Source organism: Neorhizobium populisoli (assembly GCF_019430945.1).
Classification (GTDB): domain Bacteria; phylum Pseudomonadota; class Alphaproteobacteria; order Rhizobiales; family Rhizobiaceae; genus Neorhizobium; species Neorhizobium populisoli.
The window spans coordinates 113,831-169,826 of the sequence record NZ_JAHYCB010000010.1 but is presented as its reverse complement, the minus strand read 5'-3'; the positions used below and the strand labels follow the sequence as shown (position 1 = coordinate 169,826).

General features: G+C 60.5%; 58 protein-coding genes and 1 tRNA gene (2 of these 59 cut by a window edge). 33 read left to right on the top strand and 26 right to left on the bottom strand.

Annotation, left to right across the window (positions count from 1 at the left end):
* From KX729_RS25300 to KX729_RS25275, 6 genes are all read left to right on the top strand, one after another.
* Window positions 1-1,153 carry the 3' portion of a SurA N-terminal domain-containing protein gene (locus KX729_RS25300; protein ID WP_219745261.1) on the top strand. Its footprint begins 731 nt before the window's first position, so 1,153 of the gene's 1,884 nt are visible here — the last part of the coding sequence; its start codon lies off the left edge, out of view; the stop codon is at window positions 1,151-1,153.
* Window positions 1,154-1,165: 12 nt separating this feature from the next.
* Window positions 1,166-2,182, top strand: a complete 1,017-nt coding sequence (gene trpD / locus KX729_RS25295; RefSeq protein WP_219745260.1) for an anthranilate phosphoribosyltransferase — start codon at window positions 1,166-1,168, stop codon at window positions 2,180-2,182.
* A 15-nt stretch (window positions 2,183-2,197) separates the two neighbouring features.
* Window positions 2,198-3,013, top strand: a complete 816-nt coding sequence (trpC, locus tag KX729_RS25290; RefSeq protein WP_219745259.1) for an indole-3-glycerol phosphate synthase TrpC — start codon at window positions 2,198-2,200, stop codon at window positions 3,011-3,013.
* Window positions 3,013-3,489, top strand: a complete 477-nt coding sequence (gene moaC / locus KX729_RS25285; protein WP_219745258.1) for a cyclic pyranopterin monophosphate synthase MoaC — start codon at window positions 3,013-3,015, stop codon at window positions 3,487-3,489. The genes trpC and moaC overlap by 1 nt, the downstream gene beginning before the upstream one ends.
* Window positions 3,490-3,517: 28 nt before the next feature.
* Window positions 3,518-4,732: a molybdopterin molybdotransferase MoeA gene (locus KX729_RS25280; RefSeq protein WP_219745257.1), complete on the top strand. Its 1,215-nt coding sequence runs from the start codon at window positions 3,518-3,520 to the stop codon at window positions 4,730-4,732.
* A gap of 74 nt (window positions 4,733-4,806) precedes the next feature.
* Complete coding sequence (locus tag KX729_RS25275) at window positions 4,807-6,240, top strand: cryptochrome/photolyase family protein (protein WP_219745256.1); 1,434 nt, start codon at window positions 4,807-4,809, stop codon at window positions 6,238-6,240.
* Window positions 6,241-6,244: 4 nt separating this feature from the next.
* On the opposite strand, the gene KX729_RS25270 is transcribed toward KX729_RS25275, so the two are convergent.
* Window positions 6,245-6,652 carry a VOC family protein gene (locus KX729_RS25270; protein WP_246617843.1) on the bottom strand — a complete coding sequence of 136 codons (408 nt, stop codon included), beginning with the start codon at window positions 6,650-6,652 and terminating at the stop codon, window positions 6,245-6,247.
* A gap of 105 nt (window positions 6,653-6,757) precedes the next feature.
* Window positions 6,758-7,906 (bottom strand): citrate synthase, encoded by a 1,149-nt coding sequence (locus KX729_RS25265; protein ID WP_246617842.1) that lies wholly within the window; start codon window positions 7,904-7,906, stop codon window positions 6,758-6,760.
* Between the two features lie 73 nt (window positions 7,907-7,979).
* On the opposite strand from KX729_RS25265, the gene KX729_RS25260 reads away from it, so the two are divergent.
* Window positions 7,980-9,068, top strand: coding sequence for a citrate synthase/methylcitrate synthase (locus tag KX729_RS25260; protein WP_219745254.1), 1,089 nt, complete (start codon window positions 7,980-7,982; stop codon window positions 9,066-9,068).
* An 870-nt stretch (window positions 9,069-9,938) separates the two neighbouring features.
* On the opposite strand, the gene pyrG is transcribed toward KX729_RS25260, so the two are convergent.
* From pyrG to KX729_RS25240, 4 genes are all read right to left on the bottom strand, one after another.
* A complete protein-coding gene (gene pyrG / locus KX729_RS25255) occupies window positions 9,939-11,576 on the bottom strand; it encodes a CTP synthase (RefSeq protein WP_312991938.1) in 1,638 nt (545 codons plus the stop codon).
* A gap of 126 nt (window positions 11,577-11,702) precedes the next feature.
* Entirely contained in the window at window positions 11,703-12,167 is a 465-nt protein-coding gene (gene secG, locus KX729_RS25250; RefSeq protein WP_219745252.1) for a preprotein translocase subunit SecG, read from the bottom strand.
* A 93-nt stretch (window positions 12,168-12,260) separates the two neighbouring features.
* A complete protein-coding gene (tpiA, locus tag KX729_RS25245) occupies window positions 12,261-13,031 on the bottom strand; it encodes a triose-phosphate isomerase (RefSeq protein WP_219745251.1) in 771 nt (256 codons plus the stop codon).
* A gap of 141 nt (window positions 13,032-13,172) precedes the next feature.
* Window positions 13,173-14,057, bottom strand: coding sequence for an alpha/beta hydrolase (locus tag KX729_RS25240; RefSeq protein ID WP_219745250.1), 885 nt, complete (start codon window positions 14,055-14,057; stop codon window positions 13,173-13,175).
* A gap of 196 nt (window positions 14,058-14,253) precedes the next feature.
* Here KX729_RS25240 and parE point away from each other — a divergent pair, with 196 nt between their 5' ends.
* Complete coding sequence (gene parE / locus KX729_RS25235; RefSeq protein WP_219745287.1) at window positions 14,254-16,305, top strand: DNA topoisomerase IV subunit B; 2,052 nt, start codon at window positions 14,254-14,256, stop codon at window positions 16,303-16,305.
* Window positions 16,306-16,373: 68 nt separating this feature from the next.
* Here the strand turns inward: parE and KX729_RS25230 are convergent, their stop codons facing one another.
* Window positions 16,374-18,923, bottom strand: a complete 2,550-nt coding sequence (locus KX729_RS25230) for an HWE histidine kinase domain-containing protein (RefSeq protein ID WP_219745249.1) — start codon at window positions 18,921-18,923, stop codon at window positions 16,374-16,376.
* Window positions 18,924-19,175: 252 nt separating this feature from the next.
* Here KX729_RS25230 and KX729_RS25225 point away from each other — a divergent pair, with 252 nt between their 5' ends.
* The gene (locus KX729_RS25225; protein WP_219745248.1) at window positions 19,176-20,393 is read left to right on the top strand and encodes an AI-2E family transporter; all 1,218 of its coding nucleotides are present in this window, start codon (window positions 19,176-19,178) and stop codon (window positions 20,391-20,393) included.
* On the opposite strand, the gene KX729_RS25220 is transcribed toward KX729_RS25225, so the two are convergent.
* Window positions 20,371-20,829, bottom strand: coding sequence for a GNAT family N-acetyltransferase (locus KX729_RS25220; protein ID WP_219745247.1), 459 nt, complete (start codon window positions 20,827-20,829; stop codon window positions 20,371-20,373). The genes KX729_RS25225 and KX729_RS25220 overlap by 23 nt on opposite strands.
* Before the next feature lie 121 nt (window positions 20,830-20,950).
* On the opposite strand from KX729_RS25220, the gene KX729_RS25215 reads away from it, so the two are divergent.
* Window positions 20,951-21,373, top strand: a complete 423-nt coding sequence (locus tag KX729_RS25215; protein ID WP_219745246.1) for a hypothetical protein — start codon at window positions 20,951-20,953, stop codon at window positions 21,371-21,373.
* A 12-nt stretch (window positions 21,374-21,385) separates the two neighbouring features.
* Here the strand turns inward: KX729_RS25215 and KX729_RS25210 are convergent, their stop codons facing one another.
* From KX729_RS25210 to KX729_RS25200, 3 genes are all read right to left on the bottom strand, one after another.
* Complete coding sequence (locus tag KX729_RS25210) at window positions 21,386-22,561, bottom strand: DUF2336 domain-containing protein (protein WP_219745245.1); 1,176 nt, start codon at window positions 22,559-22,561, stop codon at window positions 21,386-21,388.
* A 251-nt stretch (window positions 22,562-22,812) separates the two neighbouring features.
* Window positions 22,813-23,427, bottom strand: a complete 615-nt coding sequence (locus tag KX729_RS25205; protein WP_219745244.1) for a flavin reductase family protein — start codon at window positions 23,425-23,427, stop codon at window positions 22,813-22,815.
* A 6-nt stretch (window positions 23,428-23,433) separates the two neighbouring features.
* The gene (locus KX729_RS25200) at window positions 23,434-24,015 is read right to left on the bottom strand and encodes a nitroreductase family protein (RefSeq protein ID WP_219745243.1); all 582 of its coding nucleotides are present in this window, start codon (window positions 24,013-24,015) and stop codon (window positions 23,434-23,436) included.
* Window positions 24,016-24,172: 157 nt separating this feature from the next.
* Here KX729_RS25200 and KX729_RS25195 point away from each other — a divergent pair, with 157 nt between their 5' ends.
* Window positions 24,173-25,111 (top strand): RgsD C-terminal domain-containing protein, encoded by a 939-nt coding sequence (locus tag KX729_RS25195; protein ID WP_312991916.1) that lies wholly within the window; start codon window positions 24,173-24,175, stop codon window positions 25,109-25,111.
* A 14-nt stretch (window positions 25,112-25,125) separates the two neighbouring features.
* Here the strand turns inward: KX729_RS25195 and KX729_RS25190 are convergent, their stop codons facing one another.
* From KX729_RS25190 to KX729_RS25170, 5 genes are all read right to left on the bottom strand, one after another.
* On the bottom strand, window positions 25,126-25,968 hold the full coding sequence (locus tag KX729_RS25190; RefSeq protein WP_219745241.1) for a lysophospholipid acyltransferase family protein: 843 nt from the start codon (window positions 25,966-25,968) through the stop codon (window positions 25,126-25,128).
* 108 nt (window positions 25,969-26,076) lie between these two features.
* Entirely contained in the window at window positions 26,077-28,086 is a 2,010-nt protein-coding gene (gene thrS / locus KX729_RS25185; RefSeq protein ID WP_219745240.1) for a threonine--tRNA ligase, read from the bottom strand.
* A gap of 138 nt (window positions 28,087-28,224) precedes the next feature.
* Complete coding sequence (locus tag KX729_RS25180; RefSeq protein WP_219745239.1) at window positions 28,225-28,746, bottom strand: DUF1697 domain-containing protein; 522 nt, start codon at window positions 28,744-28,746, stop codon at window positions 28,225-28,227.
* Window positions 28,743-29,117: a membrane protein insertion efficiency factor YidD gene (gene yidD / locus KX729_RS25175; protein ID WP_219745238.1), complete on the bottom strand. Its 375-nt coding sequence runs from the start codon at window positions 29,115-29,117 to the stop codon at window positions 28,743-28,745. Before yidD ends, KX729_RS25180 begins: the two co-directional genes overlap by 4 nt.
* A gap of 259 nt (window positions 29,118-29,376) precedes the next feature.
* Window positions 29,377-29,820 (bottom strand): iron-sulfur cluster assembly scaffold protein, encoded by a 444-nt coding sequence (locus KX729_RS25170; RefSeq protein WP_219745237.1) that lies wholly within the window; start codon window positions 29,818-29,820, stop codon window positions 29,377-29,379.
* Between the two features lie 300 nt (window positions 29,821-30,120).
* Here KX729_RS25170 and folE point away from each other — a divergent pair, with 300 nt between their 5' ends.
* The 3 genes from folE to KX729_RS25155 all read left to right on the top strand — a co-directional run bounded on the left by folE (window position 30,121) and on the right by KX729_RS25155 (window position 32,341).
* Complete coding sequence (folE, locus tag KX729_RS25165) at window positions 30,121-30,735, top strand: GTP cyclohydrolase I FolE (protein ID WP_219745236.1); 615 nt, start codon at window positions 30,121-30,123, stop codon at window positions 30,733-30,735.
* Between the two features lie 13 nt (window positions 30,736-30,748).
* Window positions 30,749-31,198 carry a phosphoribosyl-AMP cyclohydrolase gene (hisI, locus tag KX729_RS25160; RefSeq protein WP_219745235.1) on the top strand — a complete coding sequence of 150 codons (450 nt, stop codon included), beginning with the start codon at window positions 30,749-30,751 and terminating at the stop codon, window positions 31,196-31,198.
* 177 nt (window positions 31,199-31,375) lie between these two features.
* The gene (locus KX729_RS25155; protein ID WP_219745234.1) at window positions 31,376-32,341 is read left to right on the top strand and encodes a patatin-like phospholipase family protein; all 966 of its coding nucleotides are present in this window, start codon (window positions 31,376-31,378) and stop codon (window positions 32,339-32,341) included.
* An 81-nt stretch (window positions 32,342-32,422) separates the two neighbouring features.
* Here KX729_RS25155 and KX729_RS25150 read toward each other — a convergent pair whose 3' ends face one another.
* Window positions 32,423-32,857: a CBS domain-containing protein gene (locus KX729_RS25150; protein ID WP_219745233.1), complete on the bottom strand. Its 435-nt coding sequence runs from the start codon at window positions 32,855-32,857 to the stop codon at window positions 32,423-32,425.
* Between the two features lie 102 nt (window positions 32,858-32,959).
* A complete protein-coding gene (locus KX729_RS25145) occupies window positions 32,960-33,730 on the bottom strand; it encodes a rhomboid family intramembrane serine protease (protein ID WP_246617841.1) in 771 nt (256 codons plus the stop codon).
* Window positions 33,731-33,945: 215 nt separating this feature from the next.
* Here KX729_RS25145 and KX729_RS25140 point away from each other — a divergent pair, with 215 nt between their 5' ends.
* From KX729_RS25140 to KX729_RS25115, 6 genes are all read left to right on the top strand, one after another.
* Window positions 33,946-34,524, top strand: coding sequence for a PAS domain-containing protein (locus KX729_RS25140; RefSeq protein ID WP_219745231.1), 579 nt, complete (start codon window positions 33,946-33,948; stop codon window positions 34,522-34,524).
* Window positions 34,525-34,641: 117 nt separating this feature from the next.
* On the top strand, window positions 34,642-35,253 hold the full coding sequence (locus KX729_RS25135; protein ID WP_219745230.1) for a PilZ domain-containing protein: 612 nt from the start codon (window positions 34,642-34,644) through the stop codon (window positions 35,251-35,253).
* Between the two features lie 536 nt (window positions 35,254-35,789).
* Complete coding sequence (locus KX729_RS25130; protein ID WP_219745229.1) at window positions 35,790-36,401, top strand: transglutaminase-like cysteine peptidase; 612 nt, start codon at window positions 35,790-35,792, stop codon at window positions 36,399-36,401.
* A 185-nt stretch (window positions 36,402-36,586) separates the two neighbouring features.
* Window positions 36,587-37,321 carry a hypothetical protein gene (locus tag KX729_RS25125; protein ID WP_219745228.1) on the top strand — a complete coding sequence of 245 codons (735 nt, stop codon included), beginning with the start codon at window positions 36,587-36,589 and terminating at the stop codon, window positions 37,319-37,321.
* Between the two features lie 155 nt (window positions 37,322-37,476).
* Window positions 37,477-39,012, top strand: a complete 1,536-nt coding sequence (locus tag KX729_RS25120) for a D-alanyl-D-alanine carboxypeptidase (protein ID WP_219745286.1) — start codon at window positions 37,477-37,479, stop codon at window positions 39,010-39,012.
* 86 nt (window positions 39,013-39,098) lie between these two features.
* The gene (locus tag KX729_RS25115; RefSeq protein WP_219745227.1) at window positions 39,099-39,365 is read left to right on the top strand and encodes a hypothetical protein; all 267 of its coding nucleotides are present in this window, start codon (window positions 39,099-39,101) and stop codon (window positions 39,363-39,365) included.
* A gap of 8 nt (window positions 39,366-39,373) precedes the next feature.
* On the opposite strand, the gene KX729_RS25110 is transcribed toward KX729_RS25115, so the two are convergent.
* From KX729_RS25110 to KX729_RS25100, 3 genes are all read right to left on the bottom strand, one after another.
* On the bottom strand, window positions 39,374-39,811 hold the full coding sequence (locus KX729_RS25110; protein WP_219745226.1) for a DUF1489 family protein: 438 nt from the start codon (window positions 39,809-39,811) through the stop codon (window positions 39,374-39,376).
* A gap of 70 nt (window positions 39,812-39,881) precedes the next feature.
* Window positions 39,882-41,282 (bottom strand): L-serine ammonia-lyase, encoded by a 1,401-nt coding sequence (locus tag KX729_RS25105; protein WP_219745225.1) that lies wholly within the window; start codon window positions 41,280-41,282, stop codon window positions 39,882-39,884.
* A 508-nt stretch (window positions 41,283-41,790) separates the two neighbouring features.
* Window positions 41,791-41,875 (bottom strand) — tRNA-Leu (locus KX729_RS25100).
* Window positions 41,876-42,051: 176 nt separating this feature from the next.
* Here KX729_RS25100 and lipB point away from each other — a divergent pair.
* Window positions 42,052-42,777: a lipoyl(octanoyl) transferase LipB gene (lipB, locus tag KX729_RS25095; protein WP_219745224.1), complete on the top strand. Its 726-nt coding sequence runs from the start codon at window positions 42,052-42,054 to the stop codon at window positions 42,775-42,777.
* A 4-nt stretch (window positions 42,778-42,781) separates the two neighbouring features.
* A complete protein-coding gene (locus KX729_RS25090) occupies window positions 42,782-43,204 on the top strand; it encodes an OsmC family protein (protein ID WP_219745223.1) in 423 nt (140 codons plus the stop codon).
* A gap of 14 nt (window positions 43,205-43,218) precedes the next feature.
* On the opposite strand, the gene KX729_RS25085 is transcribed toward KX729_RS25090, so the two are convergent.
* From KX729_RS25085 to KX729_RS25075, 3 genes are all read right to left on the bottom strand, one after another.
* Window positions 43,219-43,719, bottom strand: a complete 501-nt coding sequence (locus KX729_RS25085) for a BON domain-containing protein (RefSeq protein WP_219745222.1) — start codon at window positions 43,717-43,719, stop codon at window positions 43,219-43,221.
* 79 nt (window positions 43,720-43,798) lie between these two features.
* On the bottom strand, window positions 43,799-44,053 hold the full coding sequence (locus KX729_RS25080) for a BON domain-containing protein (RefSeq protein WP_219745221.1): 255 nt from the start codon (window positions 44,051-44,053) through the stop codon (window positions 43,799-43,801).
* A 59-nt stretch (window positions 44,054-44,112) separates the two neighbouring features.
* Complete coding sequence (locus KX729_RS25075) at window positions 44,113-44,604, bottom strand: peptide deformylase (RefSeq protein WP_219745220.1); 492 nt, start codon at window positions 44,602-44,604, stop codon at window positions 44,113-44,115.
* A gap of 185 nt (window positions 44,605-44,789) precedes the next feature.
* On the opposite strand from KX729_RS25075, the gene mgtE reads away from it, so the two are divergent.
* The gene (mgtE, locus tag KX729_RS25070; protein WP_219745219.1) at window positions 44,790-46,205 is read left to right on the top strand and encodes a magnesium transporter; all 1,416 of its coding nucleotides are present in this window, start codon (window positions 44,790-44,792) and stop codon (window positions 46,203-46,205) included.
* 90 nt (window positions 46,206-46,295) lie between these two features.
* Window positions 46,296-46,688, top strand: a complete 393-nt coding sequence (locus tag KX729_RS25065; RefSeq protein WP_219745218.1) for a MerR family transcriptional regulator — start codon at window positions 46,296-46,298, stop codon at window positions 46,686-46,688.
* Between the two features lie 23 nt (window positions 46,689-46,711).
* Here the strand turns inward: KX729_RS25065 and KX729_RS25060 are convergent, their stop codons facing one another.
* Window positions 46,712-47,707 (bottom strand): acetyltransferase domain-containing protein, encoded by a 996-nt coding sequence (locus KX729_RS25060; protein ID WP_219745217.1) that lies wholly within the window; start codon window positions 47,705-47,707, stop codon window positions 46,712-46,714.
* A 19-nt stretch (window positions 47,708-47,726) separates the two neighbouring features.
* Window positions 47,727-48,425, bottom strand: a complete 699-nt coding sequence (locus tag KX729_RS25055) for a DUF599 domain-containing protein (protein WP_219745216.1) — start codon at window positions 48,423-48,425, stop codon at window positions 47,727-47,729.
* Between the two features lie 189 nt (window positions 48,426-48,614).
* Here KX729_RS25055 and KX729_RS25050 point away from each other — a divergent pair, with 189 nt between their 5' ends.
* The 9 genes from KX729_RS25050 to fghA all read left to right on the top strand — a co-directional run.
* Window positions 48,615-49,535, top strand: a complete 921-nt coding sequence (locus KX729_RS25050) for a DMT family transporter (protein WP_219745215.1) — start codon at window positions 48,615-48,617, stop codon at window positions 49,533-49,535.
* A gap of 155 nt (window positions 49,536-49,690) precedes the next feature.
* On the top strand, window positions 49,691-50,341 hold the full coding sequence (locus tag KX729_RS25045) for a hypothetical protein (RefSeq protein ID WP_219745214.1): 651 nt from the start codon (window positions 49,691-49,693) through the stop codon (window positions 50,339-50,341).
* A 136-nt stretch (window positions 50,342-50,477) separates the two neighbouring features.
* On the top strand, window positions 50,478-51,746 hold the full coding sequence (locus KX729_RS25040) for a zinc metalloprotease (protein ID WP_219745213.1): 1,269 nt from the start codon (window positions 50,478-50,480) through the stop codon (window positions 51,744-51,746).
* A 31-nt stretch (window positions 51,747-51,777) separates the two neighbouring features.
* On the top strand, window positions 51,778-52,395 hold the full coding sequence (locus KX729_RS25035; RefSeq protein WP_219745212.1) for a GNAT family N-acetyltransferase: 618 nt from the start codon (window positions 51,778-51,780) through the stop codon (window positions 52,393-52,395).
* 119 nt (window positions 52,396-52,514) lie between these two features.
* Window positions 52,515-53,642: an S-(hydroxymethyl)glutathione dehydrogenase/class III alcohol dehydrogenase gene (locus KX729_RS25030; protein ID WP_219745211.1), complete on the top strand. Its 1,128-nt coding sequence runs from the start codon at window positions 52,515-52,517 to the stop codon at window positions 53,640-53,642.
* Between the two features lie 34 nt (window positions 53,643-53,676).
* Window positions 53,677-54,096, top strand: a complete 420-nt coding sequence (locus tag KX729_RS25025) for a hypothetical protein (protein WP_219745210.1) — start codon at window positions 53,677-53,679, stop codon at window positions 54,094-54,096.
* Window positions 54,097-54,120: 24 nt separating this feature from the next.
* Complete coding sequence (locus KX729_RS25020; RefSeq protein ID WP_219745285.1) at window positions 54,121-54,567, top strand: YaiI/YqxD family protein; 447 nt, start codon at window positions 54,121-54,123, stop codon at window positions 54,565-54,567.
* Window positions 54,568-54,584: 17 nt separating this feature from the next.
* Entirely contained in the window at window positions 54,585-55,256 is a 672-nt protein-coding gene (locus KX729_RS25015; protein ID WP_219745209.1) for a DUF1345 domain-containing protein, read from the top strand.
* Window positions 55,257-55,271: 15 nt separating this feature from the next.
* Window positions 55,272-55,996, top strand: the 5' portion of a protein-coding gene (gene fghA, locus KX729_RS25010) for an S-formylglutathione hydrolase (RefSeq protein ID WP_219745208.1). The gene runs 112 nt beyond the window's last position; 725 of the gene's 837 nt are visible here — the first part of the coding sequence; its start codon is at window positions 55,272-55,274; its stop codon lies beyond the right edge, outside the window.

Below are 55,996 nucleotides of genomic sequence, written 5' to 3'. Positions count from 1 at the left end.
GGGCTCGATCGGCGACGAGCAGGTCCGCGCCGAATACGACAAGCGCAAGGACAGCTACAAGACGCACGAAACCCGCACCATCGAGCAGCTCCCCTTCCCCAACAAGGAAATGGCGGATGCGGCTGCAAACCAGCTTAAGGGCGGCGCTGCAAACTTCGATCAGCTGGTCAAGGATCAGGGCAAGACGGCGGCTGACATCGCACTTGGCGATTTTACCCGCGAAACCATGCCCGACCCGGCCTTTACCGAACCAGCCTTTAAGGTCGCAGCCGCCGGCGGTACGACCCCGGTCATCAGCGGCACGTTCGGCCCGGTCATCCTGCGCGTGACGAATATCCGCCCGGAAACCACCCGTTCGTTCGACGAAGTGAAGGAGGAGCTGCGCAAGCAGCTTGCAGTCGCTGCCGCCTCCCGCGAGCTGAACAATGTTCACGATCGTTTCGACGACATGCGCGGCGGCGGCACCTCGCTCGAAGAAACTGCCAAGGCGCAGCACCTCAACATCGTCGCCCTGACCACCGATGCATCCGGCAATGACGAACAGGGCAAGCGCGTCACCAACATTCCGGCTTCGAACCAGCTGCTTGGTGAGGTCTTCCGCGCCGACCCCGGCGCAGACACCCTGCCCGTCAGCCTCGGCAATGACGGATACGTCTGGTTCGAAGTTCGCAACATCATTCCCGAACGTGACCGCCCGCTTGCGGAAGTGCGCGAAAAAGCCGTCGCCGACTGGACTGCCGACCAGCAGCGCCAGGCGCTCGGCGCCAAGGCTATCGAGTTGAAGGGTCGCCTGGACAAGGGGGAAACGCTTGCCGCGATCGGCAGCGAATTCGGCATTGCTGTCGAAAACAAGCAGGGCCTGCGCCGCGGTGCTGAAGACGCGATCTTCGGCAATGAAGCAATCTCGGCAGCCTTTGCCGGCCCGGTCGGGATCACCGGTACGGCCCTCGGATCTGACGGCGAGAGCCGGCTTCTCCTGAAGGTTACGGCTGTCGATGAAGCCACCAGCGATGCGCTTTCCGGCGACAAGCAGCTTGACCAGATGGCACAGTCTGCCGGCGACGACATGCTCGACCAGATGGTCAACAGCCTGAAGACCAGCTACGGCGTTTCGGTCAACCAGACTGTCGTCAACCAGGCCATGGTCCAGTAAGGAAGGGGTGCAATGCCTGAGCTGAAACCCCTTATCGCCAAGGTCGCCAATGGCGAGAGCTTGAGCCACGAAGAGGCGCGCGGCGCATTCGAAGTTCTGATGTCGGGCGAAGCGACGCCATCGCAGATCGGCGGCTTCCTGATGGCGCTGCGCGTACGCGGTGAAACGGTGGCCGAGATTACCGGCGCCGTGGAAACCATGCGCTCGAAAATGCTGCCGGTTACGGGGCCTGCGGATGCGATGGATATCGTCGGAACCGGTGGTGACGGCCTCGGAACCTACAATATCTCGACGCTTGCATCGCTCATCACCGCTGGCGCCAAGGTTCCGATCGCCAAGCATGGCAATCGGGCACTCAGCTCCAAATCGGGCACGGCCGACACGTTGTCCGTTCTCGGCGTCAATCTCGATATCGGCCCCGATCTGATATCGCGCTGCATCATCGAAGCCGGTATCGGCTTCATGTTCGCCTCCATGCACCACGCGGCCATGCGCCATGTTGGCCCGAGCCGGGTCGAGCTAGGCACACGCACGATCTTCAACCTGCTCGGCCCGCTGTCCAACCCGGCTGGCGCCAAGCGCCAGTTGTTGGGTGTCTTCGCGCCAAAATGGGTAACGCCGATTGCTGAAGTCCTGCGCAACCTCGGTTCGGAAACCGTCTGGGTCGTGCATGGCGAGGGCATGGACGAGATCACCACGACGGGCGTCACGCATGTGACAGCATTGGAAGACGGCAAGATCCGCTCCTTCGAACTGACGCCGAAGGATTTCGGTGTCGAGCCGGCAAGACTGGCCGATCTGGTCGGAGGCGACGGTCATCACAATGCGGCGGCCCTGCGCGCGGTGCTCGGCGGCGCAAAGAACCCTTATCGCGATATCTCGCTCTGCAACGCGGCGGCCTCGCTGGTGATTGCCGGCAAGGCGGAAACGCTGATGGACGGTATGAAGATCGCAACCCGTTCGTTGGAAAGCGGCGAAGCGGCTGCCGCGCTCGACCGCTTGGTCGCGACGTCGAACGAGAAGGCCTGAGGAAGGATCGAGGTTATGGCGGATATCCTGAAGAAGATCGAAGCCTATAAGCGCGAAGAGATTGCCGCGGCCAAGGCGGCGCTGCCGCTTGCCGAGGTCAAGGCACGTGCCGCCGATCAGCCCGCCACCCGGGGCTTCCACCGCGCGCTTAAGGCGAAGAAGGATTCGGGCGTCTTTGGCCTCATCGCCGAAATCAAGAAAGCAAGCCCGTCCAAGGGCCTGATCCGCCCGGATTTCGATCCGCCGGCGCTCGCCGCAGCCTATGAAGCCGGCGGGGCAGCCTGTCTCTCGGTTCTCACCGACAAGCCGAGCTTTCAGGGCGCGCCGGAATTCCTGACTGCCGCCCGCAACGCTTGCGCGCTGCCGGCGCTTCGCAAGGACTTCATGTTCGAACCCTATCAGGTCTACGAAGCGCGCGCCTGGGGTGCCGATTGCATCCTGCTGATCATGGCCTCGCTCTCCGACTCCGAGGCCCGCGAGCTTTATGATGTCGCCACCGAACTCGGTTTGGATGCGCTGATCGAAGTGCATGATGCCGAGGAAATGGAGCGGGCGTTGAAACTCCCCTCGCCGCTGATCGGCATCAACAACCGCAATCTGCGCACCTTCGAGCTCAGCCTCGAAACCAGTGAAGAGCTGGCGCCAATGGTGCCGGCGGACCGGCTTCTGGTTGGCGAAAGCGGCATCTTCACCCATCAGGATTGCCTGCGCCTGCAGAAGGTCGCCATCGACACCTTCCTGGTTGGCGAAAGCCTCATGCGCAAGGACGATGTGGCGGCGGCAACGCGATTGCTGCTGACTGGCGAGGCTGCAAACCTGGCCGCCGAATAATGTCGGGCCTGACCCATATCGGTGCCTCCGGCGAAGCCAACATGGTCGATGTCGGCGACAAGGCGGAAACCGTGCGTTCGGCAACCGCCGAAGGCTATGTCCGCATGCTGCCGGAGACGCTGGCGCTGATCCGCGACGGCAATGCCAAGAAGGGAGACGTGATCGGTACCGCGCGGCTCGCCGGCATCATGGCCGCCAAGAAGACCTCTGACCTCATTCCGCTCTGCCATCCGCTGATGCTGACCAAGGTTTCGGTCGAGATTGCCGAGGACGACGCCCTGCCCGGCCTGCGCATCACGGCGACTGCTAAGCTCACCGGCAAGACCGGCGTCGAGATGGAGGCATTGACCGCCGTTTCCATCGCCTGCCTCACCGTCTACGACATGGCTAAGGCCGCCGACAGGAGCATGGAGATCGGCGGTATCCGCCTTCTGGAAAAGACCGGTGGAAAATCGGGAATTTTTCGCGCCGAATAATCGGCCCTGAACCACTGGAGGACTGGCTATGTCACTCGTGCCTGTTTCGGAGGCGAAGAACCGGCTGCTCGGCAAGGCGAACCCGATCGAAGCGATCGAGACCATACCGCTTGGCGACGCCAGCGGTCGCGTTCTTGCTGCCGATCTTGCCGCACGGCTGACCCAACCGCCCTTTCATGCATCCGCAATGGATGGCTATGCGCTGAGGGCCAGCGACGCTCCGTCAATCGGCGCGGAGCTTACCGTGATCGGCAGCGCGGCCGCGGGACATGCGTTCGATGGCGTGCTCGGCGCAGGTGAGACCGTGCGCATCTTTACCGGTGCGCCGCTCCCGGAAGGCGCCGACTCGATCTTGATCCAGGAAGACGCCGAAAAGCTCGACGGTGGCCGCATCCGCACCAAGTTCGAAGTGACCAAGGGCCGGCACGTTCGCCCTCGCGGCCAGGATTTTGCGGAAGGCGAAGTGGTCGTATCCGCCGGTACCCTTCTCGACTTTTCGCATCTGACCGTCGCCGCCGCCATGAACCATCCGACCGTCGAGGTTTACCGTCGCCCCCGCGTGGCGATTCTCGCCACCGGCGACGAGTTGCTGACGCCCGGCGAGACGACCGGCCCCGCGCAGATTATCGCCTCCAACACGTTCGGCGTCGCAGCTTTGGTGCGTGACAATGGCGGCGAGGTACTCGATCTCGGCATCGTCAAGGACCGCCCGGAAGATATCGCCGCAGCGATCGATCGGGCACGAGCCGAGAAGGCCGACGTTCTGGTGACGCTGGGCGGCGCATCCGTCGGCGACCACGACCTTGTGCAATCGACGCTGAAAAGCGCTGGCATGCAACTCGATTTCTGGCGGATTGCCATGCGTCCCGGCAAGCCGCTGATGGTCGGCGCGCTGGGCGACATGCGGGTGCTCGGCCTGCCCGGAAACCCGGTCGCAAGCCTCGTCACCAGCATGCTGTTCCTCGAGCCGCTGCTGCGCAAGCTCGGCCACCTGCCGGATCGCCGGCGTGAGGTGCAGGGCATTACCTTGAAGACACTCGCGGCCAACGACCAGCGGCAGGATTATCTCCGGTCGACCCTGACACGCGACAGCGACGGCAATTTCGTGGCGGATTCCTTCCAGAAGCAGGATTCCTCGATGATGAAGATTTTCGCCCATTCGGACGCGCTCATCATCCGGCCGCCGCATGCGCCCGAACTGCCGGCCGGCTCGCCCTGCCCGATCCTGTTGATCCGGCCCTGATCCAGATCACCGACTGATCCAACCGGAAGAAAATTCCGTAGCCTGGGGCAGTCACGCCCCAAACGGAGAAGCCCGTGTCCGAACAAAAGCCGGCCCCCAGCATCCTCTGGTTCCGCAAGGATCTTCGCCTCGACGACAACCCGGCGCTACATGCAGCGATCGAAGCTGGCGGGCCGGTCATCCCGGTCTATATCCGCGAGCCGGAGCATCTCAATGTCGGGCCGCTCGGGGCAGCGCAGGCGTGGTGGCTCCATCATTCGCTCACCGGATTGAAAACCTCGCTCAAGTCTCTCGGCAGTGACCTGGTATTCGCCTCCGGCAAGGCGGAGGATGTGCTGGCGGATATCGCGCAAAAGACCGGGGCAAAGACCGTATTCGTCAACCGCGCCTATGAACGCACCTCCTTCGACCGCGATATTGCCATCGCCCTGAAGGAGGACGGCATTGCGATCCGGGCCTATCACGGCCAACTGCTGCACGAACCCAAATCCATCCGCACCGGCTCGGGCAATGCCTTTAAGGTCTTCACGCCGTTCTGGAATGCCATGCAGAAGATCGGCGAGCCGCATGACCCTGTCGACGCACCGGATACTATCCCATCTCCGGAGCATTTCCCGAAATCCGAAAGCCTCGACGGCTGGGATCTGCTGCCGAAGAAGCCTGATTGGGCGGCCGATTTTCCGAAGATGTGGACACCGGGCGAAGACGGCGCGCAGGAGAAGCTTTCCGACTTCCTCGACCGTGAACTGCATGATTACAAACGCGGCCGCGACCTGCCGGCGGTCGATGCCACGTCCCTGCTCTCACCACATCTGGCACATGGAGAAATCTCGCCGTCGCGTATCTGGCACGCGACCAGAGGACAGCCGAAGAAGGCGGCAGACGAAGTTTCGCATTTCCGCCGTGAACTCGCCTGGCGCGACTTCTGTTACAATCTGCTGATCGAATTTCCGGAACTGAACGAGAAAAACTGGGACGACAAGTTCGACCCGTTCGAATGGGAGTATGACGCGAAGGATTTCCACGCCTGGACCAGCGGCCGGACCGGTTATCCGATCGTCGACGCTGGCATGCGACAGCTCTGGCGTTACGGCTTCATGCACAATCGCGTACGGATGATCGCCGCGTCCTTCCTGATCAAGGACTTGATGATCGACTGGCGCAAGGGCGAAAAATGGTTTCGGGATACGTTGGTGGATGCAGACCCGGCCAACAATTCCGCCAACTGGCAATGGGTGGCAGGCTCGGGCGCCGATGCCTCGCCCTTCTTCCGCATCTTCAACCCCATCCTGCAGGGCGAGAAATTCGACCCGGACGGGGATTATGTCCGCGAACACGTGCCGGAACTGGCAAAGCTTGACCGGAAATATATCCACAAGCCGTTCGATGCGCCGAAAGATGTGCTGGAAAAGGCCGGCATCGAACTCGGCAAGACCTATCCGAAACCGGTGGTCGATCACGGGTTTGCGCGGGACCGGGCGCTTGCTGCCTACCGAAAGATCCGGTGAAGCTTTAGCCTTCTTCGCCGCTCATAGCTTCGATTAGTACCCAGATATGACCGGCAGGGTCGTAGATCGAGGCAACGATACGGCCCTGCACGTCGAGCTGCAGCCGGTCACGCATCTCGCCGCCGGCCTCCAGCGCCGCTTTCACCATTTTCCGTACATCCGGCACGATAAGCTGGAAAAAGCTGCTGACGGCCCCCGGCATTTTGGGATGATAGGTGCCGGAATAGCCCGGCACTGCTTCGCGTGCCGGATCCGAGCCGCAGATGACGAGACCCATTTCACCGATCTGCATTTCGATCATCACGGAGCGCAGCATCTCATAGGAATTGGTTTCCTCCGCACCGAAGACCGCCCTGTAGAACTCCGCCGTTTCCCGCTCGCGACCCTGCGCCACGAACAGATTCAAACTCAAACGAAAATCGCTGCCAATCATCTAGCCGATCACCTGATTCCCCGGTTCACCATAAGAGAGAACCAATGACAGTGTCACGTCTCGGTAGACATCCGCGACATGTTGTTAAGCCGATTCTACCGGGCCAACGGCCACGCCGGTATAACGCGCCCTCGGCCTTATCAAATGGCCGGTCTCTGCCTCCTCCAAGGCATGAGCCAGCCAGCCGGTGGTGCGCGACAAGGCGAAGATCACGAGTGGCGCATCGTCCGGCAGCCGGAATGTGTCTGCCATGGCGGCCAATGCGAAATCGATATTGATCGGCTCGCCGAGCAGCTCCTCCCCGGCGATTGCCAGCGCGTTATAGAGTGGCGGCGCTTCGAAACACGCCATCAGCGCCTTGGCACGCGGATCGCCATGCGGATAAAGCCGATGGCCAAATGCCCGGACCACGCCTTCCGATGACAGCATGCCGCGGATCGCCTCCCGCACACCAGAAGATGCCGTCTGCTGCACCAGCCGCGTGACGCTCGTCCATGCGCCGCCATGCCGTGGCCCGGTCAGTGTCGCAAGCCCGGAAAGCGCGGCTGCCGAAAGCGCCGCTCCGGACGATGCCGTCACCCGCGCCGCAAAGGCCGAGACATTCAGTTCGTGTTCCGCAGCCAGGACCAACGCTTTGCGAAGGGCATCGGCCGCTTCCGGTCGTTTCCAGCCGAGCGCCAGACGTTGATGCAGAGGCAGCGCGTCCGGCCATGGGGCGAGCGCCGCGGCGGCCGTCGACAGCACGTCTGCCGCTTCCGCGCGCAGAATGAACGGCTTCCGTTGCAGCGCCGGCAGGTCTGTGACCACACGAACTGCAAGACCTGAGAACGCCGCAGCGATCCGGGCTCCGCTCTCCGTGCCGCCTGATTGCACCTTGACCGGCCCGCTCTCCCAAAGCAGCGCCGCAACCTCCTCCAGTGTCGATTGTTCGGCAAGTGGCACGGCATCGCGGCCACGATAAAACAGCCGCTCGCCGGCAATCGTCGAGATCGCCGTCGGCAGGACCGGATCGCCCCAGCGTATCGTGCCTGCTGCCACCTCCGCCGACTGCCGCCGGCCTGCATGGCGTTGCGCCAGCCGATTGACATCGTCGGACTGATAAAGGCTGCGTCGCGGATCGGCCGGGTCAGGCTTGGCGCGTATGCGACCGCGGCTGACATTGGCGTAAAGCGTCTGCGCCTTCGTTCCCAGCAGGGCCAGCGCTTCTTCGGCAGTCATCCAGAGGGTATTCATATTGATCTATTTCATCAAGATTGACGTCAATGACACTAGGTTTGATCATCTCTCCCGTAAAGGAGAAACACCCATGAAAAACGGACTTGAAGACGTCGTGGCCGCCGAAACCCAGCTCTCGGATGTGGACGGAGACGCCGGCCGGCTGATCATCCGAGGCGTGTCGCTGGATCGGCTTGTCGAACACGCGACCTACGAACAGACCGCAGCGCTGCTGCTGGACGGCTTTTTCGACCGTCCCATCACGGCTGCCGATCTTCAGGCACGATTGGGAAAGGCGCGCGTCGAGGTGTTCGCTCATGTCGCTGCGCTTGACGATGCCCTCGTCGCTCTGCCGCCCACCGATGCGGTGCGGGCACTGATCGCCCGCCTGTTCGATGGTGAGGATTTCGATACGGCAATCCTGCTCCTCGCCGCCTCGGCCGTTTTCCTGCCGGCCGTGCTGCGGCTTCGTGATGGCAAGACGCCGGTCGCGCCGAACCCGTCGCTGTCGCAATCCGCCGACATTCTCGCCATGCTGACCGCCAGTCTACCTTCGCCCGAGCAGGTCGCAGCGCTTGATGCCTACCTTGTGACGATCTCCGACCACGGGCTGAACGCGTCCACTTTCGCCTCACGGGTGATTGCCTCGACAAAGGCCGGTCTCACCTCGTCGGTGCTTGCCGCAATCAGCGCGCTCAAGGGGCCACTACATGGCGGCGCGCCCGGCCCGGTCCTCGACATGTTGGATGCGGTCGGCTCGGCGGAGAACGCGCAAGTCTGGCTCGGACAGGCGCTTGATCGCGGCGAACGGTTGATGGGTTTCGGACACCGGGTCTACCGGGTACGTGACCCGCGTGCCGATGCGCTGAAAGGAGCCTTGAAACCGCTTGCTGCATCCGGCCAGGTTGATCCGGGGCGGTTCGGATTGGCCGAGGCGGTGGAACAGGCGGCTCTTGCCATCCTGAAGCAGCGCAAGCCGGATCGCCCGCTCGACGTCAATGTCGAATTCTATACGGCCCTGCTGCTGGACGCCCTGAAATTTCCACGCGATGCCTTTACTGGCGTTTTCGCGATCGGACGCACTGTCGGCTGGATCGCCCATGCGCGCGAACAGGCGCTGGAAGGTCGGCTCATCCGGCCACGTTCGGTCTATGTCGGGCCAATGCCGCAGGCGGCTTGAGGCCTCCCAAGTTGGAGGAATAGGAAAGAGCGGATTTGCTGCGTACAGATTCGTTCTTCGATATCGGTTGGGAAAATCGGGGGTCTGAATTGAGCTTGTGCCGTATGGTACCCCCCTCTGCCCTGCCGGGCATCTCCCCCTCAAGGGGGGAGATTGGCTGGGGCACGACCGTCCCCCTTATCGAGCTTCTTCGTAGTGGCTATCGTGAAAATAGTGATTTGGAGCTTTGACATCTGAGATGGAGCATCAAATATCCATTTTTTGGGGAAGTCTGTGCTCCCAGCCAATCTCCCCCCTTGAGGGGGAGATGCCCGGCAGGGCAGAGGGGGTATTACGCGCGCACGCCATTCAATGTCACCCGCGTTGAAACCTGCCTCGGGGACAAACAGCATCCCCGCCCCAACATCTTCAATAACTTACCCCCTCACACATCCCCGCCCATCAAACCCATCCCATAATCCCCCCGCTTCCGTCGCCGGAGTGTTTCGCGAGACGTTCGCGGGCAGGCGGAGGTCGGCGCTTTCATCGGAACCGTAACGTGCGGGAAAGGTGGAAGAGGTGAAAGCCATGGAGCGACTGCGGAAACGTTGACGTTCCTATCAAGCATCCCCCTGGCCGCCAGGTCGGGTTCGGTTTGAGCCGTGCAAGCGCAGTAGCAATCCTGCGTGCAGAGAAGGCGAGGCAATCACCTGTAGGGGCCGGAAGCCCCGAAAGAACGCCGAAGGCCACGCGAATGCGGAGCCACCATTACTAAAACTACTTGAGGTTCCGCATTCGTGTGGGCTCTCCGATATTTGAAAAGCCCCGGCAGAAGACTGCGCGGGGCTCCGAAGTGTTGGCAAATAACAGCGTCGATCTGCCGGACGGTGATTATACCAACCGGCTCTGATCCACTGCGGCCTCGATGAAGCTCGAGAACAGCGGGTGCGGGTCGAGCGGGCGGCTCTTCAGTTCCGGGTGGTACTGGACACCGATGAACCACGGATGATCCGCATACTCGATCGTTTCCGGCAGCAAGCCGTCCGGCGACATGCCCGAGAACACCAGGCCGCAGCCTTCCAGCCGCTCCTTGTAATCGACGTTCACCTCGTAACGGTGGCGATGACGCTCGGAAATATTGGTCGAGCCGTAGATTTCGGCGATCTTGGTGTCTTTCTTCAGCGCCGCCTTGTAGGCACCGAGACGCATCGTGCCGCCGAGGTTGCCGGCTGCATTGCGCTTTTCTAGCTCGTTGCCCTTCACCCATTCGGTCATCAGGCCGACGACCGGCTCGGCGGTCTTGCCGAATTCGGTCGAGGACGCATTTTCGATGCCGGCGAGATGACGGGCAGCTTCCACCACTGCCATCTGCATGCCGAAGCAGATGCCGAAATACGGCACCTTGCGCTCACGCGCGAATTGCGCCGCGAGGATCTTGCCTTCCGAACCGCGCTCGCCGAAGCCGCCGGGCACGAGGATGCCATGCACCTTTTCAAGCCACGGTGCCGGGTCTTCCTTTTCGAAGACCTCCGACTCGATCCATTCGAGCTTGACCTTGACGTGGTTGGCGATGCCGCCGTGATGCAGCGCCTCGATCAGCGACTTGTAGGCATCCTTGAGGCCGGTGTATTTGCCGACGATCGCGATCGTCACTTCGCCTTCCGGCGTGTGGATGCGATTGCAGACCTCTTCCCAGGCTTCCAGACGCGGCTTCGGAGCGGGCTCGATGCCGAAGGCGGCCAGAACCTCGTTGTCGAGGCCTTCCTTGTGGTAAGCCATCGGCACGTCGTAGATGTTCGCCACGTCCAGCGCCTGGATGACCGCGGAAGCCCTCACATTGCAGAACAGCGAAAGCTTGCGGCGTTCGGCCTCCGGGATTTCCCGGTCGGCACGCACCAGCAGGATGTCCGGCGCAATGCCCATCGCCTGCAGTTCCTTGACGGAATGCTGGGTCGGCTTGGTCTTCAGTTCGCCGGCAGCCGGGATGTAAGGCATCAGGGTCAGGTGAACGTAGATCGCGGTGCCGCGCGGCAGGTCGTTGCCGAGCTGGCGGATCGCTTCCATGAACGGCATCGCCTCGATGTCGCCCACCGTGCCGCCGATCTCGCAGATGACGAAATCATAGTCGTCATTGCCTTCGATCACGAAATCCTTGATCTCGTTGGTGACATGCGGGATGACCTGAACAGTCGCGCCGAGATAGTCGCCGCGGCGTTCCTTGTCGATGATGTTCTTGTAGATACGACCTGTGGTGATGTTGTCGGTCTTGGTGGCCGAACGCCCTGTGAAGCGTTCGTAGTGGCCCAAGTCCAGGTCGGTTTCCGCCCCGTCGTCGGTCACGAAGACCTCGCCGTGCTGCGTCGGGCTCATCGTGCCCGGATCGACGTTGAGATAAGGATCGAGCTTACGAAGCCGAACCCGGTAACCTCGAGCCTGTAACAAAGCTCCGAGTGCCGCGGCCGCAATTCCTTTTCCGAGGGAAGAAACCACGCCGCCTGTGATGAATACATATCGCGCCATGGGAGTCACCGGATACCTTTTCATTGGTGATTCCGCCAGCCCAAATCGTCAGAAGACGAAAATCACCTGTGGAATCTTCACAAAATAAAACCGGCAGGCTTTTGGCCTGCCGGAGCTTGAAACCTTGACCGTGCCTTATTGGCCGATCGGAACACCCGTCGGGGCCGCGGGCTGAGCCGGTGCGGGAGCTGCCGGAGCAGCGCCACCGGTTGCCGGTGCAGCAGGAGCGGACGGGGCGGAAGACGCACCGGAACCGGTCGGTACGCCGTTATCGGACTGAGCTGGTGCCGGTGCGTTTGCCGGACCGAGCTGGTCGAGAATGCCGTTGCCCTGACCCTGCTGATTCTGCGGAATGCGGTTCAGGATGTCGCTCGGACGGCTTTCGAAACGGGCAAGCACGCCGAGTGCCAGCGACGTGATGAAGAACAGCGTCGCCAGGATCGCGGTGGTGCGGGTCAGCGCATTAGCCGTACCGCGCGCCGACATGAAGCCGGAACCGCCGCCGATGCCAAGGCCGCCGCCTTCGGAACGCTGGATCAGCACCACGCCGACAAGTGCCAGCACGATCATGAGGTGAATGACAATCAGAACAGTCTGCATATCAAAATCCATGCCTCCGCGGAGGAGACAACATAAGAGGTTGGCGGCTCTTTACATGAGAGCCGCACGGTTTCCAAGCCCCTATTGCAGGGCTTAAGCGGTCAGCGCCTCATACACGCCGTAGATGGCGAGGAAGTCCTTGGCTTTCAAGCTCGCACCGCCGATCAAAGCGCCATCGACATTCTCGATCGCCATCAGCTCGGCGGCGTTTGCCGGCTTCACGGAGCCGCCATAGAGGATACGCATCTTCTTGCCCTCATCGCCTAAGGCCTCGATAAGCTCGGCGCGCATAAACGCATGGGCAACCGCAACGTCGGCGGCGGTCGGCGTCAGACCCGTACCGATCGCCCAGACAGGTTCATAGGCGATCACGGTATTTTCAGACGTCGCGGTCATCGGTATCGAGCCGAAAATCTGCCGCTTCAGCACATCGAGCGTCTGGTAGGCGTCACGTTCGTCAGCGGTCTCGCCGATGCAGACGATCGCCGTAAGGTCTGCCGCATGCGCGGCTTCAGCCTTGGCGCGGACGAGGTGATCCGTCTCGGCATGATCGGTGCGGCGCTCTGAATGGCCGACGATGACATAGGTGCCGAAGCAGTCGGCGATCATCTCAGCCGAAATATCGCCCGTATGAGATCCGGAAGCCTGCCGATGGCAATCCTGTCCGCCGATCTGCAAGGGACTGTCGGTCGCCAGCGCCGTCGCAACATAGAGAAGCGTTGCCGGCGGGCAGATCAGCGTTTCGACCTTTTCGGACAAAGCGCCCTGGACGCCTTCGGCCATGGCCTTGATCTCGGGCAGGCTTTCGCGGGTGCCGTTCATCTTCCAGTTTCCGGCAACGAGCGGGCGCACGTCAGGCGTCATCGGCAGTGTTTTCCTCTCTTTTTTCCGGTTTTCAGCCTGAAAACCGGTCCTCCAATTATTAGGGGACCTGTTTAAACACATCCCGCCTGAATTGGTATGCTAAAGAGAGACCAAATGCACAACTTTGCCGAATGAACGCCGTCACCCGGCGCTCAGGAGAAAATTCAATGCCTTGCGCCAGTCGATCATCCGGATCGGCGTCCCATGACCGCCGGTCTGAAACAACGTGAACCGCGTCGGATAATTGGCAGCCTTCAGCTTGCGGTAGATCGCCGCCTGGTCCTCGGACTTGTAGACGCTGTCGGCGCTGCCGTGGGCGAAATAGATCGGCAGCTTCAGCTTGACGAGCGGCGTGGTCGGCAGGCCCGGATCCGGCGGCCCGCCAAGGATCGCCATGCCTTCGAGATAACGAACTGCTTCCTTGTCACGGCTGATATGCTGACAGATGATGCCGCCCATCGAGGCGCAGGCGAGGATGACCGGCCGACCGGAAGATCGCTCGAACGTATAGCGCAAAAGCGCTGCCACATCGGCGAACCCCTTCTCATCGAAGGACGTGATGCTCGGCGCATAATAGGTGCCGCCGTTGCCGACGGCGAGATTTTTCAGCCGGTTGAAATTGCCGCCGAACGTGTAGTCGTTGGCGCCCAGTCGTCGGTCGCCGCCGCGACCATGGATGAAGATCACCGTGAAGGCCGCGTTCTGCTGCGGTCCCACCCTGGTGACATCGATCTTGCGGCCACCGACCTGCAGCGTTTCGTTCTCCTGGTAGCGGCGCACATCCGTCGAGATATAGGCGTCCTTGACGCGCCGCTCCGGCTCGCGGTCGCGTCCGTTGATGTCGCGCATTTCCTGGTAGTCGAGGACTTCGTAGGCACCGCTATCGGCTGATTGCAGCACTGTCATACGGGAAAACAGGTCGTCCTTGTAAGGTTTGATCGGCCCTTCCTGCGCCAGCGCCGAACCGCCGGCCAGCGTCGTGAGGACTGCAAGAACCGTGCCGAAGACGAAATGAACTGTGGACATGCCTGCTTTCCTCGGTGTGCCTGCGGCGCTGCGCCTTGTCATTTGAGGCTCCGCGACGCATTGCTCGAAAACGGCCGTTTCCTTGCGGCATCGCGAAAACGCCGGATTTCTGGCAGAATCGCCGTTGATTCGAAACAGCACAGAGATGGGTATGGCATCTTCCTCCGCACCCCGACAGGTAGTATCGACGCAGCCGATGGATGACAATAACGACCTTTTTGGCGATCTTCCCGCGACCCAGAAGCCGGTAGCGGTGGAGCCCGCGCCAGCCATCGTGGCCGAACCGTCCACGCCGCGCCCTGCCCCAACACCGGTGACCGGTGACGATTACGGCGCCTCCTCGATCCGCGTTCTCGAAGGGCTCGAACCGGTGCGCATGCGCCCGGGCATGTATATCGGCGGCACAGACGAAAAGGCGATGCACCATCTCTTCGCCGAAGTCATCGACAATTCGATGGACGAAGCCGTGGCCGGTCACGCGAACTTCATCGATGTGCATCTCGATACCGAAGGTTTTCTGACCGTCACCGATAACGGCCGCGGCATTCCGGTTGAAAACCACCCGCAGGTACCCGGAAAATCGACGCTCGAAGTCATCATGACGAAGCTTCATGCCGGCGGTAAATTCGACGGCAAGGCCTACGAGACCTCCGGCGGTCTGCACGGCGTCGGCGTTTCCGTCGTCAACGCGCTGTCCGACCTGCTTGAGGTCGAGGTCGCCCGCAACAAGAAACTCTATCGTCAGCGCTTTTCGCGTGGCGTCCCGCAGGGCGGCCTGGAAGAACTCGGCGACGTTCATAACCGCCGCGGCACCCGTGTGCGCTTCCATCCCGATCCGCAGATCTTTGGCGACCACGCGAGGTTCGATGCGGGTCGCATCTTCCGTATGGCGCGATCGAAAGCTTATCTGTTCGGCGGTGTTGAAATCCGCTGGAGCTGCGATCCAGGCGTCGTGCCTGCCGATGGCGACATTCCAGAAAAGGCCGTTTTCCATTTCCCCGGCGGCTTGAAGGACTATCTCGGCGCCACGCTCGGCAAGGAATTCACCGTTACCCGCGAAATCTTCGCAGGGCGCACGGAAAAGACCGGCGGCCATGGTGCCATGGAATGGGCGATCACCTGGTATGGCGGTGATCCGCAGGTTCACTCCTACTGCAACACTATCCCGACCCCCGAAGGCGGCACGCATGAAGCGGGTCTACGCATCGCGCTGACCAAGGGCCTGAAGAATTACGCCGAGCTGACGCAGAACAAGCGGGCCAAGGAAATCACCACTGACGACGTGATGATCTCGGCGGTCGGCATGCTGTCTGTCTTCATCCGCGAGCCGGAATTCGTCGGCCAGACCAAGGACAAGCTCGCCACCGTCGAAGCGCAGCGCCTCGTCGAAAACATCCTGCGCGACCCCTTTGACCATTACCTCGCCGGCAATCCCAACGAGGCTGCAAAACTTCTCGAATGGGTGATCGAGCGCGCCGAAGAGCGCCTGCGCCGCCGCAAGGAAAAGGAAGTCAACCGCAAGACGGCGGTGCGCAAGCTGCGCCTGCCCGGCAAGCTTGCCGACTGCTCGCAGAACACAGCCGAAGGCGCCGAACTCTTCATCGTCGAGGGTGATTCGGCAGGTGGCTCCGCCAAGCAGGGGCGCAACCGCGCCAACCAGGCAATCCTGCCGCTGCGCGGCAAGATCTTGAACGTCGGCTCGGCCAGCCGCGAAAAACTTTCCGCCAACCAGCAGATCGCCGACCTCATCCAGGCGCTTGGCTGCGGCACGCGGACGAAATACCGTGAGGAAGACCTTCGCTACGAACGCATCATCATCATGACCGATGCGGACGTCGACGGCGCCCATATCGCCTCGCTGCTGATCACCTTCTTCTACCAGGAAATGCCGGAGCTCATTCGCGGCAATCACCTCTATCTCGCCGTGCCGCCGCTCTATTCGCTGCGTCAGGGCGGCAAGACGGTCTATGCCCGCGACGACGCACACCGCGCCGAATTGATGGAGACGACGTTCAAGGGCAAGAAGGTCGAGATCAGCCGCTTCAAAGGCTTGGGCGAGATGATGGCGGCTCAGCTGAAGGAAACCACAATGGACCCCGCGCACCGCACCCTGCTGCGCGTCGGGATCGACGAAGTGGATTTCGAGGGCACCCGCGAGGCGGTCGACAATCTGATGGGCACCAAGGCGGATGCCCGCTTCCGCTTCATTCAGGAACGCGCGGCTTTCGCCGACAATCTCGATATCTGAATCAGATCAAGCTCGCGTCCAGGTGTCAAAATCCGGACGCGACGATCTCCTCCAATGCCGATCAAGTATCAGCTCCGCCCGGCCAGAACTTTGGTGACTGCGCCGATCAGCGCAGTTGCCTCATAAGGCTTTCGCACGACCGGCGCCGAAAAGCTCGCGGGTATGATGGAGCGGTCGCTATAGCCGGTGGCGAAGATGAACGGCACGTCACGGCGCAACAGTTCCTCGGCAATCGGCAGTGACGTCCCGGAACCGAGATTGACATCGAGGATCGCTACATCAGGCGTAAAATCCTTGAGCCGTCGGAATGCATCCGCAGCGGACGGCGTCGTCGTCACCTTCTCGATCCCGTGGTCCGCCAGCATCGCCTCGACATCGGCGGCGATCAGCATCTGGTCTTCGACGAGCAGCAATTCGAGGTCCGCAAGCCGTGGAGCGCTCATTTCCACAGGAGCAGGTACATCGTGGGTGATGACTTCGGTTTCCGTCGCGTCGTCGTCACGATGGATATGTTTGGAAGGAACCAGGAAGCGTGCCCTGACACCTTCCGGCGGATAGTCCACCTTGGCTGCGCCTTCCAGTTCGTAAGGAACGCTGCGGCTGATCAGCACGCTGCCGAAGCCCGTACGCGTCGGGGCCTTTGCCGGAGGGCCGCCGTTTTCGATCCAGAATATCTCGCAGTCGCCGTTTTCCAGCCGCGACCATTCGATATCCAGTTGCCCGCCGGTAACCGAGAGTGAGCCGTATTTGGCGGCATTGGTCGACATCTCATGCAGCACCAATGCCATGACCGAGAAGGCACGGCTGTCCAGCCAGATACGCGGTCCCTTGAAGGTGACGCTGCGGGTCCCTTCGCTGTAGGGCCTCAGTTCGGCCTCCAGAAGATCGGAGAGCACCCCGCCATCGCCGCCGCGCACCACCTGGTCATGCGCGAAGGCGAGCGCCTGGATACGGCCCTTCAACGAGCCGATATAGTCCTTGAGGCTGATATCCGCATCGACAGAATGGCCGACCAGCGCCTTGATCACCGAGAGGATGTTCTTGACGCGATGGTTCAGCTCTTCGTTCAACATGCGCTGGCGCACGTCGGCCTTGCCGCGCTCGTCGGCAAGCAGTTCGTTGTGGTGCAGGACGATCTCTACCAGAACGGCGCGGATCGCATCGGCGATTTCCCGGTCGGCATCGGTCCAGGGCTGCGCCTGGTGATGAACCGCTTCCTTCCAGATCGCAAAGCTCTTGCGCGGCGTCAGCCTGTCGCCCAGCGGGCCGGTTTCGTATAATTTTTCCGGATTGCCCGCCCAGTTGAGTGTCTGCACCACTTCGCGTCGGAAGAAGAAGAGATAATCGCGCGGTCGCTGCGACAGCGGTATGGCGAGCACGCCCGCGACATTCTCGGGAGAGATCCGCGAAGCCGGCAAATCGCCTTCCATCTGGTGAGTGGACCAGACCCGCCCGCCTGCCACGGCGCCGACCAGATCGGCCAGTTCGGAGATCAGGCCAGTCGGCGGCACAGTCCCCTCGCCGGCCCAGACCTCGTCCAGCCAGAGACCTATACCGTCGCAGGGAAGCATCCGGCCGAAATCCGCCAGCGAACTGCGCAGCAATGCGCCGATATCCGCATGATGGGCGGCAACCTGCAGGAAGAGGTCCAATGAGCGACGCGCCTGGCCTGCCGTCTCCATCAGCTGCCGCTGTTTCAGGGCGCTGAGATGCAGGGAGAAGAACTCGCCGAACGTCTCGGCGGCAATCCGCTGCGGCAGGGAGAGTATCTTGGGCGAATAGTGGTGGCAGGCGATCAGCCCCCAGAGTTCACCTTCCACCACGATCGAAATCGACATGGAGGCCGCGACACCCATATTGCGAAGATATTCGCAATGAACAGGGGAAACGCTGCGCAGATGCGCAAACGAAAGGTCGAGCGGGTTACCCGATTCGTCGAATTCCGGAATGATCGGCACGCGCGGATTGCTCGCATCCGAGATCACCCGGACGGTATTCTTGACGTAGAGCGCCCGCGCCTGTTTCGGGATATCGCCGGCGGGGAAATACTGCCCCTTGAAGCTTTCGAGGTCGCGCCGCTTATATTCGCTAATTACCTTGCCGGCGCCGTCCTGCTCGAAACGGTAGATCATCACCCGGTCATAACCCAGCATGGCATAGATCAGCCGGGCCGAACTCTCGATCAGCTTATCGAGGCTGGTCATGTTGCGGATGCGGCTGATCAGCATGCGCGCCACTTCGAGCGGCTGATCGTTATCGACCGATGCGGGCTCGAACTCGAGGATCACTTTCGATTCGAAACGATGGATGGAAGCATCGAAGCTTTCGCCGTTCAGAAGCTTCAGACCGTGCCGCAGCGCCGGGCGAGCAGGGTCGTCGGACGTCGCCAGCGCGTTGCGCAGCGTATGCGCAGCATCGCCTCCGACGATCTCCTCCAACCGGCGACCGATGATGTCACCATTTATCGACAGCATCTCGGGCACATTGCCGGAGCAGTGCAGGATGATCGCGCCTGCGGCATCGCAGGCCAGGAGACATCCGTGAGGCTGGATGCTGCCGGGAATATGGATCGGCTCGCGGTCGCAATTGGTAAGATCGACCGTATCCATAGGAGGCATGTCGCAAGGTTCCTTGAAGACAATACGCACCGGGGGCAAGGCACGTGACGCTTCGGTAGTCCACGGAGGCTCCAAGGAACCTCATCGAGAAGGTTTAGATTCTAAGTCCGGCTCCACCGGCAGTGATTTCATATTTCTATCGCATCTGCCGTCTAGGGCAAGAAGTAAGCTTCCTTTTAATGGGTCACTGGTTAGTCTTGTACCGGGGAGCCTGATACGCCATATGATGGCGGAAACCGAAAAGGATACCAGGTGGGCGGAAACAGTGATCGCAACGGGCCTAAAGAGCCGCGCTGGCTAGGACCGGTCGCGCCGAGCAGGGTCGCGTTGATTCCGCCGATTTCGGCCGCACGCTGGCTTCTGATTTTGATCGTCGCCGCCGGGATTTATTTCTTCCATGGTTTCATGGTGCCGGTTCTCGCCGCCCTCGTCATCGGCTTTGCCAGCTGGCCGCTCTACCGCGAACTGCTTCGCCATGTGCGCGGCAACACGACGATCGCCGCGTCGCTGGCTATCATCTTCATCCTGACCTTCCTGATCGTGCCGATCGGCATTGCGATTTCCTACACGATCGGCGAAGTGCGCCAGTGGATCGTCTGGGCCGCGGAAGTGAACCGTTTCGGCGCCCCGCCGCCGGCCTGGATCACCGGCCTGCCCTGGATGGGCGAATGGCTCGGCGTCCAGTGGATACAGCGCGTCGGCTCTCCCGGCGCAATCGGCGAGCTGATCCAGATCGTCAGCGGCGCCAATATCGGCAACATCTACAGGGCCATTCTGGCCGCAGGCGATGGTGCTTTCCATCTTGCGCTGACGCTGATCTTCATGCTGATCGCGCTCTTCTTCGTCTTTCGCGACGGTGGCTCCTTCAGCGAGCAGATCGACCTGCTTGGCGAACGCATCCTCCCGTCGCGCTGGAGCCGTATTTCCCGCGTCGTGCCCGCAACGATCAGTTCCACGGTGACCGGTCAGACTCTGATCGCCATCGGCGAAGGCATCGTGCTCGGCATCGCCTACTGGCTGGCCGGCGTTCCCTCGCCCGTGACGCTAGGCGTGCTCACCGGCATTATGGCGCTTATTCCGGGCGGCGCACCGCTGTCCTTCACGCTGATTTCCTTCTACCTCGTCGCCAATGGCGCCTATGTCGCCGGTGCGAGCCTCTTCATCTGGGGCACGGTAGAGCTCTTCATCGTCGACAAGACCCTGCGTCCGCGCCTGGTCGGCGGACCGATCAAGCTGCCCTTCCTGCCGACATTCTTCGGTCTTGTCGGCGGTGTCAGCACCATGGGCTTCCTCGGCCTGTTCATCGGCCCTGTCCTGATGGCGCTGATGGTGTCGATCTGGCGCGAATGGATCCGTGAAGTGAAGATGGCCGACAGTTCGGAAATCGAATCTGCCGATCTCGCCAAGGGGCCTACCGCAACAGACCTCCCACCCGACGTTCCCGTCGTCAGGAAAGTCTCATCTCCATGAAGATGCTGAGCGGATCGGGACTGTAGCTTCCGAAAGCTTCGATCTCGACAAAGCCGTTCGCCTTGTAGAGGCCGATCGCCTGCGGCTGGTGAATGCCGGTTTCGAGACGAATCGCGAAAAGGTTCAACTCCCGCGCCCGGTTGACGATCACCTCCATCAGCCGCTTGCCGAGCTTCAGGCCCCGCGCCTCCTGGTCCACGAACATGCGCTTGATTTCCGCGGTCCCATCGCCGCTTTCGACAAGCGCGCCGCAGCCGAGAATGTCGTTGCCGCGACGGGCAACGAAGAACGAGGTATCCGCGCCTTCCAGCGTCGATATGTCGACCATGTGATTGCTTTCGGCCGGGTAGAGCGAAGCAGCATAAGCGTCCGAGAGTTCAAGCAGGCGAAGCACGCCCGGCTGGCGTGGCGGTTCAAGCGCAATGGTCACGGTCATGGATGCATTCCGGAGAAATATCGTATCGGCTGACAAGCTATAGGATCGTATCGCAGTGCGAAACCCGCCTTGGTGGCGTCATGATTGCCGGGTTTAAATCCCATTGAAACCAGGGAACGACATGAATCCAGCTCTTATCGTGATGACCATACTCGGCTGCAACGACGCGGTCACCGATTGCAAATATATCGCCACGGCCGAGCAGCGCTGGCCGACGATCGAAATGTGCGATTCGGTTTCCGAGCAGCAGCTTTCCGGTTACGCAAACCAACCTTATCCGATGATCATCGCCGTCTGCCAGAAGCCGGAAGCGACCGAGATCGCCAAGGCGCCGGTGCCGCAATCGCGTCCCGAGATTCCCTCTGCTTCCACGGCGGTCGAGCCGCCGGTCACCCCGCAGGAAAAGGAAACGCTTGCCGGTCGCGCTATCGAGCGCGTCAAGAACGTTCTGCCGACCACCGAGGGCGTGAAGACGCTGATGACCAAGCCGGTGCGGCTCGTCGAGGACGGCTATTCCTGGGTCGCAAAGAAATTCAGCCGATAAGTCGCACAGCGCTCAAGCGGCCAGCGATACGTCGCTCGCATAGGAACGGGCGCTGACGCGCATTTCCAGGCGGTGAAGCTTCTCGACCATGTCGAGCAGTTCGGACACAGCGCCGTCCCGTGTCATCTCCGGAGAGAAGCGTTCGAGAAGCAGTGCCGAGATGCTGTCGAGCGTCCCCGCTGCAGAAGCCTTGCGCCAGAGGAAGACCGCTTCGACGAAAACTGCCGCTATATCGCGTCCGAGGCCGGAGGCCTCGAACAGCGCGCGAACGGCATGCATCCGCCCGGTTGCCAGAATGCTGCGCACCCGGCGGTCGTCGAGACCGGAGAGCGACATCATCGCGCCAGCGAAGAAATCCACTTTGCCCGTGCAGAGCGCATGGATGAGGAAGGCAGGCGTCAGACGGCCGTCGGTGCGAAGATGGTCGACGAGGCCCGGGATTTCGTCCTGCGCAACCGTTCCGGCAATCGTCACCGCCGCCGTCTCGCGGGCTTCCCGCGTCAGATGATCTATGCGGGAAGCTGCCATCGTGGTGCGTACCAGGCCGGAATTCGTCAAGGCAGCGGTGATATGGCTGACCAGCATATGCCGGGCATCCGCCGGCAGGCTGTCCCGCTCCAGGAGTAGATTACGAACTTCGCAGCAATGACCGAACCGTTCGGCGATCCGCCGCAAGGAAATGCGCGTGATCGAGGCGTCGACATTCTCCAGAAGAATGCAGATCTCCGCTTCATCGCCGATTTCGGCAATCGCAGCAGCTACGCCGCGCGACAGATGCGGGCGGGAGGCAATCAGCCCGCGCGTCAGCCCGTCGCTGCGGCCTGCGAGATCGACGAGGTCGCCTTCCGTCAGTACCGGCGAGCGGGCGATCACCGTGCAGGCGATTTCCGGCTGGTCTTCCGCAAGCGATACGATGACGGCGCGCGGCGCTTCATTGGCATCCGCAAGGCCTTCGGCAAGCGCCAGGCGAACCCGCGGCGACGGGTCGTCGAGCAGATAGGTCATTGCAAGCGATGCGGCACGCTGCTGTTCGCCGTCCATGCCGGAATGAAGGAAGGCGCGTGCAAGCGCATTGGCCGCCTTGGCGCGGTCAGTCACCCTTGCCGTTTCCGCCCAGCGAAGAAAAGCCTCTACGATCACACTCGGCCCCGATACTACATCGCCAGTTTTGACCGGATTTCGGTCCATTGCTTTATGACTGGCTGAGATCAGGCTAAGTCGAAAAAGTTTAAGATTGGTTCACCACGTTTCTTAACGGGGGCGAAGTGTTTGAAATCGTGAAAGCCGGCGCATTTTGAGCCGGCTATGCGCTTCCAGATGACAGTCTTTACCGGAGCATGTCGGTTGCCTGCCACCGAGTCGCATCAACAGGCATTTCCCAAAACACGTTCGCCGGCACAACATGCGGCGAACGGGAATCACGGATATGTTGAAGAACCTCAGCCGCCGGCGCCTGGTGGCCGCGTCATCTCGAAAACATCCGAGCCACCATCGGCGTAGTCTCGATACCCCATGCGGGCGATCGGCCGTGCGAGGCCCATGTCGATCCGGCCGTCACGAAGGATCTCTTCGCTGATATGGATGCCGATAACCTGGCCGATGACCATGAAGGATTCGGAAGCAGCGCCGTCCAAATCTTTCGGATTGACGACATCCGTCACCCGGCATTCCAGCACGGTATGAGCTTCTGCCACATACGGCGCATCGATCAGCTCAGCCATCTTTGCGGTCAGGCCGGCAATCTCGAACTCGCTGACGCCGTAATCGACCGGCGCCGACGACGCGTTGACATGTTCGGACAGATGCCGGCTTGCAAGGCTTGCCGTGAAGACACCGGTTTCCTCGGCATTCCGCAGGCTGTGCTTGCGGCCTGCGGAGGAGAACATCACCATTTTCGGCTTGTCGGAAATGATGTTGAAGAACGAATAGGGGGAGAGGTTCAACGAACCGTCCCTGCCCTTCGTGCCGATCCAGCCGATCGGACGAGGTGCTACGATCGCCTTGAACGGATCGTGCTTCAGCCCATGCTGGTTGGTGTCGGTGGTGTAGAACATCGGCGATCAGTTCTCGCCGATATAGCTGACGATCTGCCAAAGCTCCGGCCGCGGGCGATCCGGCGTCGGGAAATCGCTCGAACCGATATGGATGAAGCCCGCGACCTTCTCGCCTTCCTTGACGCCGAGCAGCGCCAGCGCCTCGTCGTCATAGGCAACCCATTCGGTACGCCAGTTGGCGACGAAACCATGGGCGCTCGCCGCCATGACCATGTTGAGGCAGACCGCGCCGGCTGACAGCACCTGTTCCCATTCCGGGATTTTGGCATGCGGAGCGGCCGTGCTGATGACGCCGACGACGAGCGGCGCGCGACTGAAGCGGATAAGCTCGGCTTCCTTCGCCGGGTCGGTCATATCAGGCGCCTTTTTCGACGCGATCGCCAGAAACTGCTCCCCAAGCGTCTTGCGCACGTCGCCGCGATAGACGGTCAGGCGCCACGGGGCGATCTTGCCATGGTCCGGAACGCGCGTCGCAAAGGTGAGAATCGCGTCCAGCTCTTCCTGCGACGGTCCCGGTTCCTTCATCTGGGCAACCGGGGTGGAATGCCTGTCGCGCAGGAAATCGATGAGCTTAACGTCATTTTGCATGATCAAATCTTTCAATCGGAGCTGGATGCGTTGGGGAGGTCTTGAAATTGCCTTGCCGTTGGTCTTCAAGTGACCTTTCAGAAAACAAGAGTCAACCGGTACACAACAGATGTCAGGTTCTTCCTCCGCTGTCCGCTGGATCTTCGCCGGAGCCATCATGCTCGGCTGTGCATTCGCGGCTTCGGCTCAAGAGGACGCGTTCAAGAACTTCAAGCAGCTGGACAGTACCGCGAAGATGCCGAAGCTCAATGCCTTCTCGGCGCTTCCCGGCGGACCGCCCGGCATCATCGCTAGGGACGTCTCCTTCGACGCCAAGCTGACCAAGGATGGCGACGTCATGCAGGAAGGCCTCGTCTGGCGGGTGTTCAGCCCGTTGGCGGGCGAAGACGGCAAACTGCCGCTGGTCGCCAGTTCCGAGGGCGGATCGGCCGCCTTCCAGCTTGCCCCGGGTGACTATTTCGTCAACTGCGCCTTCGGCCGCGCCGGCGTCACCAAGAAACTCACCGTCCCTGAAACTGGCAGCGTTACCAAACAGACGCTGGTGCTCGATGCCGGCGGCTTCGTGCTGAACGCCGTCTCCGGTACCGACCAGCGAATTCCGCCCGCTCAGCTCAGCTTCTCGATCTACTCCTCGGAAGTACGCGACCATGGCGACCGCGCGCTGGTCATGGCCGATGTCAAGCCCAGTACGATCGTGCGGCTGAATGCCGGCACCTATCACGTCGTCTCGGAATATGGCGACATCAACGCCGTTGTTCGCGCCGATATCCAGGTCGAATCCGGCAAGCTCACCCAGGTGGTGATGCAGCACCGCGCCGCCCAGATCACGCTGAAGCTCGTCTCGCAGCCCGGCGGCGAAGCGATCGCCGATACGGCCTGGTCGGTGCTGACGGCTGCAGGCGACATCGTCAACGAAAGCGTCAGCGCGTTTTCGACCATGGTCCTGTCGGAAGGCGAATATCTCGCCGTCGCCCGGAACAAGAACAAGATCTACCAGCGCTCCTTCACCGTGAAGGCAGGCCGCAATACCGAGGTCGAAGTGCTGCTGCGCAATCCGGCCCAGGTCGCCAATACCACTGCGACCGATCGCAACTAGGCGCGATATCTCATTTAAGCCCTACGTCTCTGGCGCTCTTTCACCTGCTCCCGCCGCATGCGAAAAACCGCGTCATAGAGCGTGACGAGCAAGTCCTTACGATCGGTGATCGCGGACATCTCATCCCAGGTCATCATCGTGCCGACATGGGCGCGGATCGTCGAGCCGGAAAGCCGCTTGAATTCGCGGATCAGAAGCGACAGGCGCAGCGTCAGCGAAATCCGGCTGACGATATGAAAAAGCGGACCGTTCTGCCCTTCGAAATAGATCGGCACAACATTGGCGCGGGCGGCATGCACGAGCTTTGCCGGAAAAATCTTCCAGGGCAGGTCTTCGGCGCGGCCGAAACCCTTTTTAGCTGTCGCCACTCCGCCACCCGGAAAGATGATGATCGTCGTGCCTTCCTTCAGAAGCCTCACCGCCTCGTGACGAGTCTTCAGATTGAGCGCCACCGCCTCCTTGGTCTCCTCGAAGGACACCGGCAGCGAATAAGGCTCCATTTCCGGCACCTTGAGCAATTCGCTATGGATGAGAACGCGGAAGGGCCGACCAAGCTGCTCGGCGATTGCCAGAACAGCAATGCCGTCACCAATGCCGAAGGGGTGATTTGCAACGATGACCAGCGGCGCATCGCCAAGGCCCGGCGGCGGCCAGTCTCCGACGATATTGAGACGGACGTCGATGAGGTCCAGCATCTTGCCGAACACCCGGTCGCTCTTGCCGATGATATCCGTCCGCCAGATATCGTAGAGCCGCGCATAACGGTCGCGACCCGAAAGGCCCTCTATTGAACGGATGAGCCAGCGCTTGATGCGCGGGTCCCGTTCACTGGCATAGGAAAGCTGATCAAATCGCAAGGCTGTCTCCGCGGAATATGACCGCGCGATGACATTGTCACCGAATTGTTGCGTCGACATGACAGCCGAAAACGGCGCCCGGATCACTCCGGACGCCGTCTCTTAAAATCAGGCAGCCTTGGCGGCCTTCTTGGCTTCCTGCTTGCGCAGCACATCCGGCGGCGTCGCCTCATGCGAGAGCGAGGCGATCGCCTCGTCCAGCGTCATTGAGGTCTGTGCCTGGGAGCCGAGGCGGCGGATATTGACCGAACGCTCTTCCGCTTCCTTCTTGCCGCAGACGATGATGACCGGCACCTTGGTGACCGAGTGCTCGCGGACCTTGTAGTTGATCTTCTCGTTGCGGAAATCGGTCTCGACGACCATGCCCGCATCGCGAAGCGCTTCCGCAACCTCACGGCCGTAATCGTCCGCATCCGAGGTGATCGTCGCAACGACGACCTGGGTCGGGGCGATCCACAGCGGCATATGGCCCGCGAAGTTCTCGATCAGGATGCCGAGGAAACGTTCCATCGAGCCGCAGATGGCGCGATGGATCATCACCGGCTGAGTCTTTTCCGAGTTTTGGTCGATATAGAACGCGCCGAACCGCTCCGGCAGGTTGAAGTCGACCTGCGTGGTGCCACACTGCCATTCGCGACCGATCGCGTCCTTCAGCGTATATTCGAACTTCGGACCGTAGAACGCGCCCTCGCCCGGCAGAATGCCGGTCTTGATGCGTCCGCCGGACTGCGCCTCGATCGTCTTCAGGACGTCCAGCATGACGGATTCGGCACGATCCCAGAGCGCATCGGTGCCGACGCGCTTTTCCGGACGGGTGGAAAGCTTCACGACGACTTCCTTGAACCCGAAATCCTCATAGACCGACAGGATCAGGTCGTTGATGCGCAGGCACTCGGCCGCCATCTGGTCGTCGGTGCAGAACACATGCGCATCGTCCTGCGTGAAGCCGCGTACGCGCATCAGGCCGTGAAGCGCGCCGGAAGCCTCGTAACGATGCACCAAGCCGAACTCTGCGAGACGGATCGGCAGTTCGCGATAGGACTTCAGGCCGTGCTTGAAAATCTGCACGTGACCCGGGCAGTTCATCGGCTTCAGCGCGAAGACGCGGTTGTCCGCTTCCTCGTCCTTCGGATGCGTGAAGGCATAAGCGGATTTCACCGCGAACATGTTCTCCTGGTACCAGCCCCAGTGGCCGGAAGTCTCCCAGAGCGAGGCATCTAGAACCTGCGGCGCGTTGACTTCCTCATAGGTGCCGGCCAGCCGGCGACGCATGTAGGAGACCAGCGACTGGAACATGCGCCAGCCCTTGCCATGCCAGAATACGACGCCCGGGCCTTCTTCCTGGAAATGGAACAGATCCATTTCGCGGCCGAGCTTGCGATGGTCGCGCTTCTCCGCCTCGGCCAGAACGTGCAGGTACTGGTCGAGCTCTTCTTGGCTCGCCCAGGCCGTCGCGTAAATGCGGGTCAGCATCGCGTTGTTCGAATCGCCACGCCAATAGGCGCCGGCAACTTTCATCAGCTTGAAGGCCGTGCCGATCTGGCCAGTGGAGGCCATATGCGGGCCGCGGCAAAGATCGAACCAGTCGCCCTGATAATAGATCTTCAGGTCCTGATCCGCCGGGATCGCATCGATGAGCTCGACCTTGTAGTCCTCGCCCTTCGCAGCAAACACTTCCTTGGCCTTGTCGCGCGACCAGACCTGCTTGGTGAACGGCTTGTTGCGACCGATGATCTCCTTCATCTTCGCCTCGATCTTTGGCAGATCTTCCGGCGTGAAAGGAGTCTCGCGCGCAAAGTCGTAATAGAATCCGTTCTCGATCACCGGGCCGATCGTGACCTGCGTACCGGGCCACAGCTCCTGCACGGCTTCTGCCATCACGTGGGCGGCGTCGTGCCGGATCAGCTCCAGCGCCTGCGGGTCGGTGCGGGTGATGATCGCGATCGTGCCGTCAGTCACCGGGTCGGTGAGGTCCTGCACGGTGCCGTTGATCGACACTGCGACAGCCTTCTTGGCAAGCGACTTAGAAATGCCTTCCGCGACGTCACGGCCGGTCGTGCCGGCGTCGTAAACACGGACGGAGCCATCGGGAAAAGTAAGGGAAACGGATTGGGACATGTCTTTCTCCTGTCCAGTCCCGCCAACGAATGCGGGTGGTGTTGGAATAAATATGGGAACGCCTCGGGCGAAAAATCAGCCCGCTACGCGGTGCGGCTGATAGCGGTTTTTCGTGTTTTAGTAAAGGCAAGCGGCCGTTCAGCTAATCATTTCGGCGAGCCGGATAACGGTATTGGCATTGCGCATCGTGCCGATGCCGAGCTTCTTCGTCGTCAGCGCCGAGAGAAGCCGCGTCTCGCTCGCCTGCCCGCCAAAATCGACCCAGAGATCGCCGTTGATGATGGCGATCTTCTCATCGGTGCGGTGCTTTTCGAGAAGGCCGATGACGCTTTCCGCCAGCGGCTCGCGCATGACCCGCACGCCGATCTCCGAACCCTCGCGGCCGGGAAAGGGATTGCTGGCGGAAAGTTTCAGCCAGTCGGGGCCAGAACGTACGAGAATATCGACATGTTTGCCGAAACGCTGCTTGAAGGCCGTCTCAAGCCTGCTTTCGATATCGCCAATCGGCGACTCGTCCGCCTCGAACACCAGATTGCCGGTAGAGACCAGTGTCCAGCAGTTTTGATAGCCGAGCCCTTCCGCCATCTCGCGGAGTTCGCTCATGACGACCCGTTTGCCGCCGCCGAGAACGATGCTGTAGAGCAATGCTACATAGATCATATGCCGGTCTCTTTGCGGTGACCGCGCCAATAACGCCATGGCGTCCACCAGTGCTGGCGGTCCTCAAGTCTTTCCTGCACTGGATCAAGCCCGCCGGTGCCACCCGGCCCGCATCGCGAAACGCGAAACAGCGTCATCCAGCCGCCTGGCCAGAGCCCGTGACGAGCGACCGCCTCGTAGCCAAATTCAGAACAGGTCGGGATATGGCGGCAGGAATTGCCGATGAAGCCGGAAAGTGTCAACTGGTAGAGGCGGATCAGCCCCATGCCGATGAGTCGGTCAGGCGTCTTGCCGAATCGGCCGGACCAGTTGCGGGAGTGGTTTTGGAGCGGGCGTTCCTTAGGGTGTTGACAGTCGCGAGCGTCGCACATCAGGAGCGCTCCAAGGAGGTCTCTTCCCATCTACCGTCATACCGTGTCCGCCCCCCTCTGCCCTGCCGGGCATCTCCCCCACAGGTGGGGAGATCGACTCGTGGCCAGTGCACCGCTCCAAGTTTGGCATCACTGTAGTGAGTTGAATCAGCACGAGAGAGGGACGGACGATCGTGCCCCATCCAATCTCCCTCCTTGTGGGGGAGATGGCCGGCAGGCCAGAGGGGGGTAGCCGCAAGCTCCAACGTCACTCCACCAATCACCCAGCAGCAACCAACTGCTTCGCCTCGATCTGATCGATCGCATCCACCACTGCATCAAAAGTCAGCATGGTCGAAGGATGCCGCGCCTTGTAGTCCTGGACCGGCTTCAGATACCGCATGTCCTCAAACCGGCCTTCCGGCCCCTCGCCGCCTTCTTTCAGCATGGCGAGCATGTCCTCACGCGCCTTGCGCAATTCGGCGGACGTTGCGCCGATCACATGCCGCGCCATGATTGAAGAAGAAGCCTGCCCGAGCGCACAGGCGCGTACTTCATGGGAAAAGTCACTCACGGTATCCCCATCCATCTTGAGATAGACGCGCACTTTCGAACCGCAGAGTTTCGAATGTTTTTCCGAACTCGCATCCGCATCCGGCAGCGCGCCCGCATGGGTAATGTTGCCGGCGAATTCGAGGATCTTGCTGTTGTAGATATCGTCCATGGAGGCTCGCTTGCAGTCCTTGAGGTCGGAATCTGAACACTGTGTCCCGTCCCGCGGACTATCACAAAGGGGTTCTGGCAATTATATGTGATGTCGGCGCAGGGTCATCAAGAAACGATGTTTTCACGAAATCCTACCGATTTCGAAATAGGATATCTTGTAAAAACGCGCCTGAGGGGTCAGATAGCCCCGGATTGCCCAAAAATCAGCCGCCCCTATGCCCATATCATAGTCGCGCTTCGGACAGTCCATGAGTAAAGCCAGTCGGATGCGGCCTTGAACCGCATCGGGAGACGATAGATGGATGCCATTGTGAAGAACTTCCCGGCCTCGAAGGAAACGCAGGCCCGCCCGAGCCAGCAAGAGGCAGAAGACGCCGTTCGCGTTCTGCTCCGTTGGGCCGGCGACGACCCGGCGCGCGAAGGCCTGCTCGATACCCCGAAGCGCGTTGCAGCCGCTTACGGCGAACTGTTCGGCGGTTACGAGCAGTCTCCGGAAGAAGTTCTCGGCCGCACATTCGAAGAAGTGTCCGGTTACGACGATATCGTCCTGGTGCGCGATATCCCGTTCTTCTCCCATTGCGAACATCACATGCTGCCGATCATCGGCAAGGCGCATGTCGCCTATCTGCCGAAGGGCCGCGTCCTTGGTCTCTCCAAGATCGCCCGCGTCGTCGAGATCTTCGGCCGTCGCCTGCAGACGCAGGAAAATCTGACGGCACAGATCGCCAGCGCGATCGACGAGACCCTGCAGCCGCGCGGCGTCGCCGTGATGATCGAAGCCGAGCATATGTGCATGGAAATGCGCGGCGTGCAGAAGCAGGGTTCGCATACGCTGACGACGACCTTCACCGGCGAGTTCAAGGCGAATGCCGCCGAACAGGCCCGGTTCTTCACGCTCGCCCGCAACCGCTGAGAAGCTGGCCAAAATGTCGATCCCGTTCGAAAAGCCATCCGCCGACAAGGCGGTTCTGGAAGGCGCAGGTGCCTTCACGCCCAAATTCGATGCCAATGGCTTGGTAACCGCCGTCGTGACGGATGTTCACGATGGCGAGTTGCTGATGGTGGCGCATATGAATGCAGAAGCGCTGGCGCTGACGATCGAAACCGGCATTGCCCATTATTACAGCCGTTCGCGGGACAAAATCTGGAAGAAGGGCGAATCCTCCGGCAATCTGCAGACCGTCCATGAATTGCGCACCGACTGCGATCAGGACGCCGTCTGGCTGAAGGTTTCGGTCGCCGGACACGATGCCACCTGCCATACGGGACGCCGCTCCTGTTTCTATCGCACGGTAACGAAAAGTGACAGCAAGGCTGTCCTTGCAATCACCGACGATCACCGCCATTTTGATCCCGATACGGTTTACTCCGGCTAGGGAATTCAAGGCGTTGTGGTCTCTCCGGCTCTTCGCCTGCGGCCTTGGTTCCCAAGGGAACCAATTGGGCATCTGCCTCGTTTTTCGCCACGTCCCATCGGAATAAACGATTTCGAAACTCCTGAAGGCGTTTAATCGTCAGACGGGGTAGTGTTCAGCCTTGGAGGGTGTTTATCGATGCTGAACTGGGGTTGGAATCGTCATGATCCACACGCGGCGCCTGCCGAGGCAGGCGGCACGCAAGTTATCGAGCCCAAGCCTCCCGAAATCATCGAAGCTCCCCGAAAAGCCAAACTCGCTCTCGCGCTGGGTGGCGGCGCCGCTCGTGGCTGGGCGCATATCGGCGTGCTGCGTGCGCTGGATGAATCGGGCATCGAAGTCGGCATGATTGCGGGCACCTCGATTGGTGCTCTCGTCGGCGGCTGTTATCTCGCCGGCAAGCTCGATGAGCTCGAAACCTTCGCCCGCTCGCTCACTATGCGGCGGATTGCCGGTTTCCTCGACCTTACTATCGGTGGTGCGGGCCTGCTCGGTGGGCTGCGACTGACCAAGCGCATGCAGGAACATCTGGATGGCCTGAATGTCGAGGACCTCGATCGGCCGTTCGTATCGGTGGCGACGGAGCTGCATAGCGGCCACGAGGTCTGGATTTCCAGCGGCTCGCTGATTACCGCCCTGCGCGCATCCTATGCCCTGCCCGGCATTTTCGAGCCGATTAAATGCAACAATCGCACGCTGGTCGATGGCGCCTTGGTCAACCCGGTTCCAACTTCGGTCTGCCGCGCCTATGAACAGCCGCTCGTCGTGGCGGTTAACCTGAACTACGACATCTATGGCCGCTCGGCGGTGGTGAAACACAATGCCAGCGTCCAGCCGATCGATGACGGCCGTCGCAAGCAAGTCGACAACAATGTGCGGACCGGGGTTGCCGGCACCATGGTGCAGGCCTTCAACATCATCCAGGAACGGATTTCCCGCGCGAGGCTCGCGGGCGACCCGCCGGATCTGGCGCTGCACCCGCGCGTCGGCGATATCGGCATGTCCGAGTTCCACCGGGCCGGCGAAGCGATAGATCGCGGATATAATGAAACCATCGCACAGATCGCCGCGCTGAAGCGTATGCAGGACGTTTTCGCACGATAAGGTTAGGTCGCCTCCATCAAATGAAGGCGAAGTCCACGAATCTGTTCGAAAGCCTCGCACCCAGCGAGGCTTTCAAAAAAATCAGCCGGCGATATAGGCCTTCATCTGCTCGGCTTCGAGTTCGGCCTCGCGGATACGCGACTTCACCACGTCGCCGATTGAAATAATGCCGGCCAGTTTGCCTTCGTGTTCGACGGGCACGTGACGAAAACGTCCGGAACTCATCATTCCCATCAACTCATCGACGGTCGTCTCTTCCCGACAGCGCGTCACCGCGGTGGTCATTGCCGACTTGACCGGCTGGTCGAGCACAGATGGCCCCTTGCTGGCAATGGCCCGCACCAGGTCGCGCTCGGTAAAGATGCCAGATATCCGGCCTTCCATGCCGGTAATCACCACGGCACCGATCTTCTTGCTGTTGAGAATGTCGGCGACTTCCAGAAGCGTCTTGTCCGGCCCGACGGTCACTACGTCGCGGCCTTTGGCATCGAGCATGTTCTTGACGACTATTGCCATGGTTCTCTCCTCGCACCACCGGTCGGCGCCAACCTTCCTCCGGAAGGCGCCATGCAGCAATTCACCGCATCTGATGGATGTTAGGGCGAGGTCAAGGCCAGATCAAGACCGCGTGAAAGGCAGATGCGCCGCGGCCGGCAGAGGATCGAACAGGCCGAACAGCAGAAAGCCGAACAGGAAGCCACCAATATGCGCATCCCATGCGATCGGCCCGACATCCGCACCGAACAGCGACACGCCGAAGGCGATCAGCAGGTTGCCGAAGAACCACATGGCGGAAAAGGTGACGACCGTGCGATTGCGGAAGGCACCTGCTATCGACTGGCGCGGATAAAGATGACCATGGGTGCGATCGTATCCGCGCCTGCCGGGAAAGGCGAAACGGCAGGCGGCGCCCATCAGCCCCGAGACGACACCCGAGGCGCCGATTAACAGGGTCTGATCGCCCCAGTTCAGCGCCGCATGGAAGAATGCCGCTGCGACTGCCGAAAAAATCCAGAACAGCGTATAGCGCAATGCGCCGAAACGTCTGGCAACCGGGGCGCCGAAGGCCATCAGCCAGAGCGAGTTAAAGACAATATGCTCGATGCCGCCATGCAGCAGCGAATAGGTGAAAGGTGTCCAGAGCCATTCGAACCCTTGATCCGCCAAAGGATAGATATAGCGCACCGGCGTAAACGCGAATGTTATGACGAAATAGGCCCGCATATCGGCATCGAGCAGGTATTCCTGCACCACGAAGATAACGATCAGCAGCGCGAGCGTGACGACGATGCTCCGTGGCAGGTTAAATACCGGCGGTGAAGTTTCTCTTTCCCCTTCGTCCCTCTCCGGTCCGTCTACAAAATCGGGGCCGTTATCGCTGTTCGTCAAAATCGCTGTCCGTCCATCCAGAATGTTCCGCAAGGCATATAGGAGCGACCGACCAAAGGGAAGCACGGCAGAATGTCGCCGGCCGCCGGCCAATGCATCGAGAATTAACCATCCACTAACCCTATTAGCCTGCCTGTGGCACGGTTTTCGCTGAATGATCAGAACCGATCGTGCATGAGGCGCGATCTGCATCAGAATGTGACAGGTGAGTGCGGATGCGGAACCAGGCCAGCCGGGCAGTCTTCGACTACTGGATCAATATCAAGCGCGATCGCCCTGCCCCTCTGCGCACCGAAATCGATCCGGCGGCCCTGCGTCATCTGCTGCCCTATCTTTTTATTGCAGCAAACGACGCGGACGGCGTGCCCAGTTTCCGCCTGGCGGGCACCCGAATCTGTGACCTGTTCGCCCGTGAATTCCGTGGAGCGGCATTTGCCGAGATGTGGTTGACGAGCGACTACCGGCGTTCCGTCGAGATCGTTCATAATGTCATTCATGACGAGGTGCCGGCGCATATCGAAGTCGACGCGGTGAATGGAAAATATCGCCATCCCCATGAAATGCTGCTCCTGCCGATGAAATCGTCGGAACATGAGAGAAGCGACAGGGTCCTGGGTGCTCTCCTGCCGCAGACGGACCGCTATCCGGAAACGGAACTGCCAGTCAAAGGCCTGGCACTCGACAACTGGACCTTCCTGACCGGCGACGTCTCACATTTCGGCATGCCGGTCATTGCCGACCAGCGCGGCCTTGGCGAACGCCTGCGCCGCATCTTCCCTGACCGTCGCATTTGATCATAATCACTTAAATCGCGGCATTGCGCGGCTCAACGTTCGATAGCGCCCAAACCTTCTGTTAACCGCAGCGCGCTATCTCTTTAACAGGTTTCTCTCAGAGAAAAGCTTCCGTAGATGTACTCTTTCCAATCCTCGCAGACACCCTCCGCCCAGCCACCTCAGGCCCAGAGAGCCTTCCAGCGTGTGTCTGTGAACATCCCGGGTCGGCTGATGCTTGCAACTCACGAGGAGTTTCCCTGCAACGTCGTCGACATGTCGCCGGGTGATGTATCTTTCACCTGCGTCGGCCGTCCGATCGCAGGCGAACGCGTCATCGCTTATCTCGATCATATCGGCAGACTGGAAGGCACCGTCCTCAGCCTGTCGAACACCGGTTTCGTGATGTCGATCAACGCGACCGACCGCAAGCGCGAAAAGCTCGCGGCGCAGCTGACCTGGATTGCCAACAAGCACGAACTCGGCCTGCCTGAGGATCGCCGCCACGACCGTCTGACGCCGCGCAGCACCCGTTGCGAGATCACGCTCGACGACGGCCGTCGTTATGCCTGCCGCATCATGGACCTTTCGCTGTCGGGCGCGGCGGTCGATATCGATATTCGCCCTGCACTTGGCACGCCTGTGCGGCTCGGCAACATGCGTGGCCGTGTCGTCCGCCATTTCATGGAAGGCGTGGCGATCGAGTTCAACTCCGTGCAGTCACGCGAGACCCTCACCGAATTCCTCTGATTACCTCAACAGCGATCATTTGGATCCAGAAAAGGGTGGCCTCGGCCGCCCTTTTTCGTTTCTAAAACTTCCGCGGGCCCACCAAATCCGTGCCCGAAACGGGTCGCCTGTATCAAAACGAACTTTTTTTCGAAAAAATGTGCTCTTTCGGCACTTTTTTCGAGGTTCTAAAACACGGATTTCTGCTCGTTCAAGCGCCTCGAAGACGCATTCGAATGGCATCGAGGCGATCGAAGTCGTGCAAAACAGGGGCTTACCGACAGCCGATGGCAGCCTCGGCCGCTCTCGCCACAAAGTCCAAAACTGCCGATCATTCAACGTCATAGCGCGAAAACGCGCGTCGATGGACCGCCGAATAGGTCCAATTTTATGAAAATACGCGGCAAATTTGCGCGGTATTTTAGAAAAATGAGATGCGTATTTGACGCATGTTTTAGTCAAATTGAATTCAAATAAGAGTTTGATTTTACTACGAGATTTTGCGGTCGATCAAACCCTGTCTGGCAATGTCTTCCCAACAACGGGGAGACAAAAAAATGAAATACAGCAAGGGACTGAAACTCGCCGCAGCCGCTGCTTTCGTGGCACTCGTTTCTGCCGGAAACTCCTTCGGCATGCCGGCTGGCGCAATGCGTATCATCGGCAATGCCAACCCGCCGCTCGGCCATTATGAGTTCTGCCAGACCTATGTCAGCGAATGTGCGAAGACCTATACGGACGCAGGTCCGCTGGCGCTGACCGAAGATCGCTGGCGCACGCTTCTCGACGTCAACTATACGGTCAATACGTCGATCACGCCGATGACCGACCAGGAAATCTACGGCGTCGAAGAGCGCTGGGCCTATCCCCGCACCGTCGGCGATTGCGAGGATTTCGTTCTGCTGAAGCGCAAGATGCTGATGAAGAAGGGTTTCGATCCTTCCGACCTGCTGATCACCGTCGTGCTCCAGCCGAATGGCGAAGGCCATGCCGTGCTGACCGTGCGCACCGACCGCGGCGACTTCGTGCTCGACAACATGCGCAACAAGGTCATGCTCTGGACCGATACCGAATATACCTATCTCAAGCGCCAGGCGCAGGATGATCCAGCCCGCTGGGTCAAGCTGCAGGACGGCCGCGCCACCGCCGTCAGCTCCGTCAGCAAGTAAGCCGAGTATTACGTCTCCCCATGGCGGCCGCGATCATGATGTTCGGCGGCCGCCTTTCGTTTTCATTAACAAAACATTAACCGCAAATCGCCAGACTGCCGTCATTCGCCTGCCCGCACCTGTATCGCGTTCCTGTTCCAATCCGGAGCATAGCGAATCGTCCAAACGAACACGGAACGCAGGTCATGGCAGCTCCAGCCCCCAATCCATCGATCACGGAAGAAGAACCGCTGATCTCCAGCCGTTTCGTCTACCGGCTGACAGCCGTTGTCGCGGTACTCGCCCTCCTGACCATCGGAATCAGCATCGGCGGACGCTGGTTCGGTGAACGGATCGCGCTTGCGGGCCATACCGACAGCACCGAGCAGTTTGCAGTCCAGATCGGCCTCGACAAGCTGACGCTCTTCGCCAATACGATTCGCTTTCGCGACCAGCGCCAGTCGGGTACCGCAGAACGGGTCGACCTCTATCTGACCTGGCCCGAAATGCAGGGATACAGCGCCGGCCTCAGGCAGCGATTCGATGACGTCGGCCAATCCTCCGCCCTGATTTTCCTGCAGTTTTCGCAAAGCACCATGTCCCGCGACATGTCCGGCCGGCTGGATCCCATTTATACCAATCTGTTCGACGGCGCCGCGCAGCCGGTCAATTTCGGCCTGACGCTTCATCACCTGCGTGCCGATTCCGGTTACGGCAACGAGATCATCCTCACCGCACCGCGGGATGGTCAGCCCGATTACGTGGTCCGCTGCCTTCTGCCTGCCGCCGGCGAGCGGCCGAATAGCGGCGATTGCCAGCGCGATATTCATATTGGCCAGGACCTCACCGTGCTCTACCGATTCTCCAGCGCGCTTCTGCCCGACTGGCAACATATTGATGCTGCAGTTCGGCTTTTTGTCGAAAACCGGTTGGCCAGGTAGTAACCGCGGACGGGCGGAAATCCCTTAAATGATGCGTAAAATGCGGCATAACGTGGCAAGCCGCCATTCATCATAAACCTCTTGGTAACGCTGTTCTCTTAGATTGTCGGACAACGGCTGCGACGGGGGAGCGTCCGGACGTGGGTAAGAAAATGATGCAAGCGATGAGTGCGGCAGTGTCTAAGAAAATGTTCTCTGCTTCCTTCCACAAGGATGGCGCGACGTCTCCGAGGCGAATTCTCGGCTTCTTTGTGGGTATTGTTCTGGCGGCTTCAGCCCTTACGACGGCTCATGCGCAGAGCGCGCCGAAATATGCCGGGATTGTCGTTGATGCCAAAACCGGCAAGGTCTTGTACGGCGAAGATCCGGATGGCCTGCGTTATCCCGCATCGCTCACCAAGATGATGACCGCCTACATGACGTTCGAAGCGCTGGAAGCAGGTCGCATCCGCCTCGACACTCCCGTACCGGTTTCCGCACACGCTGCATCCCAGCCGCCGACCAAGCTTGGCGTTCGTCCCGGCGGTGCCGTCAATGTCGACCAGGCGATCCGCGCCATGGTAACGCGGTCTGCAAACGACATGGCGACTGCCCTTGGCGAACTGATCGGCGGCTCCGAAGATCGTTTCGCGCAGCTGATGACAAGCAAAGCCCGCGCGCTCGGCATGACCCGCACCAGCTATCGCAACGCCAACGGCCTGCCCAACACCGCGCAGATGACGACGGCCCGCGATCAGGCTCGTCTCGGCATCGCTCTCCGCCAGCATTTCCCGCAGTATTACGGTTACTTCGCCATCCGCAGCTTCACCTTCGGCAGGCAGGTCATCGGAAATCACAACCGCCTCGTCGGCACGGTTTCGGGCGTCGACGGCATCAAGACGGGTTATACCCGTGCTGCCGGCAGCAACCTCGCCACATCCGCACAGCTCGATGGCCGCTCGATCGTCGCCGTCATCCTCGGTGGCCGCTCCAGCGCCGCCCGTGACAGCAGCATGCGCAAGCTCGTCGCCGAATATCTCCCGCAGGCCTCCCGCGGCGGCAGCTCGAACCTGATTGCTCAGGCAGCCCCGACCGCGCCGATGCCGTCTGCTCCGGTTCGCTCGGCGCCGGCCGTGACCGCCACGCAGTCCGAAGCGCGCCAGATGGCTGCCGCCTTCGATCTGCCGAATGCCGGTCCGAAGCCAGGCGCCCGTTACAATGAAGAGCCTATCGCTTCGTCTGCCGTTGCTTATGCGGCGGAACCGGAAGCCAAGAAAGTCATCAGCCAGGCCATGATTGCTCCGGCAACCGCAAGCGTTGCAGCCGTCCCTACCCCGGCGCCGGAATACATTCCGGAGCGTAGCGAAGACGTCTCTCCGCGCCGTGCCGGCCGTGGCACCGTCGATGATGTGACGACCGCATCCACCAGGCCTTCGTCCAAGCCGGTTCAGCAGGCCGTTGGCCCGAACGGTTGGGTGATCCAGATCGGTGCGTCTCCGACCCAGAAAATGGCTCAGGATCTCCTGCAGAATGCGCAGGATAAAGGCGGCAAGGTATTGCGTTCCGCCAAACCTTTCACTGTCGCCTTCTCCAGCAATGGCGAACAGATCTACCGCGCCCGCTTCGGCGGCTTCGATGACCAGAAAGATGCCACCGATGCCTGCAACGTTCTGAAAAAGAAGGGCATCAGCTGCTGGGCCTCTCTCCAGTGATCTCTATCGGATCAAAATACCGCAATACCCGCGCCGGATGTTCGGCGCGGAGAAATCTCGAAAGTAAAGCGTAGACGGGGTTTCCTATGGGAATGAATGAAAACAGCGCGGAATTCGCCTTCCGGCCCGCGCAGAAGAAAGCCAAGGGCATTGCCCTCAATCCGCTTCATGAGGCAGCAATGCGCCTTGCAGGTGTCGGCATCAGCCGATCGAAAGAAAAGACACGCGATCTGGTCACGCTCTTGCTCAGCCACGGCGCCCGCGCCTGGCGTCATTCACAGCCGGAAGCGAATATCCACCTGCATATCGGCACCCGCGCCGGCCGTGCACCGGTTCGCATCAAGCTGCGCTGATCCTCAGCTTACAGAAGACCGAGTTCGGCGAGTTCACGCCGCAATGATTCAGGAAGCGCCGCAACGTCCTCGCCCAGTCTGCCGAGGTCGCGCGGCGCTTCTTCGTCTTTCAGATAGCGCCAGCCCTGAAAAGGCCTTTTCGGCTGGGATGCGGTCTCGATTACCTCGGGACCGAGCAGAAGATGGCATCGCTGAATGCCGTCGCCGCCGGTAAACGTCTCGATGTCGAGCAGCTTCTGGCGGGCCATGACCTGGCCCTTGATCACCCAATAGAGCGATCCGCCATCCAGGAGCTCCTCGGCACGTTTCGGCACCATGCGGGTTGTGTGGACGCTGTGTGGCTCGAGGCCGGCCGCAATCGCGTTCAGCGACTTTTCCGCCACCCATTCCTGAAGGTCCTGGATGGAATCGGCGCCGACGCAAAGTTTTAAGAGATGAAGAGACATTCGCTCTTTGAAGACCCATTGAAGAGGGAGGTCAAGCGTCCTCCCTCGCCGTCCACAGCGGCAAAAGGAATCAGCACTCGACGACGTTGACGGCGAGACCGCCCGTCGAGGTTTCCTTGTATTTCTCGCTCATGTCGTTGCCGGTCTGGCGCATGGTCTCGATGCAGGCGTCGAGTGGTACCAGATGCGTGCCGTCGCCCTTGATCGCCAGCGAGGCGGCGGTCACGGCTTTCACGGCACCAAAGGCATTGCGCTCGATACAGGGCACCTGCACGAGCCCGGCGATCGGATCGCAGGTCATTCCGAGATGGTGCTCCAGCGCGATCTCGGCAGCGTTCTCGATCTGCTCGGGCGAACCGCCCATGACGGCGGCAAGCCCCGCAGCAGCCATTGCCGCCGCAGAACCCACTTCGCCCTGACAGCCGACTTCGGCACCCGAAATCGAAGCATTGTGCTTGATGATGCCGCCGACGGCTGCGGCCGTCAGAAGGAAATTGCGAATATCTTCCTGTGTAGCATCCTCATGGAAATGCAGGTAATAGCGCACCGTCGCCGGGATCACGCCGGCTGCACCATTGGTCGGCGCCGTGACCACACGGCCACCGCCGGCATTCTCCTCGTTGACCGCCATGGCGTAGACAGAGAGCCAGTCGTTGGCCAGCAGCGGGTTGAGGCGGTTGCTGCGCCATTCCTCGTTCAGCCTGTCGTGGATCGCCCTCGCCCGGCGTTTCACCTTCAGTCCGCCGGGCATGATGCCGTCGACCTTCAGGCCACGATCGATACAGTTCTTCATCGCGTCCCAGATACCATCCAGGCCGGCATCGAGTTCAGCCGCGCCAAGCTTGGTCTCCTCGTTCGCCCGCTTCATCTGGGCGATTGTCAGCCCGGAGCCGCGCGCCATGTCGAGCATCTGCTTGGCGGAGGAGAAGGGATAAGGCACGCGCGAATCGGAGGACGACTTCTTGGCGCTGCGCATTGCCTCCAGTTCGATATCCGTCACCACGAAACCGCCGCCGATCGAATAGTAGATCCGCTTCAACAGCAACCGGCCGTCGCGATCGAGCGCCGAAAAGCTCATGCCGTTGGCATGGCCCGGTAGGGGCTGCTTCTTGTCGAAGATCAGATCGGTCTTTGGCTGGAATTCGTAAGCCGGATGCCCGGGCGGCTGGACACGACCGGTCCGCTCGACCTCTTCGATGATCTCGTCCATGCGATCCGGATCGACCTTGGCCGGCCCCTCGCCGACAAGCCCGAGGATGACCGCCCTGCCCGTACCATGCCCGATGCCGGTGAAGGCGAGCGAGCCATGCAGGCTGACCTTCAGTGACGCCACATGCGCACCGGCCGGTCGCGGCCATTCGTTGGAAAGAATGAGCTCGAGAAAACGGTTCGCCGCCGACATCGGTCCCATCGTATGGGAGCTCGAAGGGCCGATACCGATCTTGAAGACGTCGAAGACGGACAGGAACATGATGATCCGCTCTGTAAAATCACTTGTGTCCGGGAGGCTATTCCAGGCCGGCGCCGATCCAATCGCGGCTGCCCGACATCGGCTTTGACAGCCGCGACATTTACCTCCCGTACCGCCTCATATGGAACCGGCGCGGCAGCATTACCACGCCGTTCGGGCAAAAACAGGCCGGATAAGAATGATAAGCACGCGGAGAATCGCGAAAGGGGTCAGAAAGCACCAAAAAGATAGGCGAGCGCGAAAGCTCCGCCAAAACCCATGAGCGCCTTGAATGTCACGCCCCAACAGGATTTCTGGGTGGTCTCTTCCATTTCGTCTCCTTCATCACACCGCATGGGTCGAGCTCCTTGAATGCTCGCCATGCCTAACGATGTATTAAAAAGAAGGCAGCCGAGCAATGTGGAAAATGGCGAAAACGTGGCAAGTGCTTAACACGTTAAATCGCGGAAGGTTCCGAAATGCGAAAAAGGCCTGAAAAAACAAAACCCGGCCGAAGCCGGGTTTGTTTTGGTGCGGTCGAGAAGACTCGAACTTCCACGTCTTGCGACACAGCGACCTCAACGCTGCGCGTCTACCAATTCCGCCACGACCGCATCGTGGTAGATCCGACTTGCGCCGGCGAGGGAGCATTTAGCAAAAGGATTTTGGGTACACAAGAGCGTCGTGACACATTTTTGAAGGATAAAAACTGCCTGTGGAAATACCTATATAAAGATGGCCCCAAAAGCCCGGCTTGCGGGCACATTTTGTTTTTGCCAGAAGAACTTCCATGCTGACACGTACAGACCTCACTCTTTCCATGCTGCCTGAAGACGGCTCCCCGCCGGTTCGCTGGCGAATCTCCGATGGCCTTGTGCCCTATGAACAGGCCGTCGCCGAGATGGAGCGGGAAGTCGCCGACATCGCCGACGGCAAGGCGGACGAGCTTGTCTGGCTGCTGGAGCACCCGCCGCTTTACACGGCCGGCACCAGCGCCAATTCCACCGATCTCATCGAACCGGACCGATTCCCGGTCTTCGCCACCGGCCGCGGCGGTGAATATACCTATCACGGGCCCGGCCAACGGGTGGCCTACGTGATGCTGGACCTGAAACGCCGGCGGCAGGATGTGCGCGCCTATGTGGCAGCGCTCGAACAGCTCGTCATCCGGACCCTCGACATGATGAACGTGCGCGGCGAACGCCGCGAGGACCGAGTCGGCGTCTGGGTGCGCCGGCCGGAGAAACCGCTCCTGCCGGACGGCACGATGGCGGAGGACAAGGTTGCAGCGCTTGGTATTCGTCTGCGCCGCTGGGTGAGCTTTCACGGGCTGTCGCTGAACGTCGATCCTGACCTCTCGCATTTCTCGGGCATCGTTCCCTGTGGCATCAGCGCCTATGGCGTCACCAGCCTCGTCGACCTCGGCCTGCCAGTGATGATGGCGGATGTGGATATCCGGTTACGAGAGGCTTTCGAGGAGATTTTCGGAGCAACCGTCTCTGAAAAGCAGGAATAGGAAGATGGTGGAACTTAAGGTCAAGGTCCGACCGATCGGCGCAACTGCGGTGCTCGGCAGACTTGGTCACCCCAAGGTGACCAGTGAGACGAACGGCAGCGTGGATGTGGTGACCGGTGCGTCGGAAGTCGGCTTCAACCCGCTCGACCTGATGTTTTCGTCGCTTGCCGCCTGCCTCGTCTTGAGCGCCCGCATCGCGGCAAGCAAGCTCGGCATGCTGGATCGGTTTCGCGAAGTGAACGTTCACGTTGCGGGCGAGAAGGCCCATGAAAGCCCATCGCGGATTACCCGCTTCATCATCGACATGAAAATCGAAGGCGACTTCAGCCGGGAAGAAAAGACTGAAATCGCCCATATGGCGGAAGAAATCTGCACCGTGAGCAATACGCTCAAAGGCACTCCCGAATTCACGATCGCTGCGAACTGACGTTCGGCAAAGAATCAGTCTTCGTTGGGAATGCGGCTGTCCACGCCGGCAAGTCTCAAATTATTGACGATGGCACGCACGCCGTCGATCTTTTCGACCTCTCTGACGATGCGCTGCGATGTCGCGCGTTCATCCACTACACCTTCCAGCGTTACCTTGCCGCTTTCGACATGCAGATCAATCGAATCGATTTCGACGATGTCGAGCTCCAGGAGCCGGTCCGTGATGCGTTCTTCCAGATCGTCGGCATCCTCACGACCGATCGTTTCAGGAAAAATGCCATCGCGGAGGCGCTGTTCCGCGCCATCGGCATCCGCATCCTCGATCCGGTAGCCCGGATTACGCTCTAGGTCGAAGTTCGCTGCCGGCTGGCCATAGGCGGTATTATCGACCGCGCGCGAGCCTGCGCCCGCAGCGTCGTCATAAGGCCAGCCCTCGTCGATATTGCGGTCGTCATAGTCGCGAAAATCCTCTTCGCGGGAAATGTCGTCAACCTTCTTGGTCTTGGCCGGCATGGTCTTCTCCTGTCGTCTTTGCCGTTGGCTGACCCGGCGCATCGAGCAGACGCGCCGGGCAAAGCCTTATGGCTGGTACCTAATGGCCGGTGGACGCGCCGTCTTTGCCCGTAAGCGTCAGACGGCTTTCGACATCATGTACGCCATCCACCATTTCCGTGCTCAGCACCGCTTTGCGGGCCGAAAACACGGTATCGACAGAACCCTCGAGGGTGACCTTGGTTCCCTGAGCATGCGGCTCGATCGCCGATGCGTCCACGTCCGGCAGTTCCGCCAGACGCTGGGTAACCTTCTGCTCGAGATCGGTATTTCCGTTGTTCAGTTCGCTCGTCATGGTCGCTCTCCTTGTTGGCCAGACGAGCAGTGAACGAATATGACAATCTTTGGTTTCGGCTATTTTGCCTTTTCCCATTTCTTCACGAGCCGGTCGCGCTTCAAGCGCGACAGCCGCCGCAGCCAGAAAATTCCGTCCAGCTGGTCGATTTCATGCTGCATGCAGATGGAATAGAACCCATCCGCATCCTCCTCGTGAAATCCACCGTCCAGATCCTGGTAACGAAACCGGACCTGCCGCGGCCGTTCGACTTCTTCGGTCGCGCCCGGCATGGAAACGCTGCCTTCCGTGTAGATAATGGTCTGTTGCGACGAGGAAAGGATTTCCGGATTGGCGTAGAAGCGCGGCCCCTGCTCTTTCGGAAGCTCCAGAACGACAAGCCGGGTGAACACGCCGACATGCGCAGCCGTCATGCCGACGCCGGGTGCTGCGCGCATCGTTTCCAGCAGATCGTCAGCCAGGGCCGCAAGCTCAGCATCAAAAACCGTGACCGGTTGGCAGAGCGTCGACAGGCCCGGATGCGGATATTTCAGGATCGGGCCGATGGCCATCTTCAAGCGTCCTTAATGTCATTCCCGTATGGATATGTCCGGTACCTGCTGGACCGGAAGAGACAATTGTTCTAGCAGGAAAACCGGCGACATGAAGACGACCGCCGGATGCGGCTATCCGGTTGTTGACAATAAGCTTTTGGCCGCCATCTTCATTTCATCGGGCAAAGCAGCGAGGGCGGCAGATGAGCGATATCGGCGAAGACATCCGCCCGCGCAGCCAAACCGACGACGCGAATGCCGACATCTATTCCGAGGAAGGCTCGATCCGCGCCGACTTTCTGGCGATGGTGGGTGCAGCGATCGCCGATCGCGACACGCTTTTCCTGCGCAATCACGTCGCCCGCCTGCACGAATCCGAACTCGGCGACCTTCTCGAAGCCATCCTGCCCGATCAGCGCCATGCGCTCGTCAGACTGCTGGGCACCGACTTCGACCTGACCGCACTCACCGAAGTCGACGAAGCGATCCGTATGGAGATCGTCGACCAGATGCCGAATGCGCAGATCGCCGCGCAGATCGGCGAACTGGATTCGGACGACGCCGTCTACATTCTCGAAGACCTCGATCACGCTGACCGGGAAGAAATCCTGGCGCAGCTGCCGTTCACCGAGCGGGTGCGGCTGCGCCGCGCGCTGGATTATCCCGAACAGTCGGCCGGCCGCCGCATGCAGACGGAATTCGTCGCCGTGCCGCCTTTCTGGACGGTCGGCCAGACGATCGACTATCTGCGCGACGACGAAGACCTGCCGGAGAGTTTCACCCAAATTTTCGTCATCGATCCGACCTTCAAGCTTCTCGGCGTGCTCGATCTCGACCGTGTCCTGCGCGCCAAGCGGCAGGTGAAGATCGAGACGATCATGCGGGAGACCAACTATCCGATCCCGGCCGACATGGACCAGGAAGAGGCCGCGCAGCTTTTCGAACAATACGACCTTCTGTCCGCCGCCGTCGTCGACGACAACGGCCGCCTTGTCGGCGTGCTCACCATCGACGACGTCGTCGACGTCATCCAGGAAGAAGCGGAAGAAGACATCCTGCGCCTTTCGGGTGTCGGCAACGAAGAACTCTCCGACTCCGTCCGGGAAACCTCGCGCTCGCGTATTCCCTGGCTGCTGGTCAATCTTTTCACTGCCTTCATATCCGCGTCCGTCATCTCGCTGTTCGAAGCGACGATCGAGCAGGTCGTGGCACTGGCGATCCTGATGCCGATCGTCGCTGGCATGGGCGGCAATGCCGGTTCGCAGACCATGACGGTGACGGTGCGCGCGCTGGCCACCCGCAATCTCGACATCCACAATGCCTGGCGCGTCGCGAGACGCGAGGCGGGCGTCGGATTGATCAACGGCGTCGTCATCGGCTGTCTGGTCGGCTGCGTAGCCGGCCTCTGGTTCCACGATGTCCATATCGGCCTGCTGATCGCCACGGCGATGATGATCAACATGTTTGCCGCGGCCATGGCCGGCATCATGATCCCGCTCGTTCTCGATCGCACCGGCGCCGATCCGGCCGTTTCCTCGGCGGTTTTCGTTACAGCCATTACCGATACGACGGGCTTCTTCTCGTTCCTCGGACTGGCGACCCTCTGGCTGATCAACTGACAGTTCATTTCAGGCTGCCTGATTTCAACACCTTCGAAAAATTGACTGTTACGTAAAAGTCAATTATTTTGCTCGGGCGGATAACAGGACATGGTCGTGGATAAATATTACAGCATAACGGAACTGACACGGGAATTCGGGGTCTCCACGCGCACCCTTCGGTTCTATGAGGATGAGGGTCTGATCCATCCGGAGCGCCGTGGGCGCACCCGGCTTTTCCGCGCCGCCGACCGTCGCCTTATCCAGGAAATCCTCCGCGGCCGTCGTATAGGCTTCACAGTTGCTGAAATCCGCGAAATCATCCAGGTCTACAAGGAGCCGCCCGGTGAAATGGGCCAGCTGAAGCTGCTGATGAAACGTCTGGATGAAAAGCGCGACGATCTTCGCCAGAAGCGCAAGGATATCGACGACACGCTCGCCGAGCTGAACAATGTCGAGGAAGCCTGCCTCACCCGCCTTGCCGAAATCGGCGTCGGGACCTGAGCGGTCCCGGTCTTCCCATTCCCCTATTCGCCGAGCTGGGCGCCGATCGAGCATTCCTCGACGATCGCCTGAACGCGATTGTCCTGCAGCGCGATATTCCCCTTCAGCATCGGCTCCATCAGCGACTGGGCAATCAGCCTGTCTGCCGTGCAGCCGCAGAATTTCTGGCAAAGTTTCGTATCATTGCCTTCGCGCGTGCAGCCCGCTTCGCAGGTAAGAACGTAATTGTGCCGCGGATCCGGCGGCGGGGCCGGATGCACGAGCGAAAAGAGATAAACGAGCGCGATCAGCACCGGCTGATGCACGAGATAGACCAGAAGACTGTGCCGGCCGGCCTTGGAAAGCAGGTTCTGCCTTGTCTGCACGGCTGCAAGCCCGGATAGCCAGTTCCGGGACATGGCGATCCTGGCAATCGTTACGCCCGCAAGCAAAGCTGCGATCCATGGGAAGAGCGGTACGTAGTCGTTCGAGCGCGGCGGGATTTCTGCAAAGCCGAGCCAGCTCAGCCAGCGCGTGTTGAAGACGGCAGAATCCAGCGTCCCTGGCGCAAGACTGTAATCGGCCAACATCGCGGCGATGACTACCAGCACGATTACGCCCGTGACCAGCGGCGGCAGCCGCAGAAAGGCAAGGCCGATCAGGCTCGACAGCGCGATATTGTGCAGGATGCCGAAATAGATCCACTCACCCGGAAAGGCGATATAGGTGGCGATGCTGATCGCGGCTGCGGCCCCTGCAACCATCGCAAACCGCTTCCAGAACGACTGCCAGCGAATGACCGGAAAATGCGCCAGGACCAGACTGACACCCGCCAGGAATAGGAAAGAGCTGGCGATCGAGCGCGCATAGATGCGGAAAAAGCCCTGTGTCGCGGTGCCGGGATCGAGGTAACCGAAAAACTCCAGATCCCAGGTAAAATGATAGGTCGCCATGGCAATCAGGGCGACGCCGCGCAGCGTGTCGATCAGCGTGATGCGAGGGGTGCGGAGCGCGGGGCTGGGATTTTCGGCAATGGTCAATTTATGGATGCTTTCTGGATTAAGGGATATCGCGATCCATCAGCGCCAGCCGCGCTTCAGAAAAATACTGCCGGCGGGCCAGGACGAAGATCACGAACGTGGTCATCGCCATGAACATATAGGGCCCGGCGAACCAGCCCAGATAGCCGACCGATAAAAAGAGTGCGCGCAGCCCGTCATTGAAGTGTTTTGCGGCAATCGTGTTCATCAATACGACCTGATCGGCGGCGCGCTCGGCGGCCGCCTTGTCGATATTCATGTCATGCATCATCGGCAGCGCGCCGAACAGGATGGTGCAATAGTTGAACAGCCGGTAGGACCAGCCGAACTTGAAGAAGGCATAACCGAACAGCGCGGTTAGCCCCGCCACCTTGATCTCGAATGCAGTGCGACCGCTGTAAGCGACGAGCGGCAGATTGCCGAACACGGCCTCCACCTTGTCCGTGGCGCCGAGCAGCGCGAAACAGCCACCGATCGCGAAGATCGAAGTCGAGGCGAAAAAGGCCGTGCCGTTCTGCAGGCCCGCCATGATCTGCGTGTCGATCATCTTCAGGTCGCGCTTCAGGGAATTGTAGATCCACAGCTTACGCCGAGCGGCCATCACCCGGTTGAGGCTGAGCCGCGGAAAGAACCGTGCCCCGGAGCCGGCGGTGATCCAGGAATATCCGGCCCAAAGCAAGGCGAACAGTGCAAGCGCGATATAGTCGGCTGTCGTCATGGATCACCGCGGCGCAGATTCGAGGTTTGTCGTTTCCTCATGCGTCGTTTCGGGGATCGCGGCAAGAGGCTCCGGGCACGCCTTTGCTCGAAAGCGCATGCCGCACCTACCGCATTGCCGGCCGCAACTGAACTTGATCGGTGAGGACGGCTGTGGTTCAAGAGCAAAGCTCCTCGAAAGTCCCCCGACATGCCCTCACCCACCGCTGAAAACCCGCTCAAGGGCATGGCCATCATGGCGACCTGTATGGTCGTCCTGCCCTTGATGGATGCGATCGCCAAATACATGGCGACCTTCGAGGCCATGTCGCCTGGCCAGGTAACCTTCTACCGCTTCTTCTTCCAGCTCGTCTGCATTCTGCCGCTGGTCGTTTTCACCGGTGCGGCGGTCTTCCGCGCCAAGCGGCCCTGGATGAATTTGCTGCGGGGCCTTTTACACGCGGCGGCGAGCCTGATGTTCTTCTCGGCGGTCAAATACATGCCGCTTGCCGATGTCTTCGCCATCTATTTCGTCGAGCCGTTCATGCTGACCATGATGTCGGCGGTGTTCCTGCGGGAGAAAGTCGGCTGGCGGCGCTGGCTCGCCATTGTGGTCGGCTTCGGCGGCGCAATGATCGTCATCCAGCCGAGCTATGCCATCTTCGGCTGGACGGCGCTGCTGCCGGTCGCCTGCGCTTTTCTCTATACGCTCTATCTCTTCCTGAACCGCGCCATCGGCGAGGCGGATTCGCCGCTCGTCATGCAGACCATGGCAGGGCTTGGCGGCACACTGTTCATGGCTGTGGCGCTCTTCATTGGGAACCGGGCGGGCGGTGCGGACTTCACACCCTCCCTACCCTCATCCTGGCTTGGTCTCGTCCTGCTGGTGATCTTGGGCTCGATCTCCGGCTATATGCATCTCCTTGTGGTCCGTGCCTTCCGGCTGGCGCCGCTTTCGCTGCTGGCGCCATTCCAGTATTTCGAGATCATCTCAGCCACCGTTCTGGGTTATGCCTTGTTCGGCGACTTCCCGACCGCCTCCAAATGGCTCGGCATCGCCATTATCGTCGGTTCCGGCCTGTTCATCATCTGGCGCGAACGGCTCAAATCGAAGCAGGCGACAACATCCTGAGCCGGTCATTGCATGCCGATTAACCTCGTTCCTTGAGCGGCCCTCAACTTTTCGCCGTTACGATCCACATCAGTTTCATGATGAAACGGAGATAGAAGATGGGCGGATACCGCTTTTCTTTTCCGGCATGTGTCATCGCCGGGAAGGGTCGGGTTATGACCGACGATATTTTGATGCTGCGCAGGTTCGCGTTCCCGGACGGTCTCAAGTCTTCGGAGGACGCACTCGAACTTCTGGCGCTGAACGAAGCCTCAATCGAAAAAAGTCCTCAATGGGCGGCTTATCTCGTCGAAAGCCTGGCGATGTTCGTCGTCTATGGCAGCAAGCCGGAAGGCCTGATCGACGAAAACAAGGCGACATGGCTCATGCGCACCTTGTCCGTCGATGGCGCGGTCAAGTCCGCGCTGGAGCTCGAGGTGTTGCTGCACGCCATGGAACTGGCTTGCGAGGTGCCGGAGGATCTCTCGGCTTTCGCGCTGGACCAGTTGCGACTGTCGCTGGAGCCTGAGCCGCGTGGCGCCTATCATGAAGGCCGCCCTGCCTCCGACGGTATCACCAATCACGATCTGATATATATCTGGCGCATTCTGCGCGGCGCTCTGGAGCGTGGCCGGCTGATGCTGTCGCCACTGGAAGCGACGGTGCTGAAACATATCGACGAGCTTGCCGACCCCGCCGTGCTGCATTCCGACTGGCACACGATGATTGCTTCCATCGTCACCCTCGATCGACCGAAGCAGATTCTGCGCAGCGATCGCTGGCTGGTGACCGACGACCAGCACCTGCTGGACGAGGCAGCGGCCTGATACGCCGACTTTGGGCATCGCATTTTAACAATCACCTATACCGCGCAGAAATACCGGCGGGGTAGGATGATACGAAAGCATCGGCGGCAAAGGGCCGCCGGATCGTTTTACATCGGGAACATCTGACATAGTTACGATGACGACCGCCATTTCCATCGCCGTTCTGCTGACCATCAACCTCGGCCTGGTCTGGCTGATGATGGCGGCTCCGATCGGCCGGCGGACGATTGTCTTCCACCGGCAGTTTTCCGTCCGTCCGGAGCGGCTCTGGCAGGCGGTTCACCCAGGCGGAGAGGAAGCCAACTGGAACCCGGCAGTGCTTGCCGCGACGTTAACCTCCTGCAATGGGCAAATCGAGGTATCGTATCGACACCCCGACCGACACGGCGACCCCATCCGCCGTGTCTTTGCCGTGGAGGAACAGGAGAACATACAGGACCGACATTACGCGGCTGTCAGCCACGTCGTGGATGACAGCGCGCTCGACGTTTCCTTCTGGCGCAATTTCGAGGAATACCGAGCGGTCTCCCCCGCTCCGGATGGAGCCACCCTCACCCTCGCTCAGACCGACAACTATCGCGGTCTCGGCTTCTACCTCTTCCGCTACCTAATGATCCGCCGCCAGGTTTCAGCGCTTGCCGCGTGGCTTAAGGGGGAAAAACCCCGCCGTGGGGGCGTGCTCGAACATCCGTCCACGCAAGCGCTTTTTGCCCTGGTCTCCACCCTGCTTCTGTGGCCGTTCTTCGGTTTGAATCCCGCCGGACTGACGATCTCGGTCACGCTGACGATCGTTATCGTCCTGCACGAGCTCGGGCACATGGCGGCCTACCGGGCATTTGGGCACGAGCGGGTACGAATGATCTTCATACCGCTGCTTGGCGGCATCGCTATCGGCAGCCGTCCCTATAACACCCGGTTCGAAGTCGCGACCTGTGCTTTGATGGGGGCCGGCATGTCGGCGTTTCTCGTGCCTGTTGCCATATCCGTTTACGAATTTGCCGTCGACGGAATGCTTCCGCACTTGGCGGCAGGTGCCTCGCTCATCTTCCTTCTCATCCTCGGCGCGTTCAACATCCTCAATCTCCTGCCCATGTCCCGTTTCGATGGCGGGCAGGTCCTGCGGCAAATCTTTCCCGGACGCCGCATGCTTGTCCTTGGTAGTTTCGGCATCACGCTGCTCATGCTTTGGGTCGGTTACAGGATCGGACTTCCGTCCAAGGCTCTGATGGCGGGACTTGCGGTATTTTTGCTGATGAGCCTGATGGGTGCCAGCTCGGTCAAACCCAAAGACAGCCTCGTATCCATGCATCCCGGTGAACGGCTGATGGCCGGCCTTGGGCTTTACGCTGCCGTCGCGGTCCACGCCCACGGCATCGTCTATGCCTGCGATCGCCTCTTCGGTTGACAATCGCCCTGGAACCGGTTCCAAGGCCCGCATGCAAACCGAAAACGCTCCTCTTCCGCTCGGCTATTCCGCCGTTCCGCCCGGCAAGCTCGCAACGGTCGTTACCTGTCTTGAGATGCTCGCGCCGCCACCCGCCCGTGGTCCGCGTACGGTCGATCCGTCACTCGGCCTCGAACACTGGCAGTCGCCCGATGTCGAAAGCTACCGACAGATCTATCGCGCCGTCGGCGAAGACTGGATGTGGGTGTCACGTCTCGAGATGACGGACGAGAAGCTTGCAGCAATTCTCAATGATCCACTCGTCGAGATTTACGTTGCGACGGATAGCGGCCGGCCAATCGGACTGATGGAACTCGATTTCCGCCAGCCGGACGAATGCGAACTCGTCTTCTTCGGCCTCGTGAAGGACGCCATCGGCAAGGGAGCCGGTCGTTTCCTGATGAACCATGCGATCGACAAGGCATGGGCGAAAGCGATCCGCCGGTTCTGGGTGCATACCTGCCACTTTGATTCGCCTGAGGCATTGCCCTTTTACCAACGTTCCGGTTTCCGCCCGTATTGCCTGATGGTCGAGGTCCACGACGATCCCCGCCTGAACGGCCTTGCGCCGAAAACCGCATCGCCGCACGTGCCGATCATCGAAGCCTAAGGCAGATCACCTTTTTGCGACCTTAGGTGTCTGGTTCTCGCTTGAGCGCCGCCCCTTTGCCGTGCGAAGGTCCGCGCGGATTCGTCAAACACGTCAAAAGCACCAAAGGGAGAGACACGATGGATGTCCGCGCCGCCGTTGCCGTTCAGGCTGGAAAACCGCTCGAAGTGATGACCGTGCAGCTGGACGGCCCCCGCGCCGGCGAAGTGCTGATCGAGGTCAAGGCCACCGGCATCTGCCATACCGACGATTTCACCCTGTCAGGCGCCGATCCGGAAGGCCTCTTCCCGGCCATTCTCGGCCATGAAGGTGCTGGCATCGTCGTCGATGTCGGCCCCGGCGTCACCTCGCTGAAGAAGGGCGATCACGTCATCCCGCTCTACACGCCGGAATGCCGCGAATGCTATTCCTGCCTTTCGCGCAAGACCAACCTCTGCACCTCGATCCGCTCGACCCAGGGCCAGGGCGTGATGCCGGACGGCACTTCGCGCTTCTCGATCGGCAAGGACAAGATCCATCACTATATGGGCTGCTCGACCTTCGCCAACTTCACCGTCCTGCCGGAGATCGCGCTTGCCAAGGTCAACCCGGACGCGCCCTTCGACAAAATCTGCTATATCGGTTGTGGCGTCACCACCGGCATCGGCGCGGTTATCAACACCGCCAAGGTGGAGATCGGCTCGACCGCCATCGTCTTCGGCCTCGGAGGCATCGGTCTGAACGTGTTGCAGGGCTTGAAGCTCGCCGGTGCTGACATGATTATCGGCGTCGATATCAACCCGGACCGCAAGGCCTGGGGCGAAAAGTTCGGCATGACGCATTTCGTCAATCCGAAGGAAGTCGGCGACGACATCGTTCCCTACCTCGTCAACCTTACGAAGCGTAACGGCGACCTGATCGGCGGTGCCGACTACACGTTCGATTGCACCGGCAATACCAAGGTCATGCGCCAGGCGCTGGAATCCTCGCATCGCGGCTGGGGCAAGTCGGTGATCATCGGCGTCGCCGGCGCCGGCCATGAAATCTCCACCCGTCCGTTCCAGCTCGTCACCGGGCGCCAGTGGATGGGCACGGCCTTCGGCGGCGCCCGCGGCCGAACCGACGTTCCGAAGATCGTCGACTGGTACATGGACGGCAAGATCCAGATCGATGCGATGATCACCCACACGATGCCGCTCGATGACATCAACAAGGGCTTCGACCTGATGCACAAGGGTGAAAGCATTCGCGGCGTGGTAATCTACTGAGCCACAGGGGCTCTGGATCTTTTGGGGGATGGCAATGCTGAAAAGGGTACTGATCTCGATCGCAATGGGTGCCTGCGCTTTGCTGTCTCTCCCGGCCGGCGCCTGGGCGGACCCGACGGGCAATTTCAAGGTCGTCGGCGACAATCCGGATACTGGCCGACAATATACCGGCACCGTGAAGGTGACCCGCACCGGCGAAACCTACGACGTCGTCTGGACGATTGCCGGAAGCCAATCCATCGGCACCGGGCTCGGCGCAAAATTCGTTGGCGATAACCGGTTCGGTGTTGGATCGGCCAGCAAGGACGATGTGGCGATTTCGGTAGGCTACATGTCGGACAACAGCTCTTTCGGCATCGCCATGTATTTCGAACAGCCGGACGGAACCTGGAAGGGCGTCTGGACCTATAAGGGTTCGAACAAGACGATCCGCGAAATCTGGACCCGCCAATAAAGCCGGATGATTGGTAGTACCCGCATGATCTATGTCGATGCCGACGCCTGCCCGGTCAAGCCGGAAATCCTCAAGGTCGCGGAACGCCACGGTTTTGAGGTTACACTCGTCGCCAATTCCGGCTTGCGCCCGTCCCGCGATCCGATGATCCACAACGTCATCGTCTCGGCCGGTTTCGATGCGGCAGACAACTGGATCGCCGAACGTGCCGGCCCAAACGATATCGTCATTACCGCAGACGTACCGCTTGCGGGCCGCTGTGTCGCTGCGGGCGCCATGGTGACCGGCCCGACCGGCCGCGTCTTCGACCAAACCAATATCGGCATGGCGACCGCAATGCGCGACCTCGGCCAGCATCTTCGCGAGACCGGCGAAAGCAAGGGTTATAATGCCGCCTTTTCGCCGAAGGACCGCTCGAAATTCCTCGAAACGCTGGACAGGCTCTGCCGCCGCGCCAAATCTGCCGGATGAACGAGACGGAACCCGATATGGCAGAAACCCGGCCCGGTCGCTGGCATAGATTGCGACATCATCGCCACGGCCCGTTCCTAATCGGCGCAGTCGTTTCGCTGGCACTGCTGCCGGTGCTTCTTGCCAAGGTGCCGGAGCTTGCGGCAGGCATCGCGGCGATCGTGTTTTTCCTCATCTATCTCGGCATGATGGCGGCGCGCATCCCGAGCCTCGATGGCGCGATGCTGCGCAAGAAGGGCCAGAACGATGACGAACCGGCCCCGGTCATTCTCGCCGTCACCCTGCTTGCTGTTGCGGCGTCTATCGTCTCGCTGTTCTTCGCGTTGAACGGCAAGCCTGCCGATGTGGTCAAGGTCGCCCTCGCCTTCGCCTCCGTGGTGCTGGGCTGGATGACCATCCACACCATGTTCGCGCTTCATTACGCCCATCTCTTCTGGCGGCCGGAAGAGCAGGAAGAAGAAAACGACGCCAGGCGCGGCGGCCTCGATTTCCCCGAAACCGACGAGCCGGGCGCCTATGATTTCCTGTATTTCGCCTTCGTGATCGGCATGACGGCGCAGACCTCCGATGTCGGCATCACCACCACGGCGATGCGCAAGGTCAACCTGCTACATGCCATCGTCTCGTTCTTTTTCAACACAGTGCTTGTCGCAGCCGCCGTCAATGCGGTCGTCTCGCTCAGCCAGTAGCATTTGGAGTTTTCAATGAAGGTGCTTTCCCAGAACACCGCATTCGGCGGCATGCAGGGCGTGTTTATGCACGAGTCGGAAGCCTGCAAGTGCGAGATGACCTTCGCGGTCTTCGTGCCGCCGCAGGCGATCAAGGAGCCGCGTCCGGTTCTCTGGTATCTCTCCGGCCTCACCTGCACCCATGCCAATGTTATGGAAAAGGGCGAATACCGCCGGCTTGCCGCCGAGCTCGGCCTGATCATCGTCTGCCCGGATGTCAGCCCGCGTGGCAATGACGTTCCGGACGAACTCACCAACTGGCAGATGGGCAAGGGTGCCGGCTTCTATCTCGATGCGACGGAAAAGCCCTGGGCCGAGAACTACCAGATGTACAGCTACATCGCGGAAGAACTGCCGAACTTCGTCAGCCAGCACTTTCGCTTGGACATGAGCCGGCAGGGCATTTTCGGCCATTCCATGGGCGGCCACGGCGCCATGACGATCGCGCTGAAGCATCCGGACCGGTTCAAGAGCTGCTCCGCCTTCGCCCCGATCGTCCAGCCTTCGACAGCCGACTGGTCGGCGCCGGCATTCGAGAAATATCTCGGAGCCGACAAGGCCGCATGGCGCGACTACGATGCCTGCGCGCTGGTGGAAGATGGCGCCCGTTTCCCGGAATTCCTGATCGATCAGGGCAAGGCGGACGGTTTTCTAGACAACGGCCTGCGTCCCTGGCTATTCGAAGACGCGATCAAAGGCAC

Excerpts from the sequence above, each read along its gene's own strand:
- trpC (WP_219745259.1), top strand. The coding sequence starts at position 2,198 with ATGGCGGATATCCTGAAGAAGATCGAAGCCTATAAGCGCGAAGAGATT.
- KX729_RS25035 (WP_219745212.1), top strand. The coding sequence starts at position 51,778 with ATGCAAACCGAAAACGCTCCTCTTCCGCTCGGCTATTCCGCCGTTCCG.
- KX729_RS25040 (WP_219745213.1), top strand. The coding sequence starts at position 50,478 with ATGACGACCGCCATTTCCATCGCCGTTCTGCTGACCATCAACCTCGGC.
- KX729_RS25050 (WP_219745215.1), top strand. The coding sequence starts at position 48,615 with ATGCCCTCACCCACCGCTGAAAACCCGCTCAAGGGCATGGCCATCATG.
- hisI (WP_219745235.1), top strand. The coding sequence starts at position 30,749 with ATGTCGATCCCGTTCGAAAAGCCATCCGCCGACAAGGCGGTTCTGGAA.
- mgtE (WP_219745219.1), top strand. The coding sequence starts at position 44,790 with ATGAGCGATATCGGCGAAGACATCCGCCCGCGCAGCCAAACCGACGAC.
- trpD (WP_219745260.1), top strand. The coding sequence starts at position 1,166 with ATGCCTGAGCTGAAACCCCTTATCGCCAAGGTCGCCAATGGCGAGAGC.
- KX729_RS25230 (WP_219745249.1), bottom strand. The coding sequence starts at position 18,923 with ATGCCTCCTATGGATACGGTCGATCTTACCAATTGCGACCGCGAGCCG.
- KX729_RS25135 (WP_219745230.1), top strand. The coding sequence starts at position 34,642 with ATGTACTCTTTCCAATCCTCGCAGACACCCTCCGCCCAGCCACCTCAG.
- KX729_RS25140 (WP_219745231.1), top strand. The coding sequence starts at position 33,946 with ATGCGGAACCAGGCCAGCCGGGCAGTCTTCGACTACTGGATCAATATC.
- KX729_RS25065 (WP_219745218.1), top strand. The coding sequence starts at position 46,296 with ATGGTCGTGGATAAATATTACAGCATAACGGAACTGACACGGGAATTC.
- tpiA (WP_219745251.1), bottom strand. The coding sequence starts at position 13,031 with ATGACGCCTGACGTGCGCCCGCTCGTTGCCGGAAACTGGAAGATGAAC.
- yidD (WP_219745238.1), bottom strand. The coding sequence starts at position 29,117 with ATGTGCGACGCTCGCGACTGTCAACACCCTAAGGAACGCCCGCTCCAA.
- KX729_RS25155 (WP_219745234.1), top strand. The coding sequence starts at position 31,376 with ATGCTGAACTGGGGTTGGAATCGTCATGATCCACACGCGGCGCCTGCC.
- KX729_RS25240 (WP_219745250.1), bottom strand. The coding sequence starts at position 14,057 with ATGTCCACAGTTCATTTCGTCTTCGGCACGGTTCTTGCAGTCCTCACG.
- KX729_RS25080 (WP_219745221.1), bottom strand. The coding sequence starts at position 44,053 with ATGACGAGCGAACTGAACAACGGAAATACCGATCTCGAGCAGAAGGTT.
- KX729_RS25015 (WP_219745209.1), top strand. The coding sequence starts at position 54,585 with ATGGCAGAAACCCGGCCCGGTCGCTGGCATAGATTGCGACATCATCGC.
- KX729_RS25150 (WP_219745233.1), bottom strand. The coding sequence starts at position 32,857 with ATGGCAATAGTCGTCAAGAACATGCTCGATGCCAAAGGCCGCGACGTA.
- KX729_RS25120 (WP_219745286.1), top strand. The coding sequence starts at position 37,477 with ATGCAAGCGATGAGTGCGGCAGTGTCTAAGAAAATGTTCTCTGCTTCC.
- thrS (WP_219745240.1), bottom strand. The coding sequence starts at position 28,086 with ATGTCCCAATCCGTTTCCCTTACTTTTCCCGATGGCTCCGTCCGTGTT.
- KX729_RS25260 (WP_219745254.1), top strand. The coding sequence starts at position 7,980 with ATGAAAAACGGACTTGAAGACGTCGTGGCCGCCGAAACCCAGCTCTCG.
- KX729_RS25205 (WP_219745244.1), bottom strand. The coding sequence starts at position 23,427 with ATGTTCTACACCACCGACACCAACCAGCATGGGCTGAAGCACGATCCG.
- KX729_RS25115 (WP_219745227.1), top strand. The coding sequence starts at position 39,099 with ATGGGAATGAATGAAAACAGCGCGGAATTCGCCTTCCGGCCCGCGCAG.
- KX729_RS25215 (WP_219745246.1), top strand. The coding sequence starts at position 20,951 with ATGAATCCAGCTCTTATCGTGATGACCATACTCGGCTGCAACGACGCG.
- KX729_RS25025 (WP_219745210.1), top strand. The coding sequence starts at position 53,677 with ATGCTGAAAAGGGTACTGATCTCGATCGCAATGGGTGCCTGCGCTTTG.
- lipB (WP_219745224.1), top strand. The coding sequence starts at position 42,052 with ATGCTGACACGTACAGACCTCACTCTTTCCATGCTGCCTGAAGACGGC.
- KX729_RS25030 (WP_219745211.1), top strand. The coding sequence starts at position 52,515 with ATGGATGTCCGCGCCGCCGTTGCCGTTCAGGCTGGAAAACCGCTCGAA.
- KX729_RS25265 (WP_246617842.1), bottom strand. The coding sequence starts at position 7,906 with ATGAATACCCTCTGGATGACTGCCGAAGAAGCGCTGGCCCTGCTGGGA.
- KX729_RS25220 (WP_219745247.1), bottom strand. The coding sequence starts at position 20,829 with ATGACCGTGACCATTGCGCTTGAACCGCCACGCCAGCCGGGCGTGCTT.
- KX729_RS25055 (WP_219745216.1), bottom strand. The coding sequence starts at position 48,425 with ATGACGACAGCCGACTATATCGCGCTTGCACTGTTCGCCTTGCTTTGG.
- folE (WP_219745236.1), top strand. The coding sequence starts at position 30,121 with ATGGATGCCATTGTGAAGAACTTCCCGGCCTCGAAGGAAACGCAGGCC.
- KX729_RS25020 (WP_219745285.1), top strand. The coding sequence starts at position 54,121 with ATGATCTATGTCGATGCCGACGCCTGCCCGGTCAAGCCGGAAATCCTC.
- moaC (WP_219745258.1), top strand. The coding sequence starts at position 3,013 with ATGTCGGGCCTGACCCATATCGGTGCCTCCGGCGAAGCCAACATGGTC.
- KX729_RS25075 (WP_219745220.1), bottom strand. The coding sequence starts at position 44,604 with ATGGCCATCGGCCCGATCCTGAAATATCCGCATCCGGGCCTGTCGACG.
- KX729_RS25195 (WP_312991916.1), top strand. The coding sequence starts at position 24,173 with ATGCTCGGCTGTGCATTCGCGGCTTCGGCTCAAGAGGACGCGTTCAAG.
- KX729_RS25125 (WP_219745228.1), top strand. The coding sequence starts at position 36,587 with ATGGCAGCTCCAGCCCCCAATCCATCGATCACGGAAGAAGAACCGCTG.
- KX729_RS25130 (WP_219745229.1), top strand. The coding sequence starts at position 35,790 with ATGAAATACAGCAAGGGACTGAAACTCGCCGCAGCCGCTGCTTTCGTG.
- KX729_RS25180 (WP_219745239.1), bottom strand. The coding sequence starts at position 28,746 with ATGATCTATGTAGCATTGCTCTACAGCATCGTTCTCGGCGGCGGCAAA.
- KX729_RS25105 (WP_219745225.1), bottom strand. The coding sequence starts at position 41,282 with ATGTTCCTGTCCGTCTTCGACGTCTTCAAGATCGGTATCGGCCCTTCG.
- KX729_RS25110 (WP_219745226.1), bottom strand. The coding sequence starts at position 39,811 with ATGTCTCTTCATCTCTTAAAACTTTGCGTCGGCGCCGATTCCATCCAG.
- secG (WP_219745252.1), bottom strand. The coding sequence starts at position 12,167 with ATGCAGACTGTTCTGATTGTCATTCACCTCATGATCGTGCTGGCACTT.
- KX729_RS25085 (WP_219745222.1), bottom strand. The coding sequence starts at position 43,719 with ATGCCGGCCAAGACCAAGAAGGTTGACGACATTTCCCGCGAAGAGGAT.
- parE (WP_219745287.1), top strand. The coding sequence starts at position 14,254 with ATGGATGACAATAACGACCTTTTTGGCGATCTTCCCGCGACCCAGAAG.
- KX729_RS25090 (WP_219745223.1), top strand. The coding sequence starts at position 42,782 with ATGGTGGAACTTAAGGTCAAGGTCCGACCGATCGGCGCAACTGCGGTG.
- KX729_RS25045 (WP_219745214.1), top strand. The coding sequence starts at position 49,691 with ATGACCGACGATATTTTGATGCTGCGCAGGTTCGCGTTCCCGGACGGT.
- KX729_RS25200 (WP_219745243.1), bottom strand. The coding sequence starts at position 24,015 with ATGCAAAATGACGTTAAGCTCATCGATTTCCTGCGCGACAGGCATTCC.
- KX729_RS25280 (WP_219745257.1), top strand. The coding sequence starts at position 3,518 with ATGTCACTCGTGCCTGTTTCGGAGGCGAAGAACCGGCTGCTCGGCAAG.
- KX729_RS25170 (WP_219745237.1), bottom strand. The coding sequence starts at position 29,820 with ATGGACGATATCTACAACAGCAAGATCCTCGAATTCGCCGGCAACATT.
- KX729_RS25210 (WP_219745245.1), bottom strand. The coding sequence starts at position 22,561 with ATGGACCGAAATCCGGTCAAAACTGGCGATGTAGTATCGGGGCCGAGT.